Origin of the sequence: Falsiroseomonas bella (assembly GCF_003173615.1) — a bacterium.
Lineage (GTDB): Bacteria > Pseudomonadota > Alphaproteobacteria > Acetobacterales > Acetobacteraceae > Falsiroseomonas > Falsiroseomonas bella.
Map to the genome: position 1 here is coordinate 1,669,106 of NZ_QGNA01000001.1, position 55,668 is coordinate 1,724,773.

General features: G+C 71.9%; 50 protein-coding genes and 1 riboswitch (2 of these 51 only partly in view). Of the genes, 23 read left to right on the forward strand and 27 right to left on the reverse strand.

Going from position 1 to position 55,668, the window contains the following annotated elements:
* Positions 1-113, reverse strand: the start of a protein-coding gene (locus DFH01_RS07860) for a histidine phosphatase family protein (protein ID WP_233256005.1). It extends 460 nt beyond the left edge of the window; 113 of the gene's 573 nt are visible here — the first part of the coding sequence; its start codon is at positions 111-113; the stop codon falls past the left edge of the window.
* Positions 110-655, reverse strand: coding sequence for a hypothetical protein (locus DFH01_RS07865; RefSeq protein WP_109869762.1), 546 nt, complete (start codon positions 653-655; stop codon positions 110-112). The genes DFH01_RS07860 and DFH01_RS07865 overlap by 4 nt, the downstream gene beginning before the upstream one ends.
* 166 nt (positions 656-821) lie before the next feature.
* Here DFH01_RS07865 and ispH point away from each other — a divergent pair, with 166 nt between their 5' ends.
* The 4 genes from ispH to DFH01_RS07885 all read left to right on the forward strand — a co-directional run bounded on the left by ispH (position 822) and on the right by DFH01_RS07885 (position 3,966).
* Positions 822-1,814, forward strand: a complete 993-nt coding sequence (ispH, locus tag DFH01_RS07870) for a 4-hydroxy-3-methylbut-2-enyl diphosphate reductase (RefSeq protein WP_109869763.1) — start codon at positions 822-824, stop codon at positions 1,812-1,814.
* Positions 1,815-1,820: 6 nt separating this feature from the next.
* On the forward strand, positions 1,821-2,801 hold the full coding sequence (locus DFH01_RS07875; protein WP_109869764.1) for a homoserine kinase: 981 nt from the start codon (positions 1,821-1,823) through the stop codon (positions 2,799-2,801).
* A 32-nt stretch (positions 2,802-2,833) separates the two neighbouring features.
* Complete coding sequence (gene rnhA, locus DFH01_RS07880; RefSeq protein ID WP_109869765.1) at positions 2,834-3,277, forward strand: ribonuclease HI; 444 nt, start codon at positions 2,834-2,836, stop codon at positions 3,275-3,277.
* Positions 3,278-3,414: 137 nt separating this feature from the next.
* Positions 3,415-3,966, forward strand: coding sequence for a cysteine dioxygenase family protein (locus DFH01_RS07885; RefSeq protein WP_109869766.1), 552 nt, complete (start codon positions 3,415-3,417; stop codon positions 3,964-3,966).
* Here the strand turns inward: DFH01_RS07885 and DFH01_RS07890 are convergent.
* The 4 genes from DFH01_RS07890 to DFH01_RS07905 form a co-directional block, all read right to left on the reverse strand.
* Entirely contained in the window at positions 3,903-5,627 is a 1,725-nt protein-coding gene (locus tag DFH01_RS07890; RefSeq protein ID WP_109869767.1) for an MBL fold metallo-hydrolase, read from the reverse strand. The two genes, DFH01_RS07885 and DFH01_RS07890, sit on opposite strands and share 64 nt — an antisense overlap.
* A gap of 107 nt (positions 5,628-5,734) precedes the next feature.
* Positions 5,735-6,274 (reverse strand): molybdenum cofactor biosynthesis protein B, encoded by a 540-nt coding sequence (moaB, locus tag DFH01_RS07895; protein ID WP_109869768.1) that lies wholly within the window; start codon positions 6,272-6,274, stop codon positions 5,735-5,737.
* Between the two features lie 70 nt (positions 6,275-6,344).
* Entirely contained in the window at positions 6,345-7,913 is a 1,569-nt protein-coding gene (locus tag DFH01_RS07900) for a lytic transglycosylase domain-containing protein (RefSeq protein ID WP_233256006.1), read from the reverse strand.
* Positions 7,914-8,294: 381 nt separating this feature from the next.
* Positions 8,295-9,083: a uracil-DNA glycosylase gene (locus DFH01_RS07905; RefSeq protein ID WP_109869770.1), complete on the reverse strand. Its 789-nt coding sequence runs from the start codon at positions 9,081-9,083 to the stop codon at positions 8,295-8,297.
* 88 nt (positions 9,084-9,171) lie between these two features.
* Here DFH01_RS07905 and DFH01_RS07910 point away from each other — a divergent pair, with 88 nt between their 5' ends.
* Both DFH01_RS07910 and ku read left to right on the forward strand, forming a co-directional pair.
* Positions 9,172-10,818, forward strand: coding sequence for an electron transfer flavoprotein-ubiquinone oxidoreductase (locus tag DFH01_RS07910; RefSeq protein ID WP_109869771.1), 1,647 nt, complete (start codon positions 9,172-9,174; stop codon positions 10,816-10,818).
* Between the two features lie 331 nt (positions 10,819-11,149).
* Positions 11,150-12,040 (forward strand): non-homologous end joining protein Ku, encoded by an 891-nt coding sequence (ku, locus tag DFH01_RS07915; RefSeq protein ID WP_109869772.1) that lies wholly within the window; start codon positions 11,150-11,152, stop codon positions 12,038-12,040.
* Between the two features lie 2 nt (positions 12,041-12,042).
* Here ku and ligD read toward each other — a convergent pair whose 3' ends face one another.
* A complete protein-coding gene (ligD, locus tag DFH01_RS07920; RefSeq protein ID WP_158287652.1) occupies positions 12,043-14,472 on the reverse strand; it encodes a DNA ligase D in 2,430 nt (809 codons plus the stop codon).
* Positions 14,473-14,710: 238 nt separating this feature from the next.
* The gene (locus DFH01_RS07925) at positions 14,711-15,976 is read right to left on the reverse strand and encodes an FAD-dependent monooxygenase (RefSeq protein WP_109869774.1); all 1,266 of its coding nucleotides are present in this window, start codon (positions 15,974-15,976) and stop codon (positions 14,711-14,713) included.
* Positions 15,977-16,174: 198 nt separating this feature from the next.
* Here DFH01_RS07925 and DFH01_RS07930 point away from each other — a divergent pair, with 198 nt between their 5' ends.
* Genes DFH01_RS07930 through DFH01_RS07935 form a run of 3 tightly spaced genes read left to right on the forward strand, consistent with a single transcriptional unit; the run spans position 16,175 to position 18,002 of the window.
* The gene (locus DFH01_RS07930) at positions 16,175-16,513 is read left to right on the forward strand and encodes a P-II family nitrogen regulator (RefSeq protein WP_109869775.1); all 339 of its coding nucleotides are present in this window, start codon (positions 16,175-16,177) and stop codon (positions 16,511-16,513) included.
* 2 nt (positions 16,514-16,515) lie between these two features.
* Positions 16,516-16,677: a hypothetical protein gene (locus DFH01_RS28095; RefSeq protein WP_158287653.1), complete on the forward strand. Its 162-nt coding sequence runs from the start codon at positions 16,516-16,518 to the stop codon at positions 16,675-16,677.
* Positions 16,674-18,002 carry an ammonium transporter gene (locus DFH01_RS07935; RefSeq protein ID WP_109869776.1) on the forward strand — a complete coding sequence of 443 codons (1,329 nt, stop codon included), beginning with the start codon at positions 16,674-16,676 and terminating at the stop codon, positions 18,000-18,002. The genes DFH01_RS28095 and DFH01_RS07935 overlap by 4 nt, the downstream gene beginning before the upstream one ends.
* A gap of 117 nt (positions 18,003-18,119) precedes the next feature.
* On the opposite strand, the gene DFH01_RS07940 is transcribed toward DFH01_RS07935, so the two are convergent.
* The gene (locus DFH01_RS07940) at positions 18,120-19,160 is read right to left on the reverse strand and encodes a hypothetical protein (protein ID WP_158287654.1); all 1,041 of its coding nucleotides are present in this window, start codon (positions 19,158-19,160) and stop codon (positions 18,120-18,122) included.
* A 149-nt stretch (positions 19,161-19,309) separates the two neighbouring features.
* Here DFH01_RS07940 and DFH01_RS07945 point away from each other — a divergent pair, with 149 nt between their 5' ends.
* Positions 19,310-20,545: an argininosuccinate synthase gene (locus DFH01_RS07945; protein WP_109869778.1), complete on the forward strand. Its 1,236-nt coding sequence runs from the start codon at positions 19,310-19,312 to the stop codon at positions 20,543-20,545.
* Between the two features lie 18 nt (positions 20,546-20,563).
* Here the strand turns inward: DFH01_RS07945 and DFH01_RS07950 are convergent, their stop codons facing one another.
* Positions 20,564-22,375: a sensor histidine kinase gene (locus DFH01_RS07950; RefSeq protein ID WP_109869779.1), complete on the reverse strand. Its 1,812-nt coding sequence runs from the start codon at positions 22,373-22,375 to the stop codon at positions 20,564-20,566.
* A 176-nt stretch (positions 22,376-22,551) separates the two neighbouring features.
* Between DFH01_RS07950 and DFH01_RS07955 the strand changes: the two genes are divergently transcribed.
* Genes DFH01_RS07955 through DFH01_RS07975 form a run of 5 tightly spaced genes read left to right on the forward strand, consistent with a single transcriptional unit; the run spans position 22,552 to position 28,230 of the window.
* Complete coding sequence (locus DFH01_RS07955) at positions 22,552-24,120, forward strand: ABC transporter substrate-binding protein (RefSeq protein WP_109869780.1); 1,569 nt, start codon at positions 22,552-22,554, stop codon at positions 24,118-24,120.
* 12 nt (positions 24,121-24,132) lie between these two features.
* The gene (locus tag DFH01_RS07960) at positions 24,133-25,146 is read left to right on the forward strand and encodes an ABC transporter permease (RefSeq protein ID WP_109869781.1); all 1,014 of its coding nucleotides are present in this window, start codon (positions 24,133-24,135) and stop codon (positions 25,144-25,146) included.
* Positions 25,143-25,979, forward strand: coding sequence for an ABC transporter permease (locus DFH01_RS07965; RefSeq protein ID WP_109869782.1), 837 nt, complete (start codon positions 25,143-25,145; stop codon positions 25,977-25,979). Before DFH01_RS07960 ends, DFH01_RS07965 begins: the two co-directional genes overlap by 4 nt.
* A gap of 2 nt (positions 25,980-25,981) precedes the next feature.
* Positions 25,982-26,365: a VOC family protein gene (locus tag DFH01_RS07970; protein ID WP_109869783.1), complete on the forward strand. Its 384-nt coding sequence runs from the start codon at positions 25,982-25,984 to the stop codon at positions 26,363-26,365.
* Positions 26,362-28,230, forward strand: a complete 1,869-nt coding sequence (locus tag DFH01_RS07975; protein WP_109869784.1) for an SUMF1/EgtB/PvdO family nonheme iron enzyme — start codon at positions 26,362-26,364, stop codon at positions 28,228-28,230. Before DFH01_RS07970 ends, DFH01_RS07975 begins: the two co-directional genes overlap by 4 nt.
* On the opposite strand, the gene DFH01_RS07980 is transcribed toward DFH01_RS07975, so the two are convergent.
* The 4 genes from DFH01_RS07980 to DFH01_RS07995 are packed head-to-tail and all read right to left on the reverse strand — an operon-like array spanning position 28,172 to position 32,079.
* On the reverse strand, positions 28,172-28,981 hold the full coding sequence (locus DFH01_RS07980; protein WP_109869785.1) for an ABC transporter permease: 810 nt from the start codon (positions 28,979-28,981) through the stop codon (positions 28,172-28,174). The genes DFH01_RS07975 and DFH01_RS07980 overlap by 59 nt on opposite strands.
* Positions 28,978-29,799, reverse strand: coding sequence for an ABC transporter permease (locus DFH01_RS07985; RefSeq protein WP_109869786.1), 822 nt, complete (start codon positions 29,797-29,799; stop codon positions 28,978-28,980). Before DFH01_RS07985 ends, DFH01_RS07980 begins: the two co-directional genes overlap by 4 nt.
* Before the next feature lie 43 nt (positions 29,800-29,842).
* Positions 29,843-31,006, reverse strand: a complete 1,164-nt coding sequence (locus tag DFH01_RS07990) for an extracellular solute-binding protein (RefSeq protein ID WP_109869787.1) — start codon at positions 31,004-31,006, stop codon at positions 29,843-29,845.
* A 38-nt stretch (positions 31,007-31,044) separates the two neighbouring features.
* Complete coding sequence (locus tag DFH01_RS07995; RefSeq protein ID WP_109869788.1) at positions 31,045-32,079, reverse strand: ABC transporter ATP-binding protein; 1,035 nt, start codon at positions 32,077-32,079, stop codon at positions 31,045-31,047.
* A 168-nt stretch (positions 32,080-32,247) separates the two neighbouring features.
* On the opposite strand from DFH01_RS07995, the gene DFH01_RS28670 reads away from it, so the two are divergent.
* Complete coding sequence (locus DFH01_RS28670) at positions 32,248-35,247, forward strand: calcium-binding protein (protein WP_158287655.1); 3,000 nt, start codon at positions 32,248-32,250, stop codon at positions 35,245-35,247.
* 59 nt (positions 35,248-35,306) lie between these two features.
* On the forward strand, positions 35,307-36,716 hold the full coding sequence (thrC, locus tag DFH01_RS08005) for a threonine synthase (protein WP_109869790.1): 1,410 nt from the start codon (positions 35,307-35,309) through the stop codon (positions 36,714-36,716).
* A 19-nt stretch (positions 36,717-36,735) separates the two neighbouring features.
* Here thrC and DFH01_RS08010 read toward each other — a convergent pair whose 3' ends face one another.
* Positions 36,736-37,716 carry a Bug family tripartite tricarboxylate transporter substrate binding protein gene (locus tag DFH01_RS08010; RefSeq protein ID WP_109869791.1) on the reverse strand — a complete coding sequence of 327 codons (981 nt, stop codon included), beginning with the start codon at positions 37,714-37,716 and terminating at the stop codon, positions 36,736-36,738.
* A gap of 72 nt (positions 37,717-37,788) precedes the next feature.
* The gene (locus DFH01_RS08015) at positions 37,789-38,331 is read right to left on the reverse strand and encodes a GNAT family N-acetyltransferase (protein ID WP_109869792.1); all 543 of its coding nucleotides are present in this window, start codon (positions 38,329-38,331) and stop codon (positions 37,789-37,791) included.
* 219 nt (positions 38,332-38,550) lie between these two features.
* On the opposite strand from DFH01_RS08015, the gene DFH01_RS27790 reads away from it, so the two are divergent.
* The gene (locus DFH01_RS27790; RefSeq protein ID WP_146217011.1) at positions 38,551-39,378 is read left to right on the forward strand and encodes a hypothetical protein; all 828 of its coding nucleotides are present in this window, start codon (positions 38,551-38,553) and stop codon (positions 39,376-39,378) included.
* A gap of 13 nt (positions 39,379-39,391) precedes the next feature.
* On the opposite strand, the gene DFH01_RS08020 is transcribed toward DFH01_RS27790, so the two are convergent.
* Positions 39,392-40,207 (reverse strand): alpha/beta hydrolase, encoded by an 816-nt coding sequence (locus tag DFH01_RS08020; RefSeq protein ID WP_109869793.1) that lies wholly within the window; start codon positions 40,205-40,207, stop codon positions 39,392-39,394.
* An 8-nt stretch (positions 40,208-40,215) separates the two neighbouring features.
* Positions 40,216-40,920 (reverse strand): hypothetical protein, encoded by a 705-nt coding sequence (locus DFH01_RS08025; protein WP_109869794.1) that lies wholly within the window; start codon positions 40,918-40,920, stop codon positions 40,216-40,218.
* A 392-nt stretch (positions 40,921-41,312) separates the two neighbouring features.
* On the opposite strand from DFH01_RS08025, the gene DFH01_RS08030 reads away from it, so the two are divergent.
* Positions 41,313-43,907: a Hint domain-containing protein gene (locus DFH01_RS08030; RefSeq protein ID WP_109869795.1), complete on the forward strand. Its 2,595-nt coding sequence runs from the start codon at positions 41,313-41,315 to the stop codon at positions 43,905-43,907.
* A gap of 4 nt (positions 43,908-43,911) precedes the next feature.
* Here DFH01_RS08030 and DFH01_RS08035 read toward each other — a convergent pair whose 3' ends face one another.
* Complete coding sequence (locus DFH01_RS08035; RefSeq protein WP_109869992.1) at positions 43,912-46,494, reverse strand: FtsK/SpoIIIE family DNA translocase; 2,583 nt, start codon at positions 46,492-46,494, stop codon at positions 43,912-43,914.
* Positions 46,495-46,607: 113 nt separating this feature from the next.
* On the opposite strand from DFH01_RS08035, the gene DFH01_RS08040 reads away from it, so the two are divergent.
* Positions 46,608-47,264 carry a Crp/Fnr family transcriptional regulator gene (locus DFH01_RS08040; RefSeq protein ID WP_233256007.1) on the forward strand — a complete coding sequence of 219 codons (657 nt, stop codon included), beginning with the start codon at positions 46,608-46,610 and terminating at the stop codon, positions 47,262-47,264.
* Between the two features lie 57 nt (positions 47,265-47,321).
* Here the strand turns inward: DFH01_RS08040 and DFH01_RS08045 are convergent, their stop codons facing one another.
* Positions 47,322-47,867, reverse strand: coding sequence for a fasciclin domain-containing protein (locus tag DFH01_RS08045; protein ID WP_158287656.1), 546 nt, complete (start codon positions 47,865-47,867; stop codon positions 47,322-47,324).
* A 167-nt stretch (positions 47,868-48,034) separates the two neighbouring features.
* The gene (gene arfB / locus DFH01_RS08050) at positions 48,035-48,448 is read right to left on the reverse strand and encodes an alternative ribosome rescue aminoacyl-tRNA hydrolase ArfB (RefSeq protein ID WP_233256008.1); all 414 of its coding nucleotides are present in this window, start codon (positions 48,446-48,448) and stop codon (positions 48,035-48,037) included.
* 133 nt (positions 48,449-48,581) lie between these two features.
* On the opposite strand from arfB, the gene DFH01_RS08055 reads away from it, so the two are divergent.
* Positions 48,582-48,782 (forward strand): YgaP family membrane protein, encoded by a 201-nt coding sequence (locus DFH01_RS08055; protein ID WP_109869798.1) that lies wholly within the window; start codon positions 48,582-48,584, stop codon positions 48,780-48,782.
* Positions 48,783-48,835: 53 nt separating this feature from the next.
* On the opposite strand, the gene DFH01_RS08060 is transcribed toward DFH01_RS08055, so the two are convergent.
* From DFH01_RS08060 to DFH01_RS28975, 4 genes are all read right to left on the reverse strand, one after another.
* Positions 48,836-50,791: a TonB-dependent receptor plug domain-containing protein gene (locus DFH01_RS08060; RefSeq protein ID WP_158287657.1), complete on the reverse strand. Its 1,956-nt coding sequence runs from the start codon at positions 50,789-50,791 to the stop codon at positions 48,836-48,838.
* A 118-nt stretch (positions 50,792-50,909) separates the two neighbouring features.
* A riboswitch (cobalamin riboswitch) is annotated at positions 50,910-51,177 on the reverse strand.
* Positions 51,178-51,219: 42 nt separating this feature from the next.
* Positions 51,220-51,840, reverse strand: coding sequence for an exopolysaccharide biosynthesis protein (locus DFH01_RS08065; RefSeq protein WP_109869800.1), 621 nt, complete (start codon positions 51,838-51,840; stop codon positions 51,220-51,222).
* An 18-nt stretch (positions 51,841-51,858) separates the two neighbouring features.
* A complete protein-coding gene (locus tag DFH01_RS08070) occupies positions 51,859-52,584 on the reverse strand; it encodes an exopolysaccharide biosynthesis protein (RefSeq protein ID WP_109869801.1) in 726 nt (241 codons plus the stop codon).
* 66 nt (positions 52,585-52,650) lie between these two features.
* Positions 52,651-52,785, reverse strand: coding sequence for a hypothetical protein (locus DFH01_RS28975; RefSeq protein WP_269846219.1), 135 nt, complete (start codon positions 52,783-52,785; stop codon positions 52,651-52,653).
* A 21-nt stretch (positions 52,786-52,806) separates the two neighbouring features.
* On the opposite strand from DFH01_RS28975, the gene DFH01_RS08075 reads away from it, so the two are divergent.
* Positions 52,807-53,448 carry a DUF1194 domain-containing protein gene (locus tag DFH01_RS08075; RefSeq protein WP_109869802.1) on the forward strand — a complete coding sequence of 214 codons (642 nt, stop codon included), beginning with the start codon at positions 52,807-52,809 and terminating at the stop codon, positions 53,446-53,448.
* Between the two features lie 30 nt (positions 53,449-53,478).
* Entirely contained in the window at positions 53,479-54,594 is a 1,116-nt protein-coding gene (locus DFH01_RS08080) for a 2-aminoethylphosphonate--pyruvate transaminase (RefSeq protein WP_109869803.1), read from the forward strand.
* A 7-nt stretch (positions 54,595-54,601) separates the two neighbouring features.
* Here DFH01_RS08080 and DFH01_RS08085 read toward each other — a convergent pair whose 3' ends face one another.
* Positions 54,602-55,408, reverse strand: coding sequence for a dienelactone hydrolase family protein (locus tag DFH01_RS08085; protein ID WP_158287658.1), 807 nt, complete (start codon positions 55,406-55,408; stop codon positions 54,602-54,604).
* 77 nt (positions 55,409-55,485) lie between these two features.
* On the reverse strand, positions 55,486-55,668 hold the 3' portion of the coding sequence (locus DFH01_RS28100; protein WP_158287659.1) for a hypothetical protein. The gene runs 81 nt beyond the window's last position; the window shows 183 of its 264 coding nt (coding positions 82-264); its start codon lies off the right edge, out of view; the stop codon is at positions 55,486-55,488.

Here is a 55,668-nt window from a genome sequence, read left to right on the forward strand (position 1 = left end):
GCGGCGAAGCGGCGGAGCTTCGCGATGCCCTCCGGCGCCAGGTGCCATTCCGGCACCGGCACCGCCGGATCGATCACCACCTCGGGATGGGTGAGGAAGACCAGCCGCCTCACCGCGGCCCGCGCTGGCGGTTGAGGGCCAACTGGTCGGGGGTGAGCTGGAAGGCGATGCGCACCGGGTATTCCTGGATGCGCGTGCCTTCCTCCGCCCGCACCGTCAGCCGGACCTGCCGCCCGGTGGCCAGCGCGCGGGCGACATTGGCCGGGAAGCTGACCTGCGTGCTGGCGGGGATGCGTTCCAGCGTCACGCTGTCCGCCGGGTCGCTGACCGCCACGAACCAGGGCAGGTCCACGCTGCGGCTATCGGCGGCGGGGCCGCGCTCGGCCTCGAAGCGCGGCGTGATGCGCACCTCCACGGCATTGCGCTCGCGCCCGGCATAGTCGCAGGTGGCGTCGAAGCCGATGATGCGGGCGTCCACCACCATCGCCGTCAGGTCGCGCGGCGCGCCCTCCCGGAAGCGGGTGAGGTCCGCCCCCTCGGCCAGGATGGCGATGCGCGGGCAGGGCGCGAGCCCGGCCACGGCCGTGTCGCCGCCGCCACAGCCCGCCAGCAGCAGCGGCAGGGCGACGATCCCCGCGAACCCGAAGCCCCGCATCCGCCTTTTCCCTTGCCGCATCCCATCTTCCTTCTCGGGCCCGCGGATCCGCGCAGATCCGCGCCGCCGGGTCTGGCCTTCCGCCATCCCCTCCGGTATCGCATCGCCGCCCGGCCGGGGCCAACCCCGCCGCCCGCATCCGAGACCGAGCCGAACCGCCCTGCGCATGACCCCGCCCGCCGCCCGGCCGCCGCTTCGCCTGCTGCTTGCTGCCCCGCGCGGCTTCTGCGCGGGCGTGGACCGTGCGGTGAAGATCGTGGAGGAGGCGCTGACCCGCTTCGGCGCGCCCGTCTATGTCCGGCACGAGATCGTGCACAACCGGCATGTGGTGGACGGGCTGCGCGCCCGCGGCGCGGTCTTCGTCGAGGAACTGTCGGAGGTCCCGGACGACGGAAGGCCGGTGATCTTCAGCGCGCATGGCGTGGCGAAGGGCGTGGTGACGGAGGCGATGCGCCGCCGCCTGTTCACCCTCGACGCCACCTGCCCGCTGGTGACGAAGGTGCATCGCGAGGCCGAGCGCCACCACGCCCGCGGCCGCCACCTGCTGCTGATCGGCCATGCCGGCCATCCCGAGGTGGTGGGCACCATGGGCCAGTTGCCCGAGGGCGCGGTCACCCTGGTGCAGGACGTGGCGGAGGCCCGCCGCGTCACCCCGCCCGCGGGCGCCGAGCTCGCCTGGAGCAGCCAGACCACGCTGTCCGTGGACGACACGGCCGAGATCGTCGCGGCGCTCACGGAACGCTTCCCTGGCATCGCGGGCCCCGCCAAGGACGACATCTGCTACGCCACCTCCAACCGCCAGGCCGCGGCCAAGGCGCTGGTCGCGCAGGGGGCGGAGGCGGTGATCGTGGTCGGCGCGCGGAATTCCTCCAATTCGCGCCGCCTCGCGGAGGTCGCGGAGCGCGCCGGGGCGCGGCGTGCGATGCTGGTGGAGGGCCCCGCCGCGCTCGACCTCGACAGCCTGCAGGGCTGCGCCACGATCGGCCTGACCGCGGGCGCCAGCGCGCCGGAAGCGCTGGTGCAGGCGGTGATCGCGGCACTCGGCGCGCGCTTCGCCCTCGCGGTCGAGGAGGTGCGCGTGGCCGAGGAGACCATCGCCTTCCGCCTGCCGCCGGAACTCGCCCGTCCCGCTGCGCGCGACACGCTCGCGGCGGACTGAGGCGTCATGGCGGTCTACACCGAGGTCTCGGACGAGGCGCTGCGCGCCTTCCTGGCCGAATACGAGCTGGGCGATTTGCTGGCGTTCCGCGGCATCGCCGAGGGCGTGGAGAATTCCAACTACGCGCTGCGCACCGCGAAGGGCGATTTCATCCTCACGCTCTACGAGAAGCGCGTGGACCCGAAGGAACTGCCCTATTTCCTCGGGCTGATGGACTACCTCGCCTTCCGCGGCGTGCCCTGCCCGACGCCGGTGGAAGGCCGCGACGGCGAGACGCTGCGCAGCCTCTGCGGCCGCCCGGCGGCGATCTGCACCTTCCTCGAGGGCGTCTGGCCGCGGCGCGTGCGGCCGGAACACCTGGCCCCGCTGGGCGCCGCGCTGGCGAAGCTGCACGCGGCCGGCGCCGGCTTCCCGGAATTCCGCCCGAACGCGCTGGGCCCGAAGGGCTGGGCGCCATTGCTGGATGGCTGCCGCGCCGGCGGCGACGAGGTCGCACCGGGCCTGATCGCGGAGCTCGACATGCATCTGGCCGCGATCCTCGCCGCCTGGCCGCCGGCCAGCGCGCTGCCGGACGGGCAGATCCATGCCGACCTGTTCCCCGACAACGTGTTCTTCCTGCCCGACGCCGCGGGGAGGCCGCAGGTCTCGGGGCTGATCGACTTCTATTTCGCCTGCACCGACCTGCTGGCCTACGACGTTGCGGTATGCCTGAACGCCTGGTGCTTCGAGCCGGACGGGTCGTTCAACGTGACAAAGGCGCGGGCGCTGATCGGCGCCTACACCGCCGTCCGCCCGCTCTGGCCGGCGGAGCGCGCGGCACTGCCGGTGCTGTGCCGCGGTGCCGCGATCCGCTTCCTGCTGACGCGCCTTTATGACTGGACGCACACGCCGCCCGGCGCGCTGGTGACGCGCAAGGACCCGCTGGAATACCTGCGCAAGCTGCGCTTCTTCGCCCGCGCGACCGGACCGGGTGACCTCGGTGCGTAGTTCCTCGTGCCCTCGAACGGCCGGTGGGGCGCATGACTGATCCTGCCGTCGAGATCTGGACCGATGGCGGTTGCCGGCCCAACCCCGGGCCGGGCGGCTGGGCGGCCATCCTGCGCTATGGCGCGACGGAGAAGGAGCTTTCGGGCGCCGATCCCGCCACCACCAACAACCGCATGGAGCTGACGGCCGCGATCAGCGCGCTGGAGGCGCTGAAGCGTCCCTGCAAGGTGGTGCTGCACACCGACAGCGAATACGTGCGCAACGGCATGGAGCGCTGGGTGAAGGGCTGGGTGCGCAACAACTGGCGCAACAGCGCGCGCGACCCGGTGGCGAATTACGAGCTGTGGCAGCGCCTGCTGGCGGCCGCCGCGCCGCATGACGTGGACTGGCGCTGGGTGCGCGGCCATGCCGGCGATCCGATGAACGAACGCGCCGACGCGCTGGCCACCGCCGCGCGGCAATCGCTCGCGCCCTGACCCCCCGTGCCGCGGCGCCGCCCGTGGCCGCGCGCAACAAGAGCACCTCCCGGTGTGGTCACGAAGAGGATGCTGTGCTCCGCTGCCCCGCTCCGCGTAGGATGTCCTGCCGGAACCCTGCGTGAGGGAGGCAGGCCATGCTCGATCTCGACCGCTTCGTCGCCGATTGCCGCGAGGCGCTTGCCGCGGATGCCGGCGGACACCGCCATGTGCGGGAGGTGGTCTCCCGCGCCGTCGCCGATCCCGACGGGGTGATGGCGGCCATCGGCACGCCGCAACGCGCCGGGCTCAACGTGGTGTATCGCGCGCCGGACCTGACCGTGCTGAACCTGGTCTGGGGCCCGAACATGGTGCTGATGCCGCATGACCATCGGATGTGGGCGGTGATCGGCATCTATACGGGGCGCGAGGACAATATCTTCTGGCGCCGGCTGGAGGGCGGGCGCGTCGAGGCCGCGGGCGCGAAGGCGCTCGGCGTGCGGGACTGCACCGTGCTCGGCAAGGACATCGTGCATTCCGTGGTGAATCCGATCCCCCGCCTGACCGGCGCGCTGCACGTCTATGGCGGCGACTTCTTCGGCGTCGAGCGCAGCGAGTGGGACCCGGAGACGCTGAACGAGCGCCCCTATGACGGGCAGAAGGTCGTGCGCCTGTTCGAGGAGTCCAACGCCGCGCTGGCGGGCCGGTAGCCGCAGCCTTCCGCCGCCAGCGGCAGGCGGAGGGTGAAGGCGCCCTCCGCGAAGCCGATCGCGTCCGCGCCGGCGCCGAGCAGCCGGGCGAGCAGCGCGCGGCGACGCGGCGGCAAGTCTCCCGGCTGCATCGGCGGCGTGCCGCAGAGCCGCAGCACCACGCCGCCGGCCTCCGCCGCGGCGGTGAGGCGAAGCGCGCGATGGCCGCCGCGCGCCGCCGTCTCCAGCAGCGTCACCAGCGCGTCGGCCAGGCGCTCCGGCGCCACGCGCACCGCGGGCAGGCCGGCCGGGATCTCCGCCGCGACGTCGCGCGGGGTTCCCTCCGCGCCGATCCGGCCGATCAGGTGGCGTGCGAAGGCGTGCGGGTCGTCGGCCGCGGCCAGCAGCGCCTCGGGATCGAAGTCGGCGGCGGCGGCGATCTCGCTCAGGATCGCGCCGACCAGCGCCGCCGGGTCGGCCGGCTCGGCCGGCGCCTGCAGGTCCAGCCCGCGCACCATGCCGAGGAAGAGCTGCAGCAGCGCGTCCGCCCGCCGCGCCAGGGTGGGCCGCACCGCGCCGAGCTCGCGCCCGCCGCGCAGCAGCCGCTCCGGCCGCGGCAGGGCTGCGGCGGCCTTCAGCACCAGGGCGAGGTCCGGGTCCTGCCCGTCGCGGAAGCGCAGCCGCGCCGTCTCCAGGTCGGCCAGCGTCCGGTCCAGCGCCTCCTCGTCCACCGCGCGGGCGAGCAGCGAAGCCGCCTCCTGGTCCTCCAGCAGGTCCAGCCGATGGCGCACCGCCTCGATCCGGGCGGCGATCGCGGCGAAGAGGATGCCGCTCTCCTCCAGCATGTCCAGTGCGAAGCCCCGCAGCGCGGCGAGGCGGGCATCGTCGAGGTCGGCGATGTCGCCGAGCTCCGCCGCGGCGCGCCGGGCGCGCAGCAGCGCCTCCCGCATCGTCGCCGGGTCGGTCACCGCGCCGTGGCCGACGCCGCAGAGCGCGATGCCGCCGCCCTCGATCAGCCGCGCCACGGCATCCAGGCTGTGCACCAGATCGGGCTGGTTCCACCCGGCGAGCCCGGCCAGGCCCGGCGTCGCGCCGGCCGGCAGGTCGGCCAGCAGCAGCAGCCCGCCCACGCGCAGGCAGAGGCTGCAGGGGCTGTGCCCCGGCGTGTGCAGCAGTTCGAGCGCCGCGCCGCCGGCGAGCGGGATGGTGGTGCGCGGCAGGGCCAGCCCCTCATCCAGCTCCAGCCGGTCCAGCCGCGCGGCGAAGGGCAGCGTCGCCGTGCCGAACAGATGCGCGTCGAAGCGCTGGCGGGGCAGGGTCGCGCCCGGATAGGCATAGGCGAGGGTCAGCCGCGTGTCGCCGCGCTCGACCGCCGCCGCGCCCACCGCGGCCATGCAGCGATGCACCGTGACGCCGGGCGGCAGCGGCAGCGCATCGAGCCCGGCGATGTGGTCGTAGTGGCAATGGGTCAGCACCAGCAGGATGCGCCGCCGCGTCCCCAGCCCCTCGGCGATCATCGCGCCGAGCCGCGCCACCTGTGCCGGGTCGCTGCCGACATCCACCACGACCAGCTCCTCGGGGCTGCGCAGCAGATAGGCATTGGCGTTGACGACGTTCGGCCGGTTCAGCAGCGCCGTCCACTCGACCCCGGCGGCGCCCGGGACCGCCTGCCACGCTGACACCCGACGACTCTCCTCTGTCCCCGGTGCGGCGCGCGGGGGCGCGTGCGGAGGCGACCGTTACGGCTGCGGGTTAGCACCGCGCCCGGCCGCCCACCAAGCCCAGGCGGTCAGGCGGCCTTCAGGTGCTCCTGCAGGCGGGGCATCAGCTCGACCAGGTTGCAGGGGCGGTGGCGGCTGTCGAGCTGGAACAGCAGGATGTCGTCCCAGGCGTCCTTGCAGGCGCCGGTGCTGCCCGGCAGCGCGAACAGGTAGGTCCCGCCCGCCACGCCCCCGATCGCGCGGGACTGGATCGTGGAGGTGCCGATCTTGGCGTAGCTGAGCATGCGGAACAGCTCGCCGAAGCCGGTGATCTCCTTCTCCAGCACGCGGGCGAAGGCCTCGGGCGTCACGTCGCGGCCGGTGATGCCGGTGCCGCCGGTGGTGATCACGCAATCCACCTCGGGGTCGGCGATCCAGCGGCGCAGGATGCCCTCGATGATCGGCGCCTCGTCGCGGCAGATCTCGCGCGCGGCGAGCCGGTGGCCGGCGGCCACGATGCGCTCCGCCAGCGTGTCGCCGCTGCGGTCGGTTGCGAGGTCGCGGGTGTCCGACACGGTCAGCACCGCGATGTTCACCGGCAGGAAGGTGCGGCTTTCGTCGATCGGCATGGCGGAACTCCCTGCCGGGAAGATAGGCGCCCCGCGCACCGCGCCAAAGAGGTGCGCGGCGCGCGGCGGCTCAGTTGCTCCGCCGCAGCATCGCCGCCACCTCGGCGCCGTCGGAGAAGCGCGGGAACTCGCCCGCGGCCAGCGCATCCAGGCTCGGCGCCGGCAGGCCGAGGCGGGCGGCGTAGATCCAGGAATAGGCCAGCACGCGCTGCACGAAGCTGCGCGTCTCCGTCACCGGGATGCTCTCGATGAACAGGAAGGGGTCCGTGCGGTGGCGCACCGCCGGCAGCCAGCGCGCGAGGTTTCCAGGCCCGTTGTTGTAGGCCGCCAGCACGCGGATCAGGTCGCCCTCCACCTGGTCGTGCCGGGCGAGATAGGCGACGTAGCGCTGCCCGACCTCGAGCGAGAAGGCCGGGTCGTGCAGCCGCCGGATGCCGGCGCCGCGCAGCGAGGCATCGCCCGTCACGTAGCTGGCGGTGGCGGGCATGATCTGCATCAGCCCGCGCGCCCCGGCCGGGGAGACCGCATTCGCGTTGAAGTTCGATTCCTGCCGCGCCAGCGCATAGACCAGCGCCGGATCCATGCGGAAGCCGTTGAGCGGACGCAGCTGCGGCAGCGGGAAGCGCGCGAAGTCACGCGGACGCCCGTCCGCGCTCTGCTGCAGCGCGGCGAGCTGCGCGGCGAGGTCGGTCATGTTCGCCTGCGAGGCGATGACCAGCATCGCCCGCATCACGCCCGCATTGCCCTGCACGCGCGGCCAGAGGGCGCGCATCTCGGCCTCCGCCCGGTCGGCCTGGCCGACCTGCAGCAGCGCCAGCGCGCGCCAGCCCGCCGCGCTTTCCGCGATGGCCGCGGCCTCGCTTTCGCCGGCCAGCTCGCGCTCCCAGGCGAAGCCCATCGGCAGGCCGAGGGAGCGGCGTGCCACCAGGCCGTAGAAGGTGCGCGGCTCCTGCGCCGCCTGCATCATCCAGGGCACGTAGGATTGCGGCCGGCGGGCGCGAACGGCCGCGCGGGCCGTCCAGAACGCCGCGGCCGAGCGCACGGCGGGGGAAGCCGCCTCGGCCCGGGCCGCGGCCTCGAAATAGGGCAGGGCGAGCTCGGGGCGGTCCATGCCCCAGGCCGCCAGGCCTGCGACGAGGGCGGGGAAGCCGGTGCCGCCCGCGTTGCGGGCCGCCGCGCTGGCGACCTGGAAGGCCTCCTCGTCGCTGCCTGCCTGGAACAGGATCTGCGCCACATCGGCGCGCAGCAGGGCGGCATAGGCCGTGCTGGCGCGGGACCGATCGATCGCCGACAGCGCGGCCGAGACCTGGCCGTTGCGGGCCCGGTCGCGCACGGTGCGGTCGAGCGCCGGGTTCCGCGACACCTGCCGGGCCGGCGGGTCGTTCTCCTCCGGCACCACCTCGCCATCTTCCGGCAGCGCGTTGGTGACGGGGGCTGGTGGCAGTTCCGTGCCGCGCGGCGCGCGGCGGACCAGCAGCGCATGGACCGCCGGCGCATCGGGGTGGTCGGCATAGTCGGACAGCCAGGCCAGCAGGTCCGGGACCTGCGCGGCATGGCCGCGCGCCCAGCGGTCGGCCATCACATGGCCGAGCAGGCGACGGTCATCCAGCCGCTCGGCCTCGCGCGCGGCCTGCGCCATCTCGCCCCGCGCCTGCAGGTCGAAGATACGCCGAAGCCGCGCCGCATCCGACGGCGCTAGGGGTTGCGGTAACCCGGCGACCCCACCCTGCAGAGCAGGACGGGGTACGCTCATGGCGGTCTGGTCGGCCCGTTGCCCGAACGCAGGAACCTGAGCCCCCGCGATCATCGTTGCCCCCACGAGGAGCAGCAGCGTCAGACGACGGGTGCTGCGAACCGGGCGGGGGCACCGGGCCATGGGGCAGATCGCTCGCATGGCCCCTTCCCCCTACAGGCCGATCTTAAGGGGTGTAAACCCCTTGACGGCGGCCGAATCTCATCTCGTGAGACGTCCCTTAACAAATCAGGGTGTTCGACCGCGTTCTTGATGAAGATTTCTGCCTCACGCCGGCGTGATCGTGCCGTCCAGTGTGCAGCGGAGCAGCAGCAGGTCGGCCCAGGCGTCCTTCTTCGCCGCCGGGCTGCGCAGCAGATAGGCCGGGTGCAGCGTGGCGAGCGCCGGCAGCCGGCCGAGCCCCTCCACCTCCAGCCCGTGCCACCGGCCGCGCAGCCTTGTGATGCCGTCCTTCGCCCGCAGCAGCGTCTTGGCCGAGACGCCGCCCAGCAGCACCAGGTGCCGCGGCCGGACCAGCGCGATGTGGCGCAGCAGGAAGGGCAGGAACAGCGTGATCTCGGCGTCCGTGGGCGTGCGGTTCCCCGGCGGTCGCCAGGGCAGGATGTTCGTCAGGTAGAAGTCGCGCTGCCGGCTGAGGCCGATGCTGGCCACCATCCGGTCGAGCAGCTGGCCGGAGACGCCGACGAAGGGCTTGCCCAGCCGGTCCTCGTCCGCGCCCGGCGCCTCGCCGATCATCATCAGCCCGGCCTCGGGATTGCCGTCGGAGAAGACGAGGTTGGTGGCGGTGTCGCGCAGCGTGCTCTCGGTGGCGGCGATGGCGGCCTTCAGCGCTTCCAGGCTGTCGGCCTCCGCGGCCAGCCGCGCCGCCGCGCCGGGCGCGGGCACCAGCGCGAGCGCCGGGGCCGCCACCGCCGGCCGCGCGGGCGCCGCCGGCCGCGCCGGTGCCTGCGACGCCGCCGCCGCGGCGAAGCGGTCCACGGGCAGGTCCTCGAGCGCGTCGTCCGCGCCCCATTCCACCTGCAGCCTGAGCGCGGCGAGCAGCGCCTCTCTCTCCATGGCGCCGATATCGGCGCGGCGCGGGGTTCCGCGCAATGGCCCCCAGGGCTAAATGCCGGGCAGCCCCAGGAACGCCGGAGGAACAGGCATGTCGGAGACCGAAGCGCGCGAGAGCATGGAATTCGACGTGCTGGTCGTCGGCGGCGGCCCGGCCGGCCTCGCCTGCGCGATCCGCCTCAAGCAGCAGAACCCCGACGCCGCCGTCTGCCTGGTGGAGAAGGGCAGCGAGGTCGGCGCGCATATCCTCTCGGGCGCCGTGCTGGAGCCGCGCGCGCTGGACGAGCTGATCCCCGACTGGCGCGATGATCCGCCCGCGCTGGCCACCCCGGTCACCGAGGACCGCTTCATGCTGCTGACGGCGACAAGCGGCTTCAAGCTGCCGACGCCGCCGCAGATGCACAACGAGGGCAACTACATCGTCTCCCTCGGCAATGTGTGCCGCTGGCTGGCCGCGAAGGCCGAGGCGCTCGGCGTCGAGATCTATCCGGGCTTCGCCGCCTCCGAGACCCTCATCGAGGACGGGCAGGTGAAGGGCATCGTCGCCGGCGTGATGGGCATCACCAGGGAGGGCGAGAAGGGCCCGAACTACCAGCCGGGCATGGAGCTGCGCGCCACCTACACGGTCTTCGCGGAGGGCTGCCGCGGCTCGCTCACCAAGCGCCTGTTCGACACCTTCGATCTCCGTGCCGGCGTGGCGCCGCAGACCTATGCGCTCGGCATGAAGGAGCTGTGGGAGATCCCGAAGGAGAAGCACAAGCCGGGCCTGGTGTGGCATTCCACCGGCTGGCCGCTGCCGTCCGACACCTATGGCGGCTCCTGGCTCTACATGCTGGGCGAGAATCTTGTGTCCATCGGCTTCGTGGTGGGCCTCGACTACCCGAACCCCTGGCTGTCGCCCTTCGAGGAGTTCCAGCGCTTCAAGCACCACCCCGCGGTGAAGGGCTTCCTGGAGGGCGGCAAGCGCGTGGCCTATGGCGCGCGCGCGCTGAACGAGGGCGGCATCCAGGCCGTGCCGAAGCTGGTCTTCCCCGGCGGCATGATCGTGGGCGACGCGGCGGGCTTCCTGAACGTGCCGAAGATCAAGGGCACGCACACCGCAATGAAGTCCGGCATGGTCGCCGCCGATGCCATGGCCGCGGCGCTGGCGGAGGAGGACCGGCCCGCGGTGCTGGAGAGCTACCCCGCCGCGCTGAAGGCCAGCTGGGTGTGGGAGGAGCTGCAGGGCGTCCGCAACATCCGTCCCGGCTTCGCGAAATACGGCTTCTGGGGCGGCATGGTGAACGCCGCGCTCGACACCTACGTGTTCCGCGGCAAGGCGCCCTGGACCTGGACGCATCACCAGGACCACGAGACGCTGCGAAAGGCGTCGGAGGCGACGCGCATCGACTATCCGAAGCCCGACGGTGTGCTGAGCTTCGACCGCCTCTCCTCGGTGTATCTGTCGAACACCAACCACGAGGAGGACCAGCCCGCGCATCTGGTGCTGAAGGATCCGTCGCGCTGGGGGCCGGTGAACTGGCAGCAATTCGCCTCGCCCGAAAGCCGCTACTGCCCGGCCGCCGTGTACGAGGCGGTGGGCGAAGCGGCCGGCAACGGCGAGGGCGAGATGAAGCTCGTGATCAACGCGCAGAACTGCGTCCATTGCAAAACCTGCGACATCAAGGACCCCAGCCAGAACATCGACTGGCGGACGCCCGAAGGAGGCGGCGGGCCGAACTACATCGGCGGGATGTAGGGCCTCCGCCGGGCGCCACCGCGGCGGCATGCCTGTGGATGGATCGCCGGCGCAGCGATGGCGGTTTTCCGCGACGCGCCGGCGCTTCTCAACAAACGATCCCCAGCTTTCCACCATGACAGGCAGCCAGGCGTGGCGCTGTGGGTTGGAAGACTGCGCCGCCACGGCTGGTCTTCAGCTTTGCCTTGAGGATCGGCGCGCAGACTCCTGGTCAGGGCGGAAATGCTTGGAACGCGCTGCCGTCGCGGCCGCACGTTTCGACGGCGGAGCAGAACCCGCGGCCGCGATGGCCTGTTACGGCCTTGTCGCAGCCCCGCGAAAGAGGTCCGTCATGCCTGCGCGTCCGGTCTGGGAGGGCCATCTCCGCCTCTCGCTCGTCACCTGCGGCGTCGCCCTGCACAAGGCGGTCGGCGAGAGCGGCGGCGACGTGCGCTTCCACCTGCTCAATCCCGAAACCCATAACCGCGTCCGGCAATGCTGGCGCGACGCCGGCACCGGCGACGAGGTGTCGCGCCGCGAGCTTGTACGCGGCTTCGAGGTCGCGAAGGACGAATACGTCGTCGTCACCGACGAGGACATCCAGGAGCTCAAGCTCGAAAGCACGAAGGTCGTGGATATCGAGCGCTTCGTGGATTGCGACGACATCGACCGGCTCTACTGGGACCAGCCGTACTATATGGTGCCGAGCGGCCGCACCGCCGCCGAGCCCTTCGCGGTGATCCGCGAGGCGATGCGCGGCGAGAAGCGCGTGGCGATCGGGCGCATCGTGATGGCGAACCGCGAGCGCGTGGTGGCGATCGAGGTGCGCGGCCCCGGCCTGCTGCTCTCCACGCTCCGCTCGCAGGAGGAGGTGCGCAGCGACGCCGTGCTGTTCGAGGACATCCCCGAGGCGAAGCTGCAGCCGCAGATGATCGACATCGCGAAGAGCATCATCGCCCAGCAGGCCGGCCCCTTCGCGCCCGAGGATTTCACCGACCGCTACCAGGAGGCGCTGGCGGAGCTCGTGCAGCGCAAGACGGGAGGCAGCAAGCCCACGCGCAAGCGCGAGGCGCCGGAGGAGAGCAACGTCATCGACCTGATGGAGGCGCTGAAGCGCAGCCTGAAGGGCGGTGGAAAGGGCGCGGAGAAGCAGGCGGAGAAGCCCGCGGCGAAGAAGGCACCGGCGAAGCAGACGGGGAAGAAGGCGCCCGCGCCGGCGGCGAAGACGCGGCGCTCGGCGTAGCGCTATCCCTCCGGCAACTCCCGCGCGGCCTTGTCGTAGCCCTTCCACGGATCCGCGCGCTTCAACCGCTCCGGCGCGGTCCTGATCGTGAAGGCCGTCGGATCGAGCCCGTCCTTCACCTCGCTCCAGGCCAGCGGCACCGACACCGTCGCGCCCGGACGCGCGCGCGGCGACCAGGCCGAGACCGCCGTGCCCTGCCGCTCGTTCCGCAGGTAGTCGAGGAACAGCCTGCCCTTGCGCGCGCGCTTTGCGAGCGTGGTGGTGTAGCGCTCCGGTTCCGCCGTCGCGAGGCGTTCGCAGAACGCGCGCGCAAATGCCTTCACCACGGGCCAGTCATGCCGCGGCAGGATGGGCGCCACGACATGCAGCCCCTTGCCGCCCGTCGTCTTGCAGAAGGCCTTGAGCCCCGCCTTCTCCAGCGCCTTGCGCACCGTCTGCGCCGCCTCGATCACGCGCGCGAAATCGAGCCCCTCATCCGGGTCGAGATCGAAGACCAGCCGGTCCGCATGTTCCGGATCGGCGGCGCGCGAGCCCCAGACATGGATCTCCACCACCCCCGACTGCGCCAGCGCGACAAGCCCCGCCGCGTCCTCCACGCAGAGATGCGGCTTCGCCTCGCCTTCGATCGCCACCTGGCGAATCAGCGCGGAGGTGCCGGCGCCCGCATGGCGCTGCCAGAACCGCCCGCCCGCGACGCCGTCCGGCGCGCGCAGCAGCGTCAGCGGCCGCCCTCCGCCATAGGCGAGCAGCGCGGGCGCGACGGCCTCGAAATAGGCGGCGAGGTCGCGCTTGGTGATGCCGTCTTCCGGCCAGAGCAGCTTGTCGGGGTTCGACAGCGGCACGCCCGCGACCTGCGATGCACCGGCCGCGCGCGTCGTCTTCTCGGGTGCCTCCACCTGCTCCGCCGGTTTGTCCTCGCGCAGCGCCCGAAAACTGCCCTGGCGCAGCATCCCGTCGCCGGTGAAGCCGGCATAGCCGATCTCGGCCACGAGCTTCGGCTCCACGAAGGTCGCGTCCTTGCCGCCCGCGCCGCCTTCGAAGGGCGAGGTCTTCCGCCGAAGCGGCTTCAGCGCGCGCATCAGCTGCTCGGCCTTCGCGCCCGAGATGCCGGACCCGACGCGGCCGAGATAGACCAGCGACTTGCCGCGCCAGGCGCCCATCAGCAGCGTCAGAGAGCCCTTCGCGCCCGTCGCGTGGCCGCCGATGACGAATTCGTCGGTGCCGCGGCACTTGGTCTTCACCCAGCCCTCCCCACGGCCGGCGCGGTAGGGCGCGTCGCGCCGCTTGCTGACGATCCCCTCCAGCCCCAGCCGGCAGGCCGACATCAGCACGGCATCGCCCGGCGCGTCGAAATCCTCGACATAGGCCAGCGCCTGCGGCGCCTTCGCCAGCAGCGTCCGAAGGCGCTGCTTGCGCTCCGCCAGGGGCTGTTCGCGCCGGTCCGCGCCGCCCTCATGCAGCAGGTCGAAGGCATGATAGCGCAGCGCGCCGGTGCGCTTCGCCTCCAGCGCGGCGACCAGCGCCGGGAAGTCCGGGCGGTTCTCGTCGTCCAGCGCGACGATCTCGCCATCAAGCGTGCAGTCGGCCAGGCGTGAGAGCGCGGCGGCGGTCTCCGGGAAGCGGTGCGTCCAGTCGAGGCCGTTGCGCGTCAGCAGCTTCGCCGCGCCGTCGCGGATGCGCGCCTGGATCCGATAGCCGTCGAGCTTCGGCTCATGCACCCAGCCCGATCCGGCGGGCGGGCGCTCGGCCAGCGTGGCGAGCTGCGGCGGCAGGAAGGACGGGTCCGCGTTGCGCGAGGGCGCATCCGGCGTCGCGCGCTTCGCCCAGCGGGAACGCTTCGGCGCCTCGGCGGGGGCGGGCTTCGGCTTTTCCGGCATGGCGCGGCCGCTGGCGACGGAGGATGCGTTGTCGCGCACCAGCGCATCGCCGCCGCCCGGCCGCGCGTGCTCGTCCTTCTCCTTGATGAGCAGCCAGTTCACGCGCTTCTCGCCGGCGCGCGGCGTCATGCGGATCAGCGCCCAGCCGCCGGTCATGCGCTGCGCGGTGACATTGAACTTCAGATGGCCCGCGGCGAGCGCGGCGGCGGGGTCGGCCTCGCCCATCGGCTCCCAGCTGCCGCGGTCCCAAAGGATCACCTCGCCCGCGCCATAGCCTTCCGGGATGGTGCCTTCGAAGCCGCCATAGTCGAGCGGATGGTCCTCCACCTCCACGGCCAGGCGCCGCTCGGCGGGATCGAGGCTCGGGCCGCGCGTGACGGCCCAGGATTTCAGCACGCCGTCGAGCTCGAGCCGCAGGTCCCAGTGCAGCCGCCGCGCGGCGTGCATCTGCACGACGAAGGCGCGCTGGCGCTTCCGTCGCCGCCCGACGCGCCCGGCGGGTTCCGGCGAACGGCTGAGGTCGCGCTTCACGCGATAGGTGTCGAGACGCGGCATGGCTGCGTAACGCCCCAGGCGGCCCGATGACCGCAGGGCCTTCAGCCCGGAGGTCTGAATCGGTCCGGCAAACATACCCCGCGGCCCGATGACCGCAGGGGCTTCAGCCCCGGAGGTCTGAATCGGTCCGCCAAAAATACTCTACGGCCCGATGACCGCAGGGGCTTCAGCCCCGGAGGTCTGAATCGGTCCGCCAGACATGTCCGGCGACTGTCCAGATCACCGCGGGCGCCGCCGACTACAGCAGGCGCTGTCCGCCGAGCAGCCCCGCCTGGCCCTTCGTGATCCCCATGGCGCGCTGCGCGAAAGCCTTCTTCAGCGGCGGGATGCGGTCCACCGCGGCGATGCCGAGGCGCCGCGCCAGTCGCACCGGGCCGAAGTCGTTGCCGAACAGCTTCTCCAGCGCATGCGTCGCGCCCAGCATCAGCATCGCATCCGGCCGCGCGCGCGCCTGGTAGCGCGCCAGCACCGCCGCGCCGCCGGGATCCTCGCCGGCATGGACGGCGGCGATCACCTCCTCCGCCAGCGCGGCGACGTCGCGGAAGCCGAGGTTCAGCCCCTGCCCGGCGATCGGGTGGATGCCGTGCGCCGCGTCGCCCACGAGCGCGAGCCGCGCATCGGTGAAGCGCTGCGCCCAGAGCGCCGAGAGCGGATAGGACCAGCGCCGCCCGATCGGGCGGATGGCGCCGAGATGATCGCCGAGGCGCCGCGCCAACTCCCGCCCGAAGGCGGCGTCGTCCATCGCAAGGAACCGCCGCGCGAGCGCCGTCCGCTCGCTCCAGACGAAGGCCGAGGCATGCGGCATCGTCGCGCTGCCGAAGCCGCCCGGGCCCGCGAGCGGCAGTTGCGCGAAGGGTCCGTTGGGCAGGAACATCTCGAGCGCGGTGCCCTGGTGCGGGCGCTCATGCGCGAAGGCGCCGACCATGCCGACCTGCCCGTAGTCCCAGTGCGTGACGGGGATGCCGGCCTGCGCGCGCAGCGGGCTCTCGCGCCCTTCCGCGCCGACCACCAGCCGGGCGCGGATCAGCGGGCCGCCCGCGACGGCGATCTCCACGCCCGCGGCATCGCGCCGCACGCGCGCCTCGGCCGGGGCGAAGGCGGACAGGTTGGGCAGGGAGGGCAGCCGCGCGTTCAGCGCCACGCGCAGCGCGCGCGCCTCCACCATCCAGCCGAAGGGCTCGCCCTGGCCGACCTCGGCTGCGTCGAAGCCGAGACCGAGGCGCGAGGGCGGCGAGCCGGGCACGCCGTCGCGCACCAGGATGCGGCGGATCGGCTGCGGCGCCATCGGCAGGTTGTCCCAGATGCCGGCGGCATCGAGCAGGCGGCGGCTGGTCAGCGCGATCGCATAGGCGCGGCCGTCGAATTCCGGCAGTTCCATCGGCGGCAGGGGCGCGCGGTCCACCACGGCGGCCGGGATGCCCGCGGCGGCGAGGGTGGCGGCCAGGGTGGCGCCCACCGGCCCGGCGCCGATGACGCAGGCGGTGACGTCGAGCGTGTCGGTCATGGCGCGAAGGTCGCGATGTTGCGGAGATTCGGCAAGGGCTAGGCAATTGCCCATGTTTTAGGCAGTTGCCGCGGACTGGATTGCCGCGCCGTCACGCCGCCACCCCATCCGAAGGCGTCGGAGCCCGTCCCCGGCGTCTGGCACGCCGCTTGGATTGCCGCCTGCGGACTCCGCCTGGGCAAAGGGGATAGCGGCGCGATGAAGCTGGTGATGGCGATCATCAAGCCCTTCAAGCTGGACGAGGTGCGCGATGCGCTCACCCCGCTCGGCGTGCAGGGGCTGACGGTGACCGAGGTGAAGGGGTTCGGCCGGCAGAAGGGCCAGACCGAGATCTACCGCGGTGCCGAATACCATGTGAGCTTCCTGCCGAAGCTCAAGATCGAGGTCGCCGTGGCGGCCGAGCTGGTGGACGCGGTGGTCGAGGCGATCGCCGGCGCCGCGCGCACCGGCAAGATCGGCGACGGCAAGATCTTCGTGCTCGACCTGGATCGCGCGCTCCGCATCCGCACGGGCGAAACCGACAACTCGGCGCTCTAGTGATGTCCTCAATCGCCGGACGCCGGCTCCGCCGGCTTGGCTTCGCGCAGGCCACGGTCACGCCGACCCCGGCGGCCGGTCTGTGCGCGGGCCGCATTCGCGGCCTCGGCCTGCTGCGCAGGCCGCTCAACCTCATCGCAACTCTCAAGGAACCCACGGAATGAGGATGCTTGCGCGCGCCGCGCTCCTGGCGCTGCCTGCGACGATGGCGGCCGGCGCCGCCTTCGCCCAGGATGCGAAGATCGACACCGGCGACACCGCCTGGATGCTCACCAGCACGGCCATCGTGCTGATGATGACGGTGCCCGGCGTGGCGCTGTTCTACGCCGGCATGGTGCGCAAGAAGAACGTGCTGGCGACCATGATGCAGTCCTTCACGGTCTGCGCGCTGGTCGGCGTGCTCTGGATGGTGCTGGGCTACAGCCTGGCCTTCGGCGAGGGCAACGCCTATGTCGGCGACCTCTCGCGGCTGCTGATGCGCGGCATGGCGGAAGGCTGGGACAAGCCCTTCACGCTGGGCAGCGGCGACAGCGCCGTGGCGACGACGATCCCCGAGAGCGTCTTCGCCATGTTCCAGATGACCTTCGCGATCATCACCGCCGCGCTGATCACCGGCGCCGTCGCGGACCGGATGAAGTTCTCGGCCCTGCTGGTCTTCGTCTCGCTCTGGACGCTGCTGGTCTACTCGCCGATCGCGCATTGGGTGTGGCACCCGAATGGCTGGATCTTCGGCCTCGGCGCGCTCGACTTCGCCGGCGGCACGGTGGTGCACATCAATGCCGGCGTCGCGGGCCTGGTGGCGGCGATCGTGCTCGGCAAGCGCGTCGGCTACGGCCAGGACAACATGGCGCCCTACAACCTGGCCTTCGCCGTGATCGGCGCGAGCCTGCTGTGGGTGGGCTGGTTCGGCTTCAACGCGGGCTCGGCCGTGGGCGCGGGCGCGCGCGCCGGCATGGCGATGCTCGTCACGCAGATCGCCGCCTGCGCCGCGGTGCTGGCCTGGCTCGTCGCGGAATGGGCGACCAAGGGCAAGCCGAGCGTGCTGGGTGCGATCTCCGGCGCGGTCGCGGGCCTCGTTGCGATCACGCCGGCCGCCGGCTTCGTGCTGCCGGGCTCGGCGCTGATCATCGGCGTCGTGGCGGGCCTCGCGGGCTTCTGGGGCGCCACCGCGCTGAAGCACTGGCTTGGCTACGACGACAGCCTGGACGCCTTCGGCGTGCACGGCGTCTGCGGCATCGTGGGCGCGCTGCTCACCGGCGTCTTCGCCTTCGGCGCGCTGTCCGCCAGCACCTCCACGCCGGAGGGCTACGGCGGCAGCATGGAGCAGCTGCTGATCCAGTTCTACTCGGTGGTCGCGGTCTTCGCCTTCACCGCGGTGATGACCTTCATCCTGCTGAAGGTGGTGGACGTGATCGTCGGCCTGCGCGTGACGGAGGAAGAGGAGCGCGAGGGCCTCGACGTGGTGCTGCACGGCGAGCGCCTGGGCTGACGCGCGCGGAAGCAAGCTGAACGCGGGCGGCGCGCGAAAGGCGCCGCCCCGCGGAACGGGCGAGGGCGCCGGGGTGATCCCCCAGGCGCCCTCGCTGTGTTTCGTGGCGCTCCGCCGCTACTCGCCCGCGCAGCGGTCCCGGCGGCCCTCCGCGAAGTCCAGCAGGCAGCCCGCATAGCCGAAGGTGAAGCGCCAGTCGCCGCCGCCGCCGTGCCCGGTGATGCCGCGCGGCCGGTCGAGCAGCAGCAGCCCGCCGCTGCGCGGCGCCAGGCCGGACAGGATCGCCGCCCGCGCCACCGGGTCGGGATCGAACTCGTCGCCGGCGAAATTCGCCACGGCGACGCGCGTGCCGCGGCTCTGCGCCGCATCCACGATCCGCTTCAGGTCGTCCAGCGCCCAGGCCTGCGCCGCGCTGCCGCGCGGGCCATGCGCCGCCGGCGCGATGGCGATGATCGCATCGGCAAGCCCCGGCTCCTCCAGCGCCTGCAGCGCGTTCCAGGCACCGCGGGACTGGCCGCCGGCCACCACCCGCGCATAGCCCTGCCGCCGCAGCAGGCGCAGCGCCTCCCGCATCCAGGCGGCGCCGGCCTCGGTTTCGTCGGTGACCGGATCGCGGTCCAGCCGGATCACGTCGTAGCCGGCATTGTTGAAGGCACGCACATGCGGCTGCGGCTGCGATCCGCGGCTGTCCGCGCCGCCGGGCGAGCGCCCATGCGCCCAGAGATAGGCGCCGCGCGCCTGCGCCGGCCCCTGCCAGAGGAAGCGGCCGTCCGGCTGCAGCGACCAGCCGGTGCCGCCCGCCAGCGGACGCGCCGGCGTGGCAGGCGGCCGCGCTTCCAGCCCCGGCCAGACCACGGCCAGGTCGCGGGCATAGACCGTGCAGGCCTGGCCGCCCCAGCGCCGGCAATTCTCCAGCGCGCGGGCTTCCGTCGCCGCCGGGTCGTCCTCGATCGCGGCCGCCCAGCCCCAGGCGCCATCCGGGGCCAGCGCGAAGACGCGTGGCGTCGGTTGCAGCAGGAAGCGGCCATAATCGGCGCGCCCGGCATCGGAGAGATACGGAAGGCGCCCCGCATCGAGCAGGGGCGGCCCATCGGCCTGCGCGGCGCCGCCCGCCACGAGCGGCAGCCCGATCACAATTCGGAATACTGTGTTCAACATCCCGTCAGTGAGGGAACCATGCCGCCCGGCGCCTTGTCCAGCCCGGCCACGGAATGCGAACGAACCTCTCGCCGGCCAGGCAGCGACCTTGCCCCGGCGGCCCGGCGGCGGCATGTTCCGCCGCCTTTTCCCACCCTCAGGGGACCAAGATGCGCGTCAAGGACGTGAAGAAAGTCGTCCTCGCCTATTCCGGCGGCCTCGACACCAGCGTGATCCTCAAGTGGTTGCAGACCACCTATCGCTGCGAGGTGGTGACCTTCACCGCCGATCTGGGCCAGGGCGAGGAGCTCGGGCCGGCGCGCGACAAGGCGCTGCTGCTCGGCATCAAGCCCGAGAACATTTTCATGGACGACCTGCGCGAGACCTTCGTGCGCGACTTCGTGTTCCCGATGTTCCGCGCGAACGCCCTCTATGAGGGCATGTACCTGCTCGGCACCTCCATCGCGCGCCCGCTGATCGCGCAGCGCCAGATCGAGATCGCGGAGCAGGTCGGCGCCGACGCCGTGGCGCATGGCGCCACCGGCAAGGGCAACGACCAGGTGCGCTTCGAGCTCAGCTATTACGCGCTGAAGCCCGACATCAAGATCATCGCCCCCTGGCGCGAATGGGAGCTGACCAGCCGCACGCGCCTGATCGAGTTCGCCGAGGCGCACCAGATCCCGATCGCCAAGGACAAGCGCGGCGAGGCGCCGTTCAGCGTGGACGCCAACCTGCTGCATTCCTCCTCGGAAGGAAAAATCCTCGAGGAGCCCTGGGACGCGCCGGACGAGATAGTGTGGCAGCGCACCATCGCGCCGATGGACGCGCCGGACCGCGTGACGGAGATCACCATCGAGTTCGAGCGCGGCGACGCCGTCGGCATCAATGGCGAGCGCCTCTCGCCCGCCGCGCTGCTGACCAAGCTGAACGCCCTCGGCAAGGAGAACGGCATCGGCCGGCTCGACCTGGTGGAGAACCGCTTCGTCGGCATGAAGTCGCGCGGCTGCTACGAGACGCCGGGCGGCACCATCCTCTACGTCGCGCACCGCGCGATGGAGAGCATCACGCTGGACCGCGAGGCCGCGCACCTCAAGGACAGCCTGATGCCGCGCTATGCGGAGCTGATCTACAACGGCTTCTGGTTCGCGCCGGAGCGGCGGATGCTGCAGGCGCTGGTGGATGAGAGCCAGAAGAGCGTGACGGGCACGGTGCGGCTCAAGCTCTACAAGGGCAACACCATCGTCACCGGCCGCCAGTCACCGCACAGCCTCTATTCGATGAAGCATGTGACGTTCGAGGACGACCAGGGCGCCTACGACCAGTTCGACGCCCAGGGCTTCATCAAGCTGAATGCGCTGCGCCTGCGGCTGGGCGCGATGGCGGGGCGGCGCGGCGGCGCGCTGTAGCCCTACGCGCGGCGGCGGTCACGCCGCCGCTTCGGGCAGCCATAGCGTCACCGTGGTGCCCTGGCCCGGCGCGCTCTCGATGCGCAGCGCGCCACCGGCCTGCTCGGTGAAGGCGCGCGCGCTGGCCAGCCCGAGCCCAGTGCCCTGGCCGGCCGGCTTGGTTGTGAAGAACGCCTCTGTCGCGCGGGCCAGCGTCGCCGCGTCCATCCCGATGCCGGTATCCGCCACGGTGATTCGCGCATAGCGGCCGGGCGAAAGGCCTTCCGGATGGCTCGCGCCGGGCGCGACCTCCTCCGGTGCCATCAGGACCGATATGGCGCCGCCATCCTCCGTCGCGTCGCGCGCATTCACGGCCAGGTTGATCAGCGCCGCTTCCAGCTCCGCCCGCTCGCCACGAACCTGCGGCGGCAGCCCTTCGGCGATGATGCAGCGGAGATGCAGCCCGGAGCCGAGGGTGGGCCGCAGCAGCTCGCAGGCTTCCCGCACGACCAGCGCAGGATCGCTGTGGCCGCCATCGGCGCGCAGGCGATGCTCGCGCCGGGCGAAGGCCAGCATCCTGTCGGTCAGCGCGGCGCCGCGGCCGGCGGCCTCCGCGATCATCGCCGCGACCTCTTCCGCGCGTGTCGTCTGCCCCTGCGCGAGCGAACTTCGGACCAGCCGCGCGCCTGCCTGTACGGCCTGCACGGTGTTGCGGAAATCATGCGCGACGCCGGCCACAAGCTGGCCGAGCGCTTCCAGCCGCCGCGACTGCTGCAGCTTCGCTTCCGCCTCCGCGCGCGCCGCCTCGGCCTCCAGCCGCCGCTGCGCGGTGCGGGAGGCATGCGCGGTCAGCAGCAGGAGCAGCCCTGCCGTCAGCATGCAGATCAGGCCGAGGACGACGGTCTGCCGTCCCCAGGCCGCAAGCAGCACCTGCTGATTCAGGCCGTAGGCGACCGCGACGGGATAGTCGTCCAGCCGATGCACGGCATAGATGCGCCGCACGGCATCCACCGGTGAGACGGTCCTGACGAGCAGCGGCCGCGACGCGGCAAGCCCCACATCGAGCAGGATGTCGCCCCTGGTGCGAACGGCCCAGTCCTGGACTGCCGGCGCGCGGGCCAGCAGCGCGCCATCAAGCCGGAACAGTACGGCGACGTCGCCGGGGGATTCCGCCACGCGCCTGTAGAAATCGGAGAAATACTGAGGCTCGAACGCGGTGACGACCACGCCGCCGAAGCGGCCCGCCGCATCGCGCCGCGCCCGGCTGAGGGAGAAGACGGGCAGGTTCCGCGGACGACTGACCACCACCTCGCCCACCACGCTGCCGGTGCGCGGGTTGGCCACGAACAGGTCCCGGGGCGGCGCGGCGTTGAACCGGAAATACTCCCGGTCCGCCACCTCGACGGCCGCGAACGGATGCGCGTTGCTGACCGCCACCATGAAGCCGTCGGGCCGCACCATGCCGATCCCGCTCAGCGCCGCGGCGGCACGTTCGTAGCTGCGCAGCAGGCCGTGGAAGGCCGGGCTCTCCGCGATCTGCTCCCAGCCCATGGCCGCGGAGGCTTCCGCGATGGCGCTCAGCACGATCTCCTGCGTCTCGAAGGCGCGAAGCGCGTGTTCCTGGAGCATCTGCACCGTGCGGGCGAGGCGCTCCTCCGCCTCCGCGTTCACCTGCCGCCATGCCCAGGTGGCGCCGCCCGCGAACAGCAGGGCCGGCAGCAGCACGGCCGCCGCCCAGAGCAGTCGGAAGCTGTCCGTCCAGCGGAAATGCCGCCGGCCGATGCCGCCGCGCGGGAGCGACTGCGTCCCGCCGGGCCTGTCCTGCGTCGCCGGGGCTGCTGCGGGTGTCACGGGGTCACGCCGGGGCGCCTGCCATTGAGCGGACAGTATAATGTCTAGGGCAGGCGGCGGCGAGGTCGCCGGCGCGCACTTCCTTGACCGTCGCGAGACGGCGTCGCTAGCCTCGCGCAGGATGCCTGGATCGCGTCGGATGCGCGGGGTGGCATGCCATCTTGAGGGGGCAGGCGATGAACATCGGCAAGCGACAGGCAGCGGCGCTGCTTGCGGCGGCGGCGCTGCCCGCCTCAGCCATGGCGCAGTCCGCGCGCGAGATCCGGCAGCGCACACTGGTGATCGGCGTGCCCTCCGATCCCGCCAACCTGGAACCGGGCACCAACCGCGCCGAGCCGATCGGCAGCGAGATCATCCTGAATGTCTTCGACACGCTGGTGGCCTGGAAGGCGCCCGCCTTCGACACGCTGGAAGGCCGCCTCGCCGCGTCCTGGACCGTCTCGGCAGACGGCAAGGTCTTCGACTTCGCCTTGCGGCCCAACGTGAAGTTCCACGACGGCACCGCCTGCGACGCGGCCGCGGTGAAGGCCGCGCTGGAACGCACCAAGGCGGTCAACCCCTACATGCGCGCGAGCTTCGACCCGATCGCAGGCATCGAGGCGACGGGCCCGCTCGCGCTGCGCATCACGCTGAAGGAGACGATGCCCGTCTTCCTTTCGCTGCTGGCGCAGCCGCAGGCGGCCATCGCGAGTCCGGCGGCCTGGGAGCGCCATGGCGACGCCTTCAGCGTGAACCCCATCGGCACCGGCCCCTTCCGCTTCCGCAGCTACCGCCGCGACACCGATGTGGTGCTGGAGGCGAACCCCGACTATTTCCGCGGCGCGCCGCAGCTGCTGCGCATCATCTACCGCATCATCCCCGATGCCTCGACGCGCCGGCTGGAGCTGGAGAATGGCGGCCTCGACATCGTGCACCAGGCCGGCCAGCTCGCCGCGCCGCCGGTGCAGGATGTGCGCGCGCTGCGCAACAACCCGGACATCGAGGTGATCGAGGTCCCGAGCCAGATCATCCGGCAGCTCGAATTCAACAACAACCGTCCGGACAGCCCGGTGGCGGATGTGCGCGTGCGCCGCGCGATCCAGCACGCCATCGACTATGACGGCCTGCTGAGCGGCATCTTCGGCGGCACGGCGGACCGCGTGTACGGGCCGCTGACCTCCAATTCCTGGGCCTTCGACACGCGCATGCGCGAACTCGCGCCGCGCCACGATCCCGCCGCGGCGCGGCGGCTGCTGGCGGAGGCCGGCGTGCAGCCCGGCCAGCTCAAGCTCACCATGTATTCCTTCCAGGGCGCGCTGTGGGGCGCCGTGGCGACCTTCCTGCAGGCGAACCTCGCCGCGGTGGGGATCGAGACGACGATCGCGCAGACGGAATTCCCCGCCTATCGCGCGCTGCATGTCGCCGGCCGGCACGAGATCGCGCTGGATGGCCGCCAGCCCTGGTACAACGACCCGGACGCGCACATCACCATCGGCTATCTCTCCTCGCTGGCGGACAGCGCGATGACCTTCCGCATGCCGAAGGACGAGGCGCTGGACCAGCTGATCCTGCGCGCGCAGACCGAGGTGGATTTCGAACAGCGCAAGGCGCTCTATCACCGCGTGCAGGCAGAGATCGTGGCGCGCGCACCGGCCGCCTGGCTGTTCAGCCCGAAGCTGATCGTCTTCCGCCGCAAGGGCGTGCAAGGGCTGGTGGTGAACAGCGCGCCGCCGCTCAACGAGTACTGGGGCGTCAGCAAGGGCTGACGCCGCGCCGCCATGGCGCGCATGATCGCGCAGCGGCTGCTGGCCTTCCTGCCGGTGCTGCTGCTGGTGCTGCTGATCGTCTTCGCGCTGTCGCGCCTGATCCCGGGCGACCCCGCGACGACGCTGCTGGGGCCGGGTGCGACAGCGGACCAGATCGCTGCGCTGCGCGCCCAGCTTCGTCTGGACGAGCCGCCGCTCTCGCAGTTTTTTTCTTACCTCTGGGGTGTTCTTCAGGGCGACCTCGGGCGTTCCCTGAAAAGCGGCGCGGCGGTGACGCAGGAACTGCTGGAACGCCTGCCCGCCACGCTCGAACTCGCGATCAGCGCGACGCTGGTGGCGCTGGTGATCGGCATCCCCATCGGCGTGCTCTCGGCGATCCGGGCGAACACGCCGCTGGATCACGGGGTGCGCATCGTCTCGCTGGCGGGCGTCTCCATGCCGGCCTTCCTCCTGGCGGTGCTGCTGCAGCTGGTCTTCGGCATCTGGCTAGGCTGGCTGCCGATCTCCGGCCGCAACAGCCCCTACTTCCTGGGCGATCCCGTCACCGGCTTCGCGGTGCTGGATGGCTTTCTCACCGGCGATCCCGAAGCCGCCTGGGATGCGGCGCGCCACCTGGTGCTGCCGGTGATGGTGCTGGCCGCCTTCCTCGCCGCGACGCTGGCGCGCTTCGTGCGCAACGCGATGCTGGAAGCGATGGCGGAGGACTACATCCGCACCGCGCGGTCGAAGGGCCTGCCGGAGCGCAGCGTGATCTTCATCCACGGCCTGCGCAACGCTTTGCTGCCGGCGCTGACCGTGCTCGGCATCAAGTTCGCGGAGCTGCTGGGCGGCGCGATCCTGACCGAGACGGTCTTCGCCTGGCCCGGCGTCGGCCGCTACATGTTCGATGCCATCCGCAACCGCGACTACCCGGTGGTGCAGGGCGCGACGCTGGTCTTCGCGCTGCTGTTCATGCTGGTCTCGCTCGGCGTGGATTTGCTGCACGCCGCGCTCGATCCGCGCATCCGCAGGCGCGTGGGGCAGTGAGGGAAGCGGCCCGCTTCCTGCGTCGCAACCCGCTCGCCGCCTTCGGCGCGGCGCTGCTGGCGGCGATCCTGCTGGCGGTGCTGCTGGGGCCGCTCGTCGCGCCCTCTCCCATCGCGCTCGACATGTCGCGCCGCCTCGCGCCGCCCAGCGCGGAGCAGCTTCTGGGCGCCGACTTCTTCGGGCGCGATGTCCTCTCCCGCGTGCTGAGCGGCGGGCGCGCGACGCTGGCCATCGGCGTCGGCGTGGTCGCGCTTGCCTTCGTCGCCGGCACGGCCTTCGGCCTTCTGTCGGGCTATCTCGGGGGCTGGGCGGACATGGCGATGATGCGCTTCGTGGACGCGATGCTGTCCTTCCCCTCGCTGGTGCTGGCGATTGCGCTGGCCGCCGCGCTGGGGCCGAGCCTGACCAATGCGATGCTCGCCGTCGCCATCGCGCTGGCGCCGCAATTCGCGCGGCTGGCGCGGGCGCAGGCGCTGTCCATCTCGGTGCTGCCCTATGTGGAGGCCGCCATCGCCTGCGGCAGCACGACGCGTGCGATCCTGTGGCGGCATGTGCTGCCCAACGGCATCGGGCCGCTGCTGGTGCAGGCCTCGCTGGCCGTGGGCAGCGCGATCCTGCAGACGGCGAGCCTCGGCTTCCTTGGCCTCGGCGCGCAGCCGCCGGCACCGGAATGGGGCGCGGATGTCTCCGCCAACCTGCAATACCTGCGGGAGACGCCCTGGGCCGCGCTGGCGCCCGGTGGCGCGATCCTGCTGACCGTGCTGGCCTTCAACCTTATCGGCGACGCGCTGGGCGACTGGTTCAACCCGCGTCGACGCACGCAGGAGTCCTGATCATGCCGCCGGACTACGCCATCACCTTCTTCTACTACGACGACATCCTGGCCATCGCGCCCTTCTACGAGCAGACGCTGGGCTTCGAGCTGGTGGTGGACCAGGGGCTGGCGCGCATCTACCGCGTCGGCCGCAGCTATTTCGGCATCGTGGACGGCAAGAAGGGCCATCTGCGCACCACGCCGAAATCCGCGGCGCTGTTCTGCATGGTGACGGACGACGTGGAAGGCTGGCACGCGAAGCTGCAGGCCGCCGGCGTGCCGAAGCTGACGGACATCCGCAGCGCCACCTGGTGCGACAAGTTCTTCTTCTTCGAGGATCCCGCCGGCTACGCGCTGCAGGTGCAGCATTTTCGTTCGTCGGAGGTCGCGGCGCTGTTCCGATGACGCTGCGCGCGCTGCTCGATCACTGTGCCGCCACGATCCTGTTCGTGCGTGAGGGGCGCGCGGTGACGCTGGCCGAAGGCTGCATTCCCGCCCTGGTGGATTTCAGCTTCGAGGACAAGGCCGCGAAGGGCCTGCGCCGCCTGCGCGACGCCGTGCCCCGCCCGCCGCAATACTTCACCGCCCTTGAGGTGGCGCAGGACGCACCCGTGCTGCTGCTGCTGGGCGAAGCCGGGTCGGGCAAGACGGTGCTGGCGCGGCGCCTGGCGCTGCATCTGGCCGGCGAGGCGCTGGGCGATGCGCGCTTCAACCTGGCGACGCTGGCCTCCGACGTGCCGCGCGACGAAGCGGGCACGCTGGTGCGGGAGACATGGGCGGAGCCCATCCTGCCGCATCTGCTGACCGCGCCGGTGAACGCGTTGCCCGAGGATGGGCTGTTGATCCTCGACGAGGCGGAGCGGCTGGGAGAGGGCGGACCCGCGCTGCTGGCGGAACTCGTCGCGCGCGGACGCCGCGCCATCCTGCTCGGCGATGCCGAGGCCTGCGGCGCCTGGCCGATCCCGCCCGGCGTGCGGCGCCATCGCCTGCTGCCCTTGCTGCCGGCGCAGCGCGCGGCTTGGCACGCGCTGCATGGCGGGCCGAAGGACCTGCCGGCGCATCCGGGGCTGATGTCACTGGCCGTCGCGGGCGTGTCGCTGGGTGACCTCGCGCACCACGCCGCGACCGCCTTCGCCGCGTTGCGCGATGGCGTGACGCCGGCGCACCCGACCCTCGGCCGCCGCTTCGTGCTGGAACGGCTGGCGGCGCGGCACATCGCGACGCTGCCGGCTGCGACCGTCGCCGCGCTTGCCGCTGATCCGTGCTGGCACGCCACGCTGCGGCATCTGCAAGGCGATGCGACGCTGGCCGAGGCGCTGCTGGCGACGGGCCGCAGCGACCTCGCCGTGCTCGCTGCCGACATCGCGCCGCCCGTGGCGATGCTGCGCGATGCGCTCGCCTCCGCCGTCGCGCGCGACGACCTGAAGCTGCCCGCGCGCATCCGTGCGGGGCGGCACCTGGCGCGGCTGGGCGATCCGCGCGACCTGGCGGAACTCGTCGCGGTGCCGGGCGGCGAGTACGCGATGGGATCGGCGCTGCACCCGAATTCCGCACCGCCGCATCGCGTGACGCTCGCACCCTTCCGCATCGCGCGCTTCCCGGTGACCAGCGCGCTCTATGCGCGCTTCGTGGCGGCGACCGGCCGTGCCTGGACCTCCGCCGATGGGCGCGATCCCGCGATGGCGAATGCGCCGGCGACGGATCTTTCGTGGCACGATGCACGCGCCTTCTGCACCTGGATCACGCCGATCTGGCGCGATGAGGGTCGCATCGCGGCGGATGAGATCGTGCGCCTGCCGACAGAGCCGGAATGGGAGGCCGCCGCGCGCGGGAGGCAGCCGGTCTCCGACGCGCAGGTCTATCCCTGGGCGGCCCCCTGGGCGGCGTTGCGCTGCAACTCCGAGGAAGCCGGGCTGAACGACCGCTGCGCCGTGGGCCTCTTCCCCGCCGGCCGCTCTCCCTTCGGCTGCGACGACATGGCGGGCCAGGTGTGGGAGTGGTGCAGCACCAACTGGGGCGAGGACATGGCCACGCCCGCCTTCCGCTACCCCTATGACGCGGCCGATGGCCGCGAGGATGCGGATGCCGCGCCGTCCATCCGGCGCGTGCTGCGCGGCGGCTGTTTTTCGTCCGGCGCCGAGAAGGCGACCTGCACCTACCGCGGCAGCCTGGAACCCGCGGGCTCCTGGCGTGGCAACGGGTTTCGCGTCGTCATTTCCCGACCCGCGCCAGCACTTCCGCACGCAGGAAGCGCTCCACCAGCAGCATGAAGGCGATGCTCGGCACCAGCAGGATCAGCGCGGTGATCGCGGCGACCTGCATGTTGCCGCCGGCCGCCGCGCTGAACAGCAGCAGCGGCAGGGTGCGCACCTCCGGCGCGCCGACGAAGTAGCTCGCGGTGAATTCGTCGAGCGATTCCAGGAAGACGAAGATGGCGCTGGCCGCGATGCCGGGTGCTGCCAGCGGCAGCGTCACCGTGCGGAAGGCGGTGAGCGCGCTGGCGCCGATGTTGCGGGCGGCGAGTTCCAGGTCGTCCTCGATCGCGGCGAAGGCGGCGGTTGCGATCCATATCGAATAGACCAGGCCATGCGCGGCATGCACCAGCACCACGCCGAGCACGGTCCCGTTCAGGTCGAAGGTGAAAAAGATGCGGGCGATGTTGATGTAGACGGGCAGGTTCGGGAAGGCCTGCGGCAGCAGGAACAGCAGCAGGATCAGCGCGCGCCAGCGCAGCTTCGCCTTGGCCAGCGCCCAGGCCGCGGGGATCGAGACCGCGAGGCACAGCAGCGTGGTCAGCGAGGCGATCCAGATCGAGAGCCACAGGCTCTCCATCGCCTGGCCTTCGGGGCGGAACACACGCTCCCAGAAGCGGAAGCCGTATTGGGATGGCAGGCGGTTCGGCCAGAACCACGCCTCCGCCACGCTCCACAGCAGCAGGTTCGCGACCGGGCCGAAGATGAAGAAGGCGAAGGCCGCAAGCAGCAGTGCGCGCGGCAGCCACCAGGCGATGCCGGTCCTCATCGGGCGGCTTCGCGCACGGAATTGCGCAGCCACGCCCAGGCCACCAGGCCGCTCGCGATGCAGGCGATCAGGCCGAGCGCATTCGCCGTGCCGTAGTCGCCCATGGCGTTGATGCGCCAGGCCATCGCGACGGTCAGCATGGTCGGGCTCTGCCCGCTGATCATGATGGGCACGGAGAGCACGGACATCATCGTCACGAAGCTCAGCACCAGCGCGACCATGATGTTCCGCGCCACCTGCGGGATCACGATTCCGAACAGGATGCGCGCGCGGCCCGCGCCGAGGTTCTGCGCCGCCTCGATCCCCGCGCGGTCCAGCGCGGCCATGGCGCCGGCGACCAGCAGCGTGGCGAAGGGCAGTTGCTTCCAGACGAAGGTGATGACGATGCCGCGCCAGTCCAGGAAACTCTGCGCCCATTCCGCCGGCATCAGGCCGAGCCAGATGAGCGTGTTGTTCATCAGCCCGTTCTGCCCGATGAAGCCGCGCATCGCCTGCGCAGCGACGATGAAGGGGATGAACAGCGGCCAGCGGTACAGCGCGGCCAGGATGCGCCGCGCGGTGCGGTTGCGGCCGAGCGTGAGGTAGCCGCCGATCGCGATCGCGCCCGCGCCGATCAGCGCGGTGGACAGCGCCACGATCAGGAGCGTGAACAGCAGGTCCGTGCGGTAGAGGCCGACCGCACGCGAGATGTTCTCGAGCGTCGGCCCTTCCTTGCCCTCGAAGGCACCGGCCACGGAGAAGCCGAGCGGCAGGAGGAAGAACGCGCCGACGACGAACAGCGCCGGCGCGAGCAGCAGATAGGGGAAGAGGCGGCTCATGCGTGCTTGCCTCCCCCGCTTTCGCGGGGGAGGAGGGTGTCGCTCAATTCATCACCACCCGCTCATAGGCTTCCTGGATGGCGCGGAAGAATTGCGCCTGGGGCATCGGGCGCGCGCCGGCGGCGAGCTGGTCGGGGCCGACGTCGCGGAACAGGCGGTTCCAGGTCTGCTGGTCCAGGTGCTGGCGCACATGCTGCGCATCGATCCCCGGCAGCCAGTTGAAGCGGCGCACGATGCCCTCGGCCTGCACCGGCGGGCTGGTCGCCAGCTCGATGAACTTGCGCGCGAGATCGGCATGCGCGGCCTTGTCGGGGATCACATAGTACATCGGCTGGCCGGGCATGCCGCTGGCCGGCAGCACCAGTCGCATGTCCGGGCTCAGCCGTCCTTCGGACTGCCAAGTGTAGAACATGTCCATCCACACCGGGCCCATGTCGATCTCGCCGCGGTTCAGCGCATCCAGCGTGCCGGCATTGCCGGGCGTGATCGTGACGTTGCGGTTGAACTCGCGCAGGCGCTGCAGCGCCGGCGTCAGCGCGGCGACGGCCTCGGCGTCGTAGGGGCCCTCGATCAGCCGCTTCTGGTCGGGCCCGAACGCATAGGCCCAGCCGAAGACGAAGGCGACGCCGGACATGCCGCCGCGAATGCCGTTGTGGCCGAAGCGCCGCGGGTTCTGCTTCACCCATTCCTCCAGCGCCTGGAAGCTGGTGGGCGGGTTCGGCACGCGCGCCGGGTTGTAGGCGATCGCGACCTGGCTGTTGAACATCGGCATCACATAGCCGTCCACGTTCTGCCCGAGCGCGTTGCGCGTCACCGCGCTGGTCGCCAGGCCGCCGGTGTTCGCCTGGTCGCGGTAGCGCGAGAGCAGCCCCTCGCTCACCATCCGCCCGGCCATCGCCTGGTGCACGACGGCGACGTCCACATCCACGGATTGCGCATTGGCGCGGCGCTGCGCCTCCAGCCTTTCCCAGATGCGCTGGCTGCCGGCATCGCCGGGGCCGGTGCCCACCGCGCGCACGGTCACGCCCGGATTCTGCCGCGTGAACATCGGGCCGAGATAATCGGTGATGTAGTCCACCATGTTCTGGTCGCCGGCGGTCAGCACGTTCAGCGTCACGCGCTGCTGCGCGGCGGCCGGCCGAAGGTCGGCGGCCGGCAGCGCCGCGGCGATGGCGGCGGATGCGAGAAGCAGGGAACGACGGTTCATCTGGGCCTTCCTCCTGTGTGTGGTCACCGGGCCGGTTCCTATCCGGCCTCGGCGTAGTCCCGATGACGCTGCGATGACGCGGGCATGTCAGGGAAGCGATGCGCCGCGGCGGCAGGAATGCCGAGCCGCACGGCCACCCCGGGCGCGATCCGCTCCGGCACGTCCACCAGCACCTCCTCCGCGCCCAGGCGGATGGCGGCGCGCCAGCGGCCGCCGGCATAGGCGCAATGCGCCACCGTGCCCTCGAAGACCGGGCCATCCAGCGTCGCGCCCGCGGCCAGCACGCGCGCTTCCTCCGGGCGGAACATCACCACGCCGTCCGAAACCGTCAGGCGGTTGGTCGCGCCGAGGAAGTCGGCAACATAGGCGTTGGCCGGGCGGTGCCACAGCTCCTCCGGCGGGCCGGCCTGGGCGATGCGGCCTTCCTCCAGCACCACGATGCGGTCGGCCAGGATCATTGCCTCCTCGCGGTCATGCGTGACGTGGATGGCGGTGATGCCGAGCGCCTGCTGCAGCGCCCGAAGCTCGTGCCGCACGCCCTCGCGCACGCGGGCATCGAGGTTGGACATCGGCTCGTCCAGCAGCAGGATCTCGGGGTCCACCGCCAGCGCGCGCCCCATCGCCACCCGCTGCCGCTGCCCGCCCGAAAGCTGCGCGGGCAGGCGGGCGCCCAGGCCCTCCAGCCGCAGCAGTCGCAGCATGTCCTCCACGCGCGCGGCGATGCGCGCCTTGTCCCAGCCACGCACGGAAAGCCCGTAGCCGATCGTCTTCGCCACGCTCATGTGCGGCCAGAGCGCATAGGACTGGAACACCATCGCCGCGCCGCGCTTTTCCGGCGGCGCCGTCGTGATGTCGCGCCCGCCCGCGAGGATGCGGCCCGCGCTCGGCTGCACGAAGCCCGCGATGGCGCGCAGCAGCGTGGTCTTGCCGCAACCCGACGGGCCGAGCAGCGCGACGAACTCGCCCGCCTGCACGGCGAGGGAGACTTCGTGCAGCACGCGCGTGCGGCCATAGGCGACGGCCAGCCCCTCGATCGTCAGGTCGGTGCCGCGGCGTGACGGTGACGCTTCCATCCCATGGCAGGCTACCCACCATTCCATGTTACCGGCAACCGCCACCGCTCGGCGCCCGGGGCGCGTAGCACCCGCCGCCATTCAATTTATTGCGGATCTTGCATGGATCGGGCAGCCTTCCGCTGGCTGCCTCGGGTGCCTGCGAAACGCGGCGGCCGTGGGGGGACCATGAGCGTCACGGTCATCAGCGGCAGCGAAGCCGCCGACACCATCAGCGCAAGCCAGAACAGCACGGGCGGGCCCTTCGCCAGCGCCGCCGCCGACAGCATCGCCGGGCTGGGCGGCGACGATGTGCTCCGCGGGGCCGACGGCGCCGACACGCTGCTCGGCGGCGAGGGGCGCGACACCCTCTACGGCGACGCGGGCGGCGACAGGCTGGATCTCGGCACCGACACGCGCGGCGGCCTCGTCGCGGAATACGAGGCGCCCGGCGATGGCGCCGACACGGTGTTCGGCAGCAACGGGGACGACGCCATCTTCGTCCATCTCGGCGACGACGTCGTCGAGGCGCGCGCCGGCAACGACCTGGTTGGCGGCAGCGCTGGCAATGACCGCCTCCTCGGCGGCCACGGCAATGACGAGCTTCTCGGCGAGACGGGCGCCGACAGCCTGGATGGCGGGCCGGGCAACGACCTGCTGCGCGACCACATGCAATGGAGCGGCGGCGCCGGCGGCTGGCCCGGCACGGACGCGGACTCGCTGGCGGGCGGCAATGGCGCCGACACGCTGCAGAGCGGCGGCGGCGCCGACACGCTGGATGGTGGGGCGGGTGCCGACCTCCTGGAGATGCGGCTGAACGAGCAGGTGGGCGCTGCCGTCATCCTGCTCCCGGCCGATCCGCTGGTCTTCGCCGTCGGCGCCCTCGCCGGCGCGTCGCTGCGCATCCGCGGCATCGAGGCCCTGCTCCTCGCTGGCAGCGAGGCCGCGGACCTCGTCGATTCCTCGGCTGTCTCGGGCGCCGATGCGCTGGCCGGCTACCGCGGCGACGACACGCTCATCGCCGGCGCCGGCAACGACACGCTGCTCGGCGAGCATGACAATGACAGCCTTTCGGCGGGCGAGGGCGACGACCTGCTCATCGGCGGCACCGGGTTCGACACGCTCGACGGCGGCGGCGGCAACGACCTGCTGCGCGACAACCTGCCGTCCGTGCTCGATCCGACAGCCGATCTGCTGCAGGGCGGCGCGGGCGCCGACACCATCGAGGCGGGCGGCGCGGGCGACACCATCGACGGCGGCGCGGGGAACGACCTGCTCTGGCTCGACCTGTCGAACGAGACGGGAAGCCTCTCGGTCACCCTCGCGGCGGACCCGGCCGCCTTTGCCGTGGGCACGCTCGGCGGCACGCTGCTGCTGGTGCGCGGCGTGGAGGCGCTGCACCTGGCGGGGACGCAGGCAGGCGACGTGGTGGATGCGACGGCGCAGATCGGCGCCGACACCCTCTACGGCCAGGGCGGCAACGACATCCTGCTGGCGGGCGGCGGGCATGACAGCCTGCATGGCGGGGCGGGCAACGACCGGCTGCTCGGCATGGCCGGGAGCGACCGTCTGGTCGGCGGCGACAGCAACGACACGCTGGTGGGCGCCGGCGGCGCCGACACGCTGGATGGTGGCCAGGGGCGCGACCTGCTGCTCGGGGGCGCGGGGAATGACTGGCTGCATGCGGGGCTGAGCGGAGAGCCCACGCCGCTCGGCGCCGATCCCGACCGCGCCGATGGGGGCGTCGGCGCCGATACCCTCGTCGCCTATGGCGAGGACACGCTCGATGGCGGCGACGGCGACGACCTGCTGCACTGGCGCAGCACAAACACCACAGGGGCCGGCGGCCCCACCGCAAGCCTGGGCGGAGGCGCCGGCCAGGACACGCTGGCGATCCTGTTCAGCCCGGGCGATGACCCGTTCCTGGACAGTTGGGTCCGCATCCAGCGCCTGGCCCCGGATGCCGCCTCCCTCGCCACCTTCCAGGCCTCGCTGGCCGAGGACCGGGCGATTGCGACCGGCGTGGAAAGCCTGGTGCTGGTGCTGGCGCAGGGCGCGCCGACGCGGTCCGTCGGCACGGTGGAGGGGCTTTCCGGCGGGGACACGCTGAGCCTCGGCATCAGCGACGACATCCTGCTCGGGCATGAGGGGGACGACAGCCTCGGCGGGGTTGGCGGCAACGACCTGCTGCGCGGCGGCATGGGTGCGGACACGCTGCTGGGCGGCGCGGGCGCCTTCGCCGATACGCTGGATGGCGGCGAGGGCGACGACCGGCTGGTGCTGGCCGGCACCGACCCGAAGCTGGATGCGAACGTGCCCGGCTGGAAGGGACAGGCCGAAGCCGATGGCGGGGCCGGGAACGACACCATCACAGGCGGGCCGACCGTGAACATCGCCCAGTTGCTGCGCGGCGGGGATGGCGACGATGTGCTCGTCCTGCTGGGCCGCGCCGAGGCCGAGGGCGGGGCCGGCGCGGATTCGATCGACGCCACCGCGGCGCCGGGCGGGTTCCTGGATGGCGGGGCGGGTGCGGACACCGTCCGCGCGACGGAGAAGATCGCCTATGCCGATGGCGGCGAGGGCGATGACCTTCTGATTTTGGCCGTCGCGTCCGCCGCGCCGGCACTGCTGATGGCCTTCGAGGAAGGCGCCGGCTTCGCTTATCTGCCGGGCGGCGGCTGGCTGGATTTCGACGGCTTCGACGCGCTGCACGCCGTCGGCAATGGCGCGGGCGACACGCTGCTGGCCGCGGCGGGCGCCGACACGCTGGAAGGCGGCGCCGGGAACGACAGGCTCTCCGGGGGCGCGGGCGCCGACCTGCTGTCCGGCGGCACCGGCTCGGACTCGCTGGAGGGCGGCGATGGCGCCGACATCCTCCGCTTCGAATCCCGCCTGGCCGGGGCGGACATCGTGCTGGGGTTCGTCCCGGGCGAAGACAGTCTGCAGGTCGTCGCCGGCGGCTTCGCCAGCGCCGGCGGTGCGCTGCCGGAAGGGGTGCTGCCGGCGTCCCGCTTCGTGGCGAACGCTGCGCCGGTGGCCGATGCCGCCTTCGGCCAGTTCCTCTACGAAACGGACACCGGCTGGCTTCGCTGGGACCGCGACGGGACGGGACTGGCCGGGCCGACGGCGGTGGCGCTGCTGGCCGGAAAGCCGGCGCTCGCCGCGGCGGACATCCTCGTGATCGGATAGCGGCCGACGGACCGCCGCCCCCTCGCCCCGCCGCGCCGGTCGGACTAAACCTCCGCCCCATGCGCTACATCTCCACCCGCGGCGAGGCTCCGGCCCGCGATTTCGAGGGCGTCCTGCTCGCCGGCCTGGCCGAGGATGGCGGGCTGTTCGTGCCCGAGACCTGGCCGGTCCTGACCAGCGCCGAATGGCGCAAGCTGCGCGGCCTGCCCTATCCGGCGCTCGCCGCGCGCATCCTGGCTCTGTTCACCGGCGGCCAGCCGGACGAGGCCGCGCTCCGGCCGCTGCTCGAGAAGGCGTATGCCGGCTTCGGCCACCCCGCGACCTGCCCGCTGGTGCAGATCGATACGCGGGTCTTCGCGCTGGAACTGTTCCACGGCCCCACGCTCGCCTTCAAGGACATGGCGATGCAGGCGCTCGGCCTGCTGTTCGACGCCACCCTGGCGCGGCGCGGCGAGCGCGTGACGATCGTCGGCGCGACCAGCGGCGACACCGGCTCCGCCGCCATCGAGGCCTGCCGCGACCGCGCGGCGGTGGACATCGTGATCCTCCACCCCGAGGGCCGCACCAGCGAGGTGCAGCGGCGGCAGATGACCACGGTGCTTTCGCCGAACGTCGCCAACCTCGCCGTCGCCGGCAGCTTCGACGACTGCCAGGACCTGGTGAAGGCGATGTTCGGGGACGCGCCCTTCCGCGAGGAGATGAAGCTCGCCGCGGTGAACTCCATCAACTGGGCGCGCGTCGCGCTGCAGATCCCCTACTACGTCTCCGCCGCGCTCGCGCTCGGCGCGCCGGACCGCGAAGTGGCCTTCAGCGTCCCCACCGGCAATTTCGGCAATGTGCTGGCTGCCTGGGCGGCGCGGCGGATGGGGCTGCCCATCGCGCAGCTCATCGTCGGCTCCAACCGCAACGACATCCTGGCCCGCTTCCTCTCGGCCAACGACATGACGGTGCGGACGGTGGAGCCCTCGCTCTCGCCGTCCATGGACATCCAGGTCAGCTCCAACTTCGAGCGCCTGCTGTTCGAGTTGCTGGGCCGCGACGCCAAGGCCACGGCCGGGACGATGCGCCGCTTCCGCGCCGAAGGCCGGATGCCGGTGCCGGACGAGGCCTGGAAGACCGCGACCGAGGTGTTTCGGGGCTTCGCGCTGGACGACCAGGGCACCCTGGCCGAGATCGCGCGGCTGCACCGTGATTGCGGCTACCTCGCCGATCCGCACACCGCGGTCGGCACCGCCGCGGCGCTGGCCGTGCCGCCGAGCGACCCGGCCATCCCGGTGGTCGTCGCCGCCACCGCGCATCCGGCGAAATTCCCCGATGCGGTGCAGCGCGCCACCGGCATCGCGCCGCCGCTGCCGCCGCGCCTGGCCGATCTCTACCAGCGGCCGGAACGCTACACCCGGCTGCCCGCGGACCTTTCCGCCGTGGAGAGCTTCGTGCGCGCGCATGCGCGCCGGAACCGCGGCGACTGAAGCATCCGGCGCCGGCCGTTCAGCCTTCGGCCAGGCCGGCGCGCTGTACGACCTCCTTCCATTTCGGCACCTCCTCGCGCAGCAGCGCCGCGAGGGGCGCCGGCCCGTCGAGCAGCAGTCGCCCGCCCGATTCCTCCAGCCGCTGCGCCAGCACCGTGCCGCGGGCGAGCGGCGCGACCTCCTGCGCCAGAAGCTCCACGACCTTGGGCGGCGTGCCGCGCGGCGCGAACATCGCGTACCAGATGGACATGTCGTAGCCCGGCACGCTCTCGGCCACCGCCGGCACATCGGGCAGCGCCGGCGTGCGCCGCGCGGAGGTGACGCCGAGGCCGAGCAGCCGGCCGTCCTTCACGTGGCGCAGCCCCTCGATCAGTCCGGTGACCATGATGTCGATGTCGCCGGCGTAGAGCGCGTTCATCGCCGGCGCGACGCCGCGATAGGGCACGTGCAGCAGGTCGATCCCCGCGCGCACCTTCAGCAACTCGCTCGCCAGATGCGTGGTCGAGCCGGTGCCGGAGGAACCGACGGTCAGCTTTCCCGGCTCTGCCTTCGCCAACTGCAGCACCTCCTGCATGCTGCGCGCCTTGCCGTCCGGCCGCGCGAGGAAGGCGAGCGGCACCTCCGAGACCAGCGTCACCGGCACCAGGTCGGCGAAGGGATCGTAGCCCGGGTTGCGCATGATCGCCGGCAGGATCGCGACGGAGCCCGTCGTCACCACGAAGGTGTGGCCGTCATTCGCCGCGAGCATCGCCTGCAGCCCGATCGCGCCGCCAGCGCCGGGCTTCGGCTCCACCAGCACGGGGCGGCCGAAGCGGCTGCCGAGATGCTCCGCGATGAAGCGCGCCGGCACCTCCACCGGGCCGCCCGGCGCGAAGGGGACGATGAGGCGCACCGGGCGGCTGGGCCAGCCGGAAGCGGTCGAGACCTGCGCGCTCGCGACGGCGGGCAGGGCGAGGACCGGAAGGGCGTGAAGCAGGCTGCGGCGGGCGAGCTGGCGCATGCGGATGTCTCCTCCCGGGCCCGCTTCGCGCGGCCGCGTTGCCGCGATCAGACCTGCGCGCCGCGGCCGCTGTCAACGAGAAGCGCGATGCGGCACGTCCAGCTCCTTCCAGAAGAAGGCCGAGCCTTCCAGCCGCGTGCGGTCGGTGGAGAGAGCGAAGCGCGGCACCACGCCGAGCAGCGTCCAGCCGAGCGACTCGTACAGTCTCTGCGCCGCGCTGCCCTCCACCGTGTCCAGCACCAGCAGGCTGCGCCCTTCCTCCCGCGCGAGATCCTCGAGGCGGAGCATCAGCGCGCGGCCGACGCCGCGGCGGCGTCCCTCGGGATGCACCAGCAGCTTCGTCACGTCGGCGCGATGCGCCTGGTTGGGCTGCGGCGCGAAGGCAAGTTGCACCGTGCCGAGGATCTTCGTTCCGTCGCGCGCCACTAGTAGCCTTCGGTCGCGCGCGGCGAGGCCGGGCAGCACGGCACGACGCCACCAGGCCTCGCTGTCCTGCTGCGTGAAGGGCAGCACGAAGTTCACGCTGGCGCCGCCTTCGACGCAGGCGCGCAGGATCGCGGCGAGCATTGGCAGCGCCGCTGTGGCGGCTTCTGCGTCTAGGTCTTCGATCAGCATGGGCCTCTCTGGGCGGTGCAGGGCGCTCCGAACCTAGCAAGCTGCGGACCACTATTGTCGACGCCAGGGCGCTGACACTATCATAATGTGAATGTAACGAAAATGTGCAATCATGCGTAAGTTATGTGAGATAGATTGGTAGACGCATATCGTTCGATAGCGCATCAGACGCAGGAGGGCTTTATGGTTCGCCTACGGTCGTCTCGCATCGCTTCCGTCATGACCGCCATCGTCGTAGGAGTAGTTGCTGCCTCTGGTGTGCAGTCCGCCAGCAGCAGTACACTCTATGCAACCTCAGGGATTGTGGTGCCGGGCAGCACCAGCGGTTTCCTTCCGACGAGGCCAATCACAGAGGGTTGGGTGACGAACGCGCCAAGTTACATTAACCCAGAGTACATTCAGCGTGACCGGACCGACGACGAAATCTATACGTACCTCGGCGGGCCGTTTGCTACGTTCGGTCCGACGCCCATCAGGTTCAATAACTCATCGGCGGCATCGATCGCAGCATTTCTCGGCGTGCCGATCATGCAATATTGCCCTGGATGTCTGGACGATGAGTTTGTACAGTTGTCTCCGGTGCGCGGAGCATTCATACAATTCCAGGGTGTCGTTCATCTGGATGGTGAGCTAAACACTTGGCTTGTTAACCATGATGACGGGTTTGATCTACGTTTATTTTTGCTCGATCCGGAGCTTCCGCCTGGTAACCCGCTGGAGGCCAATCCGGCGCTTTTCAGCAGCCCCACAATTCCCTTGGAACCGCCGATAGGTGTCGGCAACCTCTATAGCGGCGAAGCCTTTGGGCCGACAACCTGTGCGACCAATCCCTTTGCAACGGACTGCTACGAGACGATCATCCGGCCCAGCTACATACCGGGGGACTATCTGTTCGTGTTGTCCTACAAATCCGGCGAAGATTTTGAGGTTTCGCGCCTGCATGTCGAACTCGTACCAGCACCAGCAGCCATGGGTGTCTTTGCCTCAAGTCTGATCGGTCTGGCGATCGCATCCGGGCGACGTAAGCGCGGAGCGCGCTTTGCCTGAGCAGGCTGGTCTTTCAGGGTAATCGCCGCACCAGGAACGCCGCCGCCGCCTCGATGCCACCGGCAGCCCCGATCTCGTTGTGCCCGGCCTCCGGCGATTCCCAAAGCTCCACCAACGCCGTGGCCCGCGCCGCCAGCGCGCGGCCCATCGCGGGCGGCACCAGCGTGTCGCGCGCGCCCTGCAGGATCAGGATCGGCGCGCGCACATCGCCGATGCGCGAGAGGCTGTCGAAGCGGTCGCGCAGCAGCAGGCCGGAGGGCAGCAGCGGGTAGTGCCGCTTCGCAAGGTCCAGCATGGAGGTGAAGGGCGATTCCAGCACCACCGCGCCCACCGCCGCCGGCTGCTCGGCCGCAAGCCGTATCGCGAAGGCGGTGCCGAGAGACTCGCCCCACAGCACGATGCGCGCCGGCGCGACGCCCTCCGCCTGCAGCGCAGCGAGACCCGCGCGCGCGTCGTCGGAAAGCCCCGCCTCGCTCGGGCTGCCGGCATTGCCGCCATAGCCGCGCCACTGCACGAACAGCGCGCCCCAGCCTTCCCGCCGGAAGCGTTCCACGCGGCCCGCGCGATGCAGCAGGCTGCCGCCATTGCCGTGCAGATAAAGCAGCACCGGCGCGCGATCGTCGGGCGGCGCAAGCTTCCACGCCAGGATCGCGAGGCCGTCCGCGGTGCGCAGCGTCCGCGCCTCGACGTCGCGAAGCCCGAGCAGAGCGGGTGGCGGCGGTGGCGTCGGATCGGGGAAGTAGATCAGACGGTCCTGGAAGGCGTAGAGCGCTGCGCCCGCGCCGCCGAGCATCAGCAGGCCGCCGAGCGCCGCGCCGAGCAGGGACAAGCCGCGTCTCAGTCGATCCGGTGCGTCCGCGCGACGCCACCCCGGAAGAAGGGCTGCTCCAGCGTGCCGCAATTCGGGGTGCGGAACCTCACCTCGCGCGTCTCGCCGGGCGCGAGCACGACGTCCTGCATGCGGGAGAGCGTCTCCTGTTCGCAGGCGGTGGAGCGTGCCGTGCCGCGCCAGGCCTCGCCGCGCGGGTTCCGCACCTCGAAGATGGCGTCGATGTTGCGCGCATAGGCCTGGTCACGCGGGTTCCAGCCCCAGCGGTAGCGATACTCCACGCCGTCGGAGCGCGCCCAGCGCGACCAGTCGCCGACGCGGTAGGAGGCAGCCTCGGGCACCTGCCGTTGCATCGGCACGCCTGCAGCGCCCGCGACGCGCGACGCCGCTGCGGCGTTATCGGCCGCGGCGCGGTCGCGGGAGCGCGGCGTGACGCAGACCACGTCATTCGGCCCGGCATTCCGCCAGACCAGCCCGGAGACGCAGGTGAACTGGCCATAGGCGCCGCCGCCGGGAACCCAGCCTGATCGGGCCATCATGTTTTCGTCGCGCGTCTCCTCGCGCGTCTGGGGCGTCACGCAGACGAAGTCGCCGCGGAAGGCCCCACGCCAGACGAAGCCTGGCCGACATTGGGCCTGGGCCTGCGCCTCGGCTCCAAGCGAGGCGGCGAGCAGGAATGCCAGGGACAGGGACGCGACGATCCGGCCCAGCATGACGGTCCTCCCGGCGCCTCCGCGCCGCCCAGGATGCAGCCTTGCGCGAATCTAGGTCCCGCGCGAACGGCCGCGCCAGCGGATTCCGGTGGAGGGGAACGCAAGCGGCCCTCGCTCGCTCCCGCGGCCCTGGCGCCAGCACCTCGCGCCTGCCGACATGGTTGGCCGGGCGAGCAGGGACACGCGACGTCTCTGGCGGCGAGAACGAGTCCGAATGCGGAGATCTGCCGACGTTTTTTCTTTCGAGCGCCTTCCCGTGTACCGCGAATTCGATACAATGCATGTTCAACGGCAAGGTTGTGGGCACGCCTTGCGCATGTGCGGCGCGCGAGCATCAGACGTGTCCGGCTGAACGGCGGGTGACCAGCGCTTTCGTCGGGAGAGGGTAGCGGATGGCCAGCTTCACAGGGACGAACAGCCCGAACGAGACCGTCGGCGGAGCGGGCGCCGAAACGCTGCTGGGCGCCCCCGGCGCCGCCACCAATCCTGGCGCGAACACGATCGAGGACGCCGATACGCTCAGCGGGGCCGGCGGCAACGACGTCATCTTCGGTGGCGCCGGCGCCGACTCCCTCTTCGGCAATGAGGGCAACGATACGATATCGGGCGGCAACGAGGGCGACACGATCTCCGGCGGCACCGGCGCCGACAGCCTGGAGGGCGGCGACGGACGGGACGTGCTGAACTACCGTGGCGACTTCTCGGGCGTCTCCGTGAACCTCGCCCTCGGCACCGCATCGGGCGGCGAGGCGGAAGGCGATGTCATCTCGGGCTTCGAGGTGGTGTATGGCGGCAGCGGCAGCGACACGCTGATCGGCGACGGTGGTGCCAACACCCTCGACGGCGGAGCCGGCAACGACAGCCTGGACGGCGGCGGCGGGCTCGACCTGCTGAGCTACGTCGGCGACAGCGCTGGCGTCTCCGTCAACCTCGTTTCCAACACCGCATCGGGCGGCCAGGCGCAAGGCGACAGCATCTTCGGCTTCGAGGCGCTGCTCGGAGGCAGCGGCAACGACACCCTGTTCGGAGACGCCAACGACAACACCATCGAAGGTGCCTCGGGCGGCGACAGCATGGACGGCGGCGGCGGGCTCGACCTGCTGAGCTACCAGAGCGACACCACGGGCGTTTCGGTCAACCTCGCCACCGGCGCCGCCTCGGGCGGCCATGCGGCGAATGACAGCTTCACGGGCTTCGAAGCGCTGCTCGGCGGTCGCGGCGACGACACCCTGATCGGCGACAGCAACGCCAACACCCTCGAAGGCGGCCGGGGCCACGACAGCCTCTCCGGCGGCGTGGGCGCCGACAGCCTGGTCGGCGGCAGCGGCAACGACACCTATCTCGTCGGCAGCGACACCCTCGACCTGCTGCTGGAGAATCCGGGCGAAGGCACCGACCAGGTCACCGCCGCCTTCGACTGGACCCTCGGCGCGAATTTCGAGAACCTCGTGCTCGACGCGGGCGCCGGCACGATCAGCGGCACCGGCAACGCACTCGACAACGTCATCGCCGGCAACGGCGCGGCCAACAGCCTCGCCGGCCTGGGCGGCGCGGATTCGCTGTCGGGCGGCGCCGACAACGACACCCTCTTCGGCGGCAGCGGGGCGGACACGGCGACCGGCGGCGCGGACGGCAACGACACGCTGCTCGGTGACGGCGGCGACGACCAGCTCTTCGGCGAGGGGAACGAGGACTCGCTGTCCGGCAGCCTGGGGAACGACACGCTCCAGGGCGGCAGCGGGGGCGACACGCTCGACGGCGGCGGCAACGACGATCTCCTAATCGGCGGGGCCGGCGGCGACTCGCTTTCGGGCGGCGTCGGAGGCGCCGACACCGTTGACTACAGCGGATCGCCCGATGCGATCCAGTTCAACTTCTCTTTCCTCGGCACGGGCGGCGACGCCGCCGGCGATACGGTGCAAGGCACCAACATCGAGGTTCTCCGCGGCTCCAACTTCGATGACCGCATCGCGCTGCCCGGGGCAGACTCGCTCGGCACGATCTACGGCGGCGGCGGGAACGACAGCCTCACCAATGCCTCGGGCACGTCCCAGGCCCGCCTGCTCGACGGCGAGGGCGGCGACGACGTGCTCAACGGCGATGGCGGCAGCGATACGCTGATCGGCGGCGCCGGCTCGGACATCGCCGCGGGCGGCGGCGGCAACGACCTCTTCCGGGTCGGCGGCGACGAGGGCGCGGACAGTATCAACGGCGGCAGCGGCAACGACACGCTCGACCTCGTCGGCTGGGGCGGGCCGACCGACTACGCGGCGCTCTCGGCGAATGTGTATGGCAACTGGACGGTCTCGGGCACGGACAACAACTGGGTCTTCACCGACGGCGACCAGACGATCAGCACCACCAACCTGGAATCGGTGCTCTGCTTCGCCGCGGGCACCGACATCCTGACCGCGCAGGGCGAGGTGCCGGTCGAGGCGCTGCGCGCGGGCGACCTGGTCGCGACGGTTTCGGGGCGCGGCGCGCCGCTGCAGCCCGTCCTCTGGATCGGGCGGCGGCGCATCGTGCTGGCTGGGCATCCGGCGGCGGCCGCCCTCGCGCCGGTGCGCATCCGCGCCGGCGCGCTGGGCGAGGCAACGCCGGCGCGCGACCTGCTGGTCTCGCCCGACCATTGCCTGTTCCTGGACGGCGTGCTGGTGCCGGCGCGGCTGCTGGTGAACGGAACCAGCATCGTCGCGGAGCGCGGCCTGACGGAGGTCACCTATTTCCACGTCGAGGTCGAAGGCCACGCCGTGCTGCTGGCCAATGGCGCGGCGGCGGAAAGCTGGCTCGATGCCGGGAACCGCGCCTGGTTCGCCAATGCGCCGGCCGCGCTGCTCCGGGTGGACGCGCTGCCCGAGGCCTATGCGAGGGCGGGGGCGGCGCCCTGTGCGCCGGTGCTGCATGGCGGGCCGCGCCTCGGTGCGATCCGCGACGCGATCGCGCTGCGCGCGACGCAGGCCGAGCCGTTGCGGCGCGCCCGGGCCTGACCGCTCAGTCGCGCTCCCGCGGCCCCGGCGCGAGCACCTCGCGCTTGCCCACGTGGTTCGCGGGGCTCACCACGCCTTCCTTCTCCATCTGCTCGATCAGCTTGGCCGCGCGGTTGTAGCCGATGCCGAGATGGCGCTGCAGGAAGCTCGTGCTCGCCTTGCCCTCCCGCGTCACCAGGTCCACGGCGCGGTCGTAGAGCGAACCCTCGGCATCGGTGTTGCCGCCGAGCATGCCGGCTGCGCTGCCGATGTCGCCATCCTCGTCCTCGGTCTCCGTCACCTCATCCACATAGGCGGGCTCGCCCTGCTCGCGCAGGAAGGCGACGATCTCCTCCACCTCGGTGTCGGAGACGAAGGGGCCGTGCACGCGGCTGATGCGGCCGCCGCCGGCCATGTGCAGCATGTCGCCCTGGCCCAGCAGCTGCTCCGCGCCCTGCTCGCCCAGGATGGTGCGGCTGTCGATCTTGGACGTCACCTGGAAGCTGATGCGCGTCGGGAAGTTGGCCTTGATGGTGCCGGTGATCACGTCCACCGAAGGGCGCTGCGTCGCCATGATCACATGGATGCCGGCCGCGCGCGCCATCTGCGCCAGGCGCTGCACCGCCGCCTCGATCTCCTTGCCGGCGACGATCATCAGGTCGGCCATCTCGTCGATGACCACCACGATCATCGGCAGCGGTTCCAGCACCAGCGGCTGGTCCTCGAAGAGCGGCTTGTTGGTGTCGGGGTCGAAGCCGACCTGTACGCGGCGCGTCAGCATCTCGCCCTTCTGCCGCGCGGCGACGACCTTGTCGTTGTAGCCCGCGATGTTGCGCACGCCGAGCTGCGACATGGCGCGGTAGCGGCGCTCCATCTCGCGCACCGTCCATTTCAGCGCGCCGATCGCCTTGCGCGGATCGGTGACGACGGGCGCCAGCAGATGCGGGATGCGGTCGTAGACGCTCAGTTCGAGCATCTTCGGGTCGATCATGATGAAGCGGCATTCGTCGGGGCTGAGGCGATACAGCAGCGACAGGATCATCGTGTTGATCGCCACCGACTTGCCCGAGCCCGTGGTGCCCGCGATCAGCAGATGCGGCATGCGCGCGAGGTCGGCGATGACGGACCCGCCGCCGATGTCCTTGCCGAGCGCGAGGTTCAGCCGCCCCGGGTGCCGCGCCCAATCCTCGGAGGCCAGCAGTTCCGAGAGCAGCACCGTCTCGCGTCGCGCATTCGGCAGCTCGATGCCGATCACGTTGCGGCCGGGCACCGTCGCGATGCGCACGGCGGTGACGGACATGGAACGCGCGATGTCGTCGGCGAGCCCGATCACGCGCGCGGATTTCGTGCCCGGCGCAGGCTCGAGTTCGTAGAGCGTCACGACCGGGCCGGGGCGGATCTCCACGATGCGGCCGCGGACGCCGTAATCCTCCAGCACCGTCTCCAGCATTCGCGCATTGCCCTGCAGCGCCTCCTCCGACGGGCCGGCGGCGCGCTTCACGGGCGGGCCGGTCAGCAGGTCGAGCGGCGGGAAGCGCCAGGCCTCCTCCACCAGGGGCAGGCTGGGCTGGCGCGTCTCGCTGGCGGGGCGCGGCGCGTTCCGTTCCGCGACGCGGGGCGCGGCGGGCTTGCGTGCGGCGGCCGGTGCCGGGGCCGGCGGCGCGGCGGCTTCGGCCTCGCGCGTCACGACCGGCACGCCGACCGACGGCTCGCGCCGGCGCAGCACGGCGCCGGGGGGCGGACCGTCCTCTGCCGCCTCGTCGGCCCGGCGCAGCACTTCCGAAAGCGGCGGCGGCGCCTGGCGGCGGCGACGCAGCGCGCCGAAGGCCATGCGGAACGGCCACGCCGCCGCGCGGCCCGTGGCGCCCAGCACACGCGCGACCACGCCCGAGCGCCGCGCCTCGTCCGCCGCGCTGGCGATCTGCCCGGCGCCGCTGGCCGCGACGCGCCCGGCGCCGGAGGCGGCTGTGATCGCCACCGAACCCGCCGCGCGCCCCGCGCGGCGCCAGTCGCCGAGCGTCAGGCCGAGCGCCACGAAGGCCAGCAGGGCCGTCACGCCCCACAGGATGAAATGCGCGATGCCCTCGCCCACCGGGCCGAGGATCTGGCCGAGGAATTCCAGCACCATCTCGGCCAGCGGCGGGCCGGCGGCGCCGGCGGGGCCGGGCGGGGCCGGCATGGCCTCCGGCAGCGGCAGCAGCGCCAGGGAGGCGGCGGTCAGCGGCAGCGCCGCCAGCAGGCACGCCAGCCGCAGCGCGAAGGGCGAGAGGCCGCGATGCATCGCCAGCCGCCACGCCCAGGTCATCAGGCAGGCCACCGGCAGCCAGGCGGCGAAGCCCACTCCCTGCAGCAGCACATCGGCCATGTGTGCGCCGACCGGCCCGGCCAGGTTGCGCGTCTCCCGCGCCGAAGCGGTGGACCAGGACGGGTCGGAGGCGTCGTAGGTCGCCAGCGCCACGGCCGCGACCAGCCCGGCCAGCACCAGCACCAGCGCCAGCAATTCCGCCAGCCGGCGGCGGATCACCGCCTTCACGGCGGGCGAGGCGAAGCGGCGGCCGGCGGCGGCGAGGCGATCCCCGACCGCGCCGGGCGCCGGGCGTCCATCCATGGCGCGCGGCATTCTCTCGGCAGTCCTCAAGCAGGACGGGAGTTCTACACCGGAAGTCCCTCGATTTGCACGCTCCGCTTCCGCATCGGGCCGGATCGCGCCAGGATCGATCCATGAGCCTCAGCCCGGCTGCCGACCGCGCCATCCCGACCGGCCTGGAACCCGGCCTCCGCGCGCGCATGACGGCGGCGGCGATGCCGCTCTCGGCGCCCGCTGGCGCGGTGCTGTTCCACCCGGGCGATCCCTGCCGTGGCTTCGTGATGGTCGGCACCGGGACGGTGCGGGTGGACCTGATCGCGGAAGACGGCCACGCCCTGCTGCTCTATCGCGTCGCGACCGGCGAGGCCTGCCTGCTGACCACCGCCTGCCTGTTCTCCGGCGAGGCCTATGCGGCCGAGGGCCGGGCCGAGACGGCGGTCGAAGGGCTGCTGCTGCCGCAACCCGCCTTCGACACCCTGGTCGCCGAGAGCGCGGCCTTCCGCCGCTTCGTGCTGGCTGGCTTCGGGGCGCGCATCGCCGCTCTGATGGCCCGGATCGAGGCGCTGTCCTTCCGCAGTGTGGACCGGCGCCTGGCGGAGGTGCTGCTGGCGCGCGGCACGAAGGAGGTCGCGGCGACCCAGGCGGAACTGGCCGTCGAGGTCGGCACGGCGCGCGAGGTGGTTACCCGCCGCCTCAATGCGCTGGCGCGGGAGGGGCTGGTGGTGCTCGGCCGCGGCACCGTCGCGCTGCGCGACCTGGCGGCGCTGCGCGGGCTGGCGGAAGGCAGCTGAAATCCGGCGCGGAAGGGGGAAGGCCCCACCGGGCCTTCCCCTCCGTCGCCGCAGCCGTCAGCGGATGAGCACGGCGTCGATGCCGTGGATCACGCCATTCGCGCATTCGATGTTGGCCTGGACGACATTCGCGGTGACGTTCTGGCCCGCGCTCACCTGGACGTTCTGCGAGCCCTGCGGGCGGGAGAAGGAGAGCGTGTTGCCCGCCTGGGTGGTGAGCTGCACGCCCTGCCCCAGCGCGGCGGCGGGGAAGCGGCCCTGGATCACATGCGCGCCCATCGCGGCCGGGGCCAGCACAGGATCGGCGTCGCGCCGGCCGGACTCACTCGGATCGCGCGGGAAGATCCGGTCCACCAGCCCCGGCGGGACCTTGTCGATCGCCGCGTTGTTCGGCGCGAAGATGGTGATGTTCTGCATGGTGCGGACGGTGTTCACCATGTGGCCGCTGTTCATCGCGTTCAGGAAACGCGAGTAGTCGGGCATGCCGGCCAGGACGTCCACGCAGTTCCGCTGCTGCGCGGAGGCGGGGCTGGGCGTCGCGACGAGCCCGACGGCGAGGCCGAGGCCGAGGGTGGCGGCGGCAAGGGTGGAAGCAGAGCGCATGACGGTGTGTCCTTGGACTTTCGGTTGCGTTTGACGCGCAGTCGACGTCATCGCCGGCGTCGCAATGATTTGAGACGCCGCAGGCCAAGGCTGCCTTGCGGAGGATCAACCTTAACATTACGAATGAGTTATTTACGGGTACGTGATATAATTAAAACCATAGATCGTTATTCTGGGGCGGGTTTCTCGCCCCGCAGCCGCTTGACCCCCGCCCGGCGTGCCTTCCCCTCCAGCCGCCTTTCGCGCGCCGCGCGCGTCGGCTTGGTCGGCCGGCGCGGCGGGGGCGGCGGCTCGGCGGCGCGCGCGACAAGCTCGGCCAGGCGCTCGCGCGCCTCGGTGCGGTTGCGGTCCTGGCTGCGGTGGCGGCTGGCCTCGATCACCAGCACGTCCTCCCCCGTCACTCGGCGGCCGGCGAGCCGGCGCAGCCGGGCCAGGATCGCCTCCGGCAGGCCGGCGCGGGCGAGGTGGACGCGCAGTTGCACCGCCGTCTCCACCTTGTTGACGTTCTGCCCGCCGGGGCCGGAGGCGCGCAGGAACTGCTCCTCGATGGCGGTTTCGGGAATGATGGGCAGCGGCGCCATGCCGGCGGGCATAGGCGCTTCGCGCGCGCCGCGTCCAGCGGCGTGACATCGTCACCGACGGGGCGGCGCGACGGTGCTTCCATGCAGATCAGACGCGGCACGGAGCCGCGCGAGAGGCAAGGAGAGAGTGGCCATGACGACCAATGTCGGCGGGATCGACCGCGTGCTGCGCATCGTCGCGGGTCTGGTGCTGCTGGCGCTCGGCGCCTTCGGGCCGCTGGGCTGGTGGGGGCTGGTCGGCCTGGTGCCGCTCGGCACGGCGCTGGTCGGGTTCTGCCCGCTCTACCCGCTGCTCGGCATCAACACCTGCCCCGCGGGCAAGCGCGCCGCCTGAGCGCGCGCCGCGAGCGGGCCGGGCGGCACGCCACCCGGCCCGCCGCGTGCGCGTCAGAACACGAAGCGCGTACCGACAACCAGACTGCGGCCGGCGATGACGAAGCCGTTCGCCGGCTCGAAGCGGCTGTTCGTCAGGTTGCGGCCCTCGGCGTAGAGCGCGATCGCCTCCGTCGCCTGCCAGCTGGCGGTCAGGTTCAGCACCGCGCCCGGCTTGTTGTAGGCGATGGTCGTCACCGAGCTGCCGTCGTCGTTGTAGCTGGCGAAAGGCCCTTCGGGCGACCGGCCGGTCCAGATCAGCTCCGGCACGATCACCACGCCGCCGCCCGGCGCGATGCGCGCCAGACCCGCCACCGCGTTGCGCGGCCGGCGCGCGAGCGGCGCGCCGGTGGCGTCGTCGCGCGTCTCCGTGATCGTCCAGTTCGCCGTCAGCTCCAGCCAGGCGGCGGGGCGCAGCGTGGCGGAGAGCTCCACCCCCTGCGCCCGCGCATCCTCGACATTCTCGAGCGAGGAGAAGGCGGCGTTGAAGTTGATCAGGTCGCGGAAGCGCGTCTGGAAGAAGGTGGCGCCGAGCGTCGCGAAGTCGTCGCGGCCGAAGGCGGGCAGGTCGCTCTCGATCCCCGCTTCCCAGGCGAAGGATTCCTCCGGCCGCAGGTCGGGGTTGCCCTGGAAGAATGTGCCGATCGTGCCGAAGCGCTGGAACAGCGACGGCGCCTTGAAGGCGGTGCCGGCCGAGAGCAGCAGCCGCGAATTGACCTCCGGCACGTCGAGCGTGGCGCCGAGCCGCCAGGCGGTGAAGCCGCCATAGCCTTCCGCCTCGTCCTGCCGCACGCCGCCGAAGATCTCCAGCCGGTCGAGGAAGCGCGCCTGGCCGCCGACATGATAGGCGGTGGAGCGCGCCGTCGCGTCCGTCACGGTCTGGAAGGGCAGGCTGCCCGCGGTGCTGTCGCTGCTTTCGATCTCGCGCGTGATGCCGAAGGTCATGCGCACGTCGCGCGCGGCGCCGACGGTGCCGAAATCCAGCCGGTTGCCCCAGTCATAGGTCTCCCGCGTGCCGCGGAAGATATCGTCCGTGCGGGTGGGCGAGAGGCTGTCGGGCAGGTTCACGTTGCGCCGGCGATCGTCCGTGACGGCGGCGCGCAGGCCGGTGGTCCAGATGCCGAACAGCACCGCCTCGCCGCGCACCTGGCCGAACCAGCGGCGGTCCTCGATCTCGTTGTTCGGATCGTCGTTCGGCACGTTGTCCAGGCCGAACTGGTTCTCCCGCCAGCGCAGCAGCCCCTCGATGCGCGTGGTCGGCGTCGGCCGCACGCCGACGCGCGCGGTCGCCGCGCCGCCCGAAAATCCTTCGCGCTCGCCGGTGTTGGACCAGAAGCGCGGCGCCGTGGCGTCGGAGGCGCGGGTGGACAGGCCCTGGCCCATGAACAGGTAGTCGTAGCGCTCGGTGGTGCCGGCGACGCCGCCATTGCCGCCGAGCGTGCGCTGCGTGCCGCCGGCGACCTCGCCGAAGGCCTGGAAGGGCGTGTTCGCCGGGGCGCGGCGCGTGATCATGTTCACCACGCCGCCGATCGCGCCCGATCCGTAGAGCGCCGAGGCCGGGCCGCGCACCACCTCGATGCGCTGGATGTCGCCGAGCAGCTCGTTGCCGAAATTGTAGGCGCCGTTCGGCTCGGAGGGGTCGTTGATCGGCACGCCGTCCAGCAGCACCAGCACGTGGCGCGATGCGCTGCCGCGCAGGAAACCGCTGGCCTGCTGGCCGACGCCGCCCGCCTGCACCAGGCGCATGCCCGGCACGGTGCGCAGCGCCTCGGCCAGGGTGCGGTAGCCGCGCTCCTCTATGTCCTGGCGGGTGATGACGGTGACGGCGGCGGGCACGCGATCCTGCGGGGTCGGGATGCGCGTGGCGGTGACGACGGTCTCGGGCGCCTGGATCTGCGGCGCGGGTTGCGCCCAGGCGGATGGGGCGAGCGCCAAGGCGCCCGCGCAGGTTACGAGAAAAATGCTTCGCATCGGGTCCTCCGTGCGACGTGACGACATGCCCCGCGCGGTTTCCCGCACGGGACGGTTGGCGTCGTCGCCACTGGCGGAGCCGAGCTCCGTTGCGCCGGTGCACCCCGCCCGGCACGCGCGGGACGTCTCTGCGCCGGCCGGTCTCCTGGCTCGCGGAGTGCCGGGAGGGATCTCCCGGGGTCCTGCCCGCCTTCTCGGGGATGCACCCCAATGGCCGATGGGCAGGACGGCTCCGCCTACAGTTGCGGGGGCAGCCGCGGACTCCGTGCGATCCCTCCGCGATTCACGCGCCGCGACCTTCGGTCGCCTTGCGATCGCGTCGGGTCCTCACCCTTCTCGCGTTCCCGTTTCAGCCCTTGCGGGCCACCGTCGCATGCGGAGGAGCGTAACGCCGACCTGACACCGCCGCCAAGATGGCGGCGCGCCTGTCAGGCGACCCAGCCGAAGGCCTCGAAGCCGAGCCAGACGATCAGCACCAGCACCGCGGTCGCGAAGACCGATCCGGCGATGGTCAGCGCCACGCCCAGGCCGGTCACCTTGCTGTCGTGCTCGATCAGGCCGAGCGCCATGACGATGTTGCCGAAGGCCGGCGGCCCGTTGGTGAAGGGGCCGGGCAGGATCAGCATGATCGCCACATAGGCGGTGAGCCAGCCGATGATCCGCTCCCCGATCGGGCCGATGAAGAAGCCGGGGCGCGGCTTCACGAAGCGCTCGATCCGGTTGAGCCCCTTGGAGGAGGCGGAGGCGAGGCGCAGCAGGTCGGACCGCTTGATGCTCTGCCGCGCCAGGATGCGCGGCAGCTTCGGCACGCGCAGGCCGAGCCCCATCTGGATGCCGAGGATCAGCAGCGGCAGGCCGAAGACGCTCGCCATGCCCGGCAGCAGGCCGGGCAGCAGAAGCAGCAGCAGCAGCAGGCCATAGGCGCGGTCGCCGAAGGCCGATGCCATCTCGCCGAGGGTGATGCGCTCGCCGGGGAAGGCCGCGGCGACCTCCGCCACGATCCGCGAGATCGGCGCCGTATCCTCGGCCTGCGGGAGTTCGAGATCCATCGGCGCAGGATGGACGGCTCAGGCCAGTCCGAACAGCCAGGAGAAGCCGGCGAGCAGCGCGTAGAACACCGTGCCGATGATCGAGAGGCCGAGGAAGCTCGCCACCACGCCGAAGGCGGCGCCGGCCAGGATGGTCAGCGTGTCCTCCTCCATCAGCCCGATCGCCATGATCATGCAGGCGAGGGAGGGCGGGCCGTTGGTGAGCGGCAGCGGCACGATGACGATCAGGCCGAGCCACACGCCATAGGCGCCGACCAGCCGCTCGCCAAGCCGGCTGGTCACGACGGAGGGACGCGGCCGCACCCAGCGCTCCACGCGGCGCAGCCAGGGCGTCGCCTTCTCCGTGATCATCACGAGGTCGGTCCGCCGCATGGAGCGCGTGGTCAGGAAGCGCGGAAGCCGCGGCGCGGGCAGGCCCATCGCCAGTTGCGCGCAGATGAGCATCAGCGGGATGCCGAAGATCGGGCTGAGGCCGGGGATGTAGATCGGCAGCAGGTTCGGCAGGGCGAAGAGGACGATCAGCACGCCGTAGCCGCGTGGGCCGAGCGCCTCGATCAGCCCGCCGAGCGTCACCCGGTCGCTCGGCCAGGTGCGGGCGATGGCGCAGACCAGTTCGGAAACAGGTATGGCATGGGCTTCCGCATGGGGCGCATGCGGCGCGTCGCGCAGGCCGTCTATGGCGGACCCCTCCTCCAGGCGTGCCCGGCCTTGCCGCCGGTGAGCTCCCCGCAGCGTGATTAGCATGGGCACTGGCCGGCCGACAGGGGCGGATTCACGCCGATGTGAAGTCGGCCCCGGGCGGCCGGGGCGTCAGACCGGCTCGAACCTGGCCAGTTCACGCAATTGCTGGCTGCGGGCGAAGTCGCGGGCGATGAAGGCGGCGAAATCCGCCCCGCTCTCCGCCCCCTCACGAAGCTCCCGCGCCTGGAATGGCCACCTGGCCAAGGCTTTGCAACAAAGCCCTGCATGGAGCCGGTGGATGTCGCCCTCTGCCTCGCCATGGATGTCTCGGCGAGCGTGGATTTCGAGGAATTCGCCCTGATGGCCGGCGGCACCGCCGCGGCGCTGCGCGATCCCGGCGTGCTGGCCGCGGCCACCGCCGGCCCGCGCCGCGCGGCGGCGCTCTGCCTGCTGCTGTGGTCGGGCGTGGGGGAGCGCGACCTGGCGGTGGGCTGGACGCGGCTCGATGGGCCCGGGAGCGCCGCGGCGCTGGCCGACGCCATCGAGAACACGCCCCGCCTGCCGCGCCCCGGCGCGACCGCGATCGGCGAGGGCATGGCCGCCGGCCTTGCGCTGCTCGCGCGCGTGCCGGCCGAGGCGACGCGGCTGGTGCTCGATGTCTCGGGCGACGGGCGGCACAACCAGGGACGCCCGCCGGGGCCGGTGCGCGACCTGGCGGTTGCGGCCGGCGTCACGGTCAACGGCCTCGCCATCCTCAACGAGGAGCCGGACCTGCTCGACCACTACGCGGCCGAGGTGATCGGCGGCCCCGGCAGCTTCGCGATGGACTGCGCCGACTATCCGGACTTCGCCGACGCCATCCTGCGCAAGCTGCGGCGCGAGCTGACCGGCACGCTGGTTGCCGGCATGGCGCCGCCGGGCGCATAAGGCGCGCCCGCCTTCTCCTCAGGTCCAGCCATGCTCCTGCTGATTCCCGGCCCCGTGCAGACGCGCCCCGAAGTGCGCGCCGTGATGGGCGACGACATCGCCCCCTGGGACGACGAATTCCGGGCCGAATACGCCGCCATGCGCCCGCGCATCGTGCGGATCGCCGGCGGGACGGAAGGCGTGGACGTCGCGCTTCCGCTGCCCGGCTGCGGCCACATGATCGTGGAGGCGGCGGTGCGCACCTTCGTCCCCGCCGGCGGCAAGCTGCTGGTGGTGCGCAACGGCAACTACGCCGACCGCCTGGTGCGGCTGGCGACGGAGGCGGGGCGCGTCGTGGTGCCCCTCGCCGGTCCCGACACCGAGCCGATGGCGCCGGAGAAGCTGGCGCAGGCGCTGCGCGAGAACCCCGATGTGAGCCATGTCGCGGTGATCGTCAGCGAGACCGGCAGCGGCATCGTCAACGACCCGAACATCCTCGGCCCCGTCATCCACGCCGCCGGGAAGCGGATGATCTGCGACGCCGTCTCGGGCTTCGGCGCGCTGCCCTTCAGCCTGTCCGAACACCCCGAATGCGACGTGGTGGTGTTCACCTCCAACAAGTGCCTGGAAGCGCTGCCGGGCTTCGGCTTCGCGGTGGCGCCGATCGCGCGCCTGGAAGCGAGCGCGGGCAATGCGGGCTCGTGGCTGCTGGACCTGCACGACGTCTACCGCCACGCGGTGGTGAATGGCTGGGGCAGCTTCCGCTTCACCCCCGCGGTGCAGGCGCTGCGCGCCTTCCGCATCGCCATGGACCTCTACGACGCCGAAGGCGGCCAGCCGGCGCGCCTCGCGCGCTACGCCCGCAACCGCGACGTGCTCTATGACGGCCTCGTCGCGCTCGGCTTCACGCCGTACGTCGAGCGCCGGCACCAGGGGCCGATCATCGTCAACGTCCACCAGCCGCGGCACGCGAACTGGGATTTCCGGCGCTTCATCACGCTGATGAAGCAGCGCGGCGTGCTGATCAGCAACTTCTGGAACACCGAGACGCCGACCATCCGCATCGCCTGCATCGGCGCGATCACCGAGGACGACATGCGCTTCGCGCTGCGCCAGATCGAGGCGACGCTGGCCGAGATGGGCGTGGGCGTCCCGGCGGCGGCGTAGCGCGCGCTTACCGGCAGCCGCCGACGGTGCGGCAGAAGAAGGCGGCGACCTGGGCCGCCGCCAGCTCCGTCAGCGCTGGCCAGTGCATGACCATCACCGTGCCGCCCCCGTCCGGTGCTTCCAGACGGGTCCGCTCGAGCCCACCGACGGCGGGCAGGTCCCAGGCATAGCCCGCGCCGCCATAGCCTATGCGCCGCACCGGCGCCGCCTCCTCCAGTGTCGCGGCGAGTGCCGCGCAGGCCGCCTCCGGGTTCGCCGGATCCTCCCGGCCATGCAGCAGCAGCGCCGGCGAGGCGGACAACTGCGACGCCGACCGCGTGCTCGTCATCGCGCGCCGCAGCGCCGCGCAGCCGGGATACAGCAGCACGCGCGCCGCCACCGGCCGCGCGGCCGGCGCACCGGGCATCAGCGCCACGGCCCGGGCCCCCGCGCCGAAGCCCATCGCGCCGAGGCGCGACGGATCGGCCTCCGCGGCCAGCGCCACCAGCGCGCGCGAGACACGGGAAGCGGCCTCGGCATCGTCCGGCATCGGCGATGCGGCGCCGTCCAGCGAGAGCGGGGCGAGTTCGATCTCCAGCACCAGGAAGCCGGCGCCGAGCAGCTGCCGGACATAGCTCTCCGCCCGGCCGTCGATGCCCAGCGCGTCATGCACGACCAGCACGGCCGGCGGTCGTCGCGGCAGTCCAGCTCGCATCGGCGCGGCGGGCCGCGAGATCAGCCCGATCGCGTCGCCTTCGTCCTGATGGATCGGCCTGCGCGGCGGTTCGCGCGGCTCGGCGCTTTGCGCGGCAGCGGCCAGAACAAGGACAAGCACCGCCGCAATCGTGCCCCTGCGCCATGCGCCGCGGAGCCAGGGCGCGGTCCTGCCGGGGCCCACCCGCATGGGTCTGCTCACGGCTTGCGCCAGCGGCGCGCAGGCGTGGCCGGTCGCCCGGCCCCACCGCGCAGCGCCTCGACCACGTCGCGCAGCGCCTCGGTGCCGGCCTGCGCCAGGATGCGCAGCATCAGCCGCGTATGGATCCGCATCACGGCGCGGGCCGCGCATTCGATCTCGAACGGATCGCCGCGCCGCCC

Excerpts from the sequence above, each read along its gene's own strand:
- DFH01_RS07865 (WP_109869762.1), bottom strand. The coding sequence starts at position 655 with ATGCGGGGCTTCGGGTTCGCGGGGATCGTCGCCCTGCCGCTGCTGCTG.
- ispH (WP_109869763.1), top strand. The coding sequence starts at position 822 with ATGACCCCGCCCGCCGCCCGGCCGCCGCTTCGCCTGCTGCTTGCTGCC.
- DFH01_RS07875 (WP_109869764.1), top strand. The coding sequence starts at position 1,821 with ATGGCGGTCTACACCGAGGTCTCGGACGAGGCGCTGCGCGCCTTCCTG.
- rnhA (WP_109869765.1), top strand. The coding sequence starts at position 2,834 with ATGACTGATCCTGCCGTCGAGATCTGGACCGATGGCGGTTGCCGGCCC.
- DFH01_RS07885 (WP_109869766.1), top strand. The coding sequence starts at position 3,415 with ATGCTCGATCTCGACCGCTTCGTCGCCGATTGCCGCGAGGCGCTTGCC.
- moaB (WP_109869768.1), bottom strand. The coding sequence starts at position 6,274 with ATGCCGATCGACGAAAGCCGCACCTTCCTGCCGGTGAACATCGCGGTG.
- DFH01_RS07900 (WP_233256006.1), bottom strand. The coding sequence starts at position 7,913 with ATGGCGCAGGCCGCGCGCGAGGCCGAGCGGCTGGATGACCGTCGCCTG.
- DFH01_RS07905 (WP_109869770.1), bottom strand. The coding sequence starts at position 9,083 with ATGGAGAGAGAGGCGCTGCTCGCCGCGCTCAGGCTGCAGGTGGAATGG.
- DFH01_RS07910 (WP_109869771.1), top strand. The coding sequence starts at position 9,172 with ATGTCGGAGACCGAAGCGCGCGAGAGCATGGAATTCGACGTGCTGGTC.
- ku (WP_109869772.1), top strand. The coding sequence starts at position 11,150 with ATGCCTGCGCGTCCGGTCTGGGAGGGCCATCTCCGCCTCTCGCTCGTC.
- ligD (WP_158287652.1), bottom strand. The coding sequence starts at position 14,472 with ATGCCGCGTCTCGACACCTATCGCGTGAAGCGCGACCTCAGCCGTTCG.
- DFH01_RS07925 (WP_109869774.1), bottom strand. The coding sequence starts at position 15,976 with ATGACCGACACGCTCGACGTCACCGCCTGCGTCATCGGCGCCGGGCCG.
- DFH01_RS07930 (WP_109869775.1), top strand. The coding sequence starts at position 16,175 with ATGAAGCTGGTGATGGCGATCATCAAGCCCTTCAAGCTGGACGAGGTG.
- DFH01_RS28095 (WP_158287653.1), top strand. The coding sequence starts at position 16,516 with ATGTCCTCAATCGCCGGACGCCGGCTCCGCCGGCTTGGCTTCGCGCAG.
- DFH01_RS07935 (WP_109869776.1), top strand. The coding sequence starts at position 16,674 with ATGAGGATGCTTGCGCGCGCCGCGCTCCTGGCGCTGCCTGCGACGATG.
- DFH01_RS07940 (WP_158287654.1), bottom strand. The coding sequence starts at position 19,160 with ATGTTGAACACAGTATTCCGAATTGTGATCGGGCTGCCGCTCGTGGCG.
- DFH01_RS07945 (WP_109869778.1), top strand. The coding sequence starts at position 19,310 with ATGCGCGTCAAGGACGTGAAGAAAGTCGTCCTCGCCTATTCCGGCGGC.
- DFH01_RS07955 (WP_109869780.1), top strand. The coding sequence starts at position 22,552 with ATGAACATCGGCAAGCGACAGGCAGCGGCGCTGCTTGCGGCGGCGGCG.
- DFH01_RS07960 (WP_109869781.1), top strand. The coding sequence starts at position 24,133 with ATGGCGCGCATGATCGCGCAGCGGCTGCTGGCCTTCCTGCCGGTGCTG.
- DFH01_RS07970 (WP_109869783.1), top strand. The coding sequence starts at position 25,982 with ATGCCGCCGGACTACGCCATCACCTTCTTCTACTACGACGACATCCTG.
- DFH01_RS07975 (WP_109869784.1), top strand. The coding sequence starts at position 26,362 with ATGACGCTGCGCGCGCTGCTCGATCACTGTGCCGCCACGATCCTGTTC.
- DFH01_RS07980 (WP_109869785.1), bottom strand. The coding sequence starts at position 28,981 with ATGAGGACCGGCATCGCCTGGTGGCTGCCGCGCGCACTGCTGCTTGCG.
- DFH01_RS07985 (WP_109869786.1), bottom strand. The coding sequence starts at position 29,799 with ATGAGCCGCCTCTTCCCCTATCTGCTGCTCGCGCCGGCGCTGTTCGTC.
- DFH01_RS07990 (WP_109869787.1), bottom strand. The coding sequence starts at position 31,006 with ATGAACCGTCGTTCCCTGCTTCTCGCATCCGCCGCCATCGCCGCGGCG.
- DFH01_RS07995 (WP_109869788.1), bottom strand. The coding sequence starts at position 32,079 with ATGGAAGCGTCACCGTCACGCCGCGGCACCGACCTGACGATCGAGGGG.
- DFH01_RS28670 (WP_158287655.1), top strand. The coding sequence starts at position 32,248 with ATGAGCGTCACGGTCATCAGCGGCAGCGAAGCCGCCGACACCATCAGC.
- thrC (WP_109869790.1), top strand. The coding sequence starts at position 35,307 with ATGCGCTACATCTCCACCCGCGGCGAGGCTCCGGCCCGCGATTTCGAG.
- DFH01_RS08010 (WP_109869791.1), bottom strand. The coding sequence starts at position 37,716 with ATGCGCCAGCTCGCCCGCCGCAGCCTGCTTCACGCCCTTCCGGTCCTC.
- DFH01_RS08015 (WP_109869792.1), bottom strand. The coding sequence starts at position 38,331 with ATGCTGATCGAAGACCTAGACGCAGAAGCCGCCACAGCGGCGCTGCCA.
- DFH01_RS27790 (WP_146217011.1), top strand. The coding sequence starts at position 38,551 with ATGACCGCCATCGTCGTAGGAGTAGTTGCTGCCTCTGGTGTGCAGTCC.
- DFH01_RS08025 (WP_109869794.1), bottom strand. The coding sequence starts at position 40,920 with ATGCTGGGCCGGATCGTCGCGTCCCTGTCCCTGGCATTCCTGCTCGCC.
- DFH01_RS08030 (WP_109869795.1), top strand. The coding sequence starts at position 41,313 with ATGGCCAGCTTCACAGGGACGAACAGCCCGAACGAGACCGTCGGCGGA.
- DFH01_RS08035 (WP_109869992.1), bottom strand. The coding sequence starts at position 46,494 with ATGGATGGACGCCCGGCGCCCGGCGCGGTCGGGGATCGCCTCGCCGCC.
- DFH01_RS08040 (WP_233256007.1), top strand. The coding sequence starts at position 46,608 with ATGAGCCTCAGCCCGGCTGCCGACCGCGCCATCCCGACCGGCCTGGAA.
- DFH01_RS08045 (WP_158287656.1), bottom strand. The coding sequence starts at position 47,867 with ATGCGCTCTGCTTCCACCCTTGCCGCCGCCACCCTCGGCCTCGGCCTC.
- arfB (WP_233256008.1), bottom strand. The coding sequence starts at position 48,448 with ATGGCGCCGCTGCCCATCATTCCCGAAACCGCCATCGAGGAGCAGTTC.
- DFH01_RS08055 (WP_109869798.1), top strand. The coding sequence starts at position 48,582 with ATGACGACCAATGTCGGCGGGATCGACCGCGTGCTGCGCATCGTCGCG.
- DFH01_RS08060 (WP_158287657.1), bottom strand. The coding sequence starts at position 50,791 with ATGCGAAGCATTTTTCTCGTAACCTGCGCGGGCGCCTTGGCGCTCGCC.
- DFH01_RS08065 (WP_109869800.1), bottom strand. The coding sequence starts at position 51,840 with ATGGATCTCGAACTCCCGCAGGCCGAGGATACGGCGCCGATCTCGCGG.
- DFH01_RS08070 (WP_109869801.1), bottom strand. The coding sequence starts at position 52,584 with ATGCTAATCACGCTGCGGGGAGCTCACCGGCGGCAAGGCCGGGCACGC.
- DFH01_RS08075 (WP_109869802.1), top strand. The coding sequence starts at position 52,807 with ATGGAGCCGGTGGATGTCGCCCTCTGCCTCGCCATGGATGTCTCGGCG.
- DFH01_RS08080 (WP_109869803.1), top strand. The coding sequence starts at position 53,479 with ATGCTCCTGCTGATTCCCGGCCCCGTGCAGACGCGCCCCGAAGTGCGC.